General features: G+C 68.2%; 47 protein-coding genes and 1 pseudogene (2 of these 48 cut by a window edge). 28 read left to right on the plus strand and 20 right to left on the minus strand.

Annotated features, from left to right (window positions below; genetic code table 11):
• Positions 1-1,512, plus strand: partial view of a HAMP domain-containing protein gene (locus tag LCL61_RS22820; protein WP_340681579.1) — the 3' portion only. Its footprint begins 2,718 nt before the window's first position; only the last 1,512 of its 4,230 coding nucleotides appear in the window; its start codon lies off the left edge, out of view; the stop codon is at positions 1,510-1,512.
• 8 nt (positions 1,513-1,520) lie between these two features.
• On the opposite strand, the gene LCL61_RS22825 is transcribed toward LCL61_RS22820, so the two are convergent.
• Together LCL61_RS22825 and LCL61_RS22830 are read right to left on the minus strand one after the other, a co-directional pair.
• Complete coding sequence (locus tag LCL61_RS22825) at positions 1,521-1,925, minus strand: response regulator transcription factor (RefSeq protein ID WP_340681580.1); 405 nt, start codon at positions 1,923-1,925, stop codon at positions 1,521-1,523.
• A gap of 71 nt (positions 1,926-1,996) precedes the next feature.
• Positions 1,997-2,302: an ANTAR domain-containing protein gene (locus LCL61_RS22830; protein ID WP_340681581.1), complete on the minus strand. Its 306-nt coding sequence runs from the start codon at positions 2,300-2,302 to the stop codon at positions 1,997-1,999.
• A gap of 188 nt (positions 2,303-2,490) precedes the next feature.
• On the opposite strand from LCL61_RS22830, the gene LCL61_RS22835 reads away from it, so the two are divergent.
• Positions 2,491-3,123 (plus strand): response regulator transcription factor, encoded by a 633-nt coding sequence (locus LCL61_RS22835; protein WP_340681582.1) that lies wholly within the window; start codon positions 2,491-2,493, stop codon positions 3,121-3,123.
• Positions 3,124-3,138: 15 nt separating this feature from the next.
• On the opposite strand, the gene LCL61_RS22840 is transcribed toward LCL61_RS22835, so the two are convergent.
• Complete coding sequence (locus LCL61_RS22840; protein WP_340681583.1) at positions 3,139-4,116, minus strand: Acg family FMN-binding oxidoreductase; 978 nt, start codon at positions 4,114-4,116, stop codon at positions 3,139-3,141.
• 129 nt (positions 4,117-4,245) lie between these two features.
• Between LCL61_RS22840 and LCL61_RS22845 the strand changes: the two genes are divergently transcribed.
• Positions 4,246-5,988: a GAF domain-containing sensor histidine kinase gene (locus LCL61_RS22845; RefSeq protein ID WP_340681584.1), complete on the plus strand. Its 1,743-nt coding sequence runs from the start codon at positions 4,246-4,248 to the stop codon at positions 5,986-5,988.
• Between the two features lie 6 nt (positions 5,989-5,994).
• Here the strand turns inward: LCL61_RS22845 and LCL61_RS22850 are convergent, their stop codons facing one another.
• Positions 5,995-6,291, minus strand: coding sequence for a dsRBD fold-containing protein (locus LCL61_RS22850; RefSeq protein ID WP_340681585.1), 297 nt, complete (start codon positions 6,289-6,291; stop codon positions 5,995-5,997).
• A gap of 157 nt (positions 6,292-6,448) precedes the next feature.
• Here LCL61_RS22850 and LCL61_RS22855 point away from each other — a divergent pair, with 157 nt between their 5' ends.
• Together LCL61_RS22855 and LCL61_RS22860 are read left to right on the plus strand one after the other, a co-directional pair.
• Positions 6,449-7,405, plus strand: coding sequence for an Acg family FMN-binding oxidoreductase (locus LCL61_RS22855; protein WP_340681586.1), 957 nt, complete (start codon positions 6,449-6,451; stop codon positions 7,403-7,405).
• A gap of 77 nt (positions 7,406-7,482) precedes the next feature.
• Positions 7,483-8,442 carry a DUF6528 family protein gene (locus tag LCL61_RS22860; RefSeq protein ID WP_340681587.1) on the plus strand — a complete coding sequence of 320 codons (960 nt, stop codon included), beginning with the start codon at positions 7,483-7,485 and terminating at the stop codon, positions 8,440-8,442.
• Positions 8,443-8,610: 168 nt separating this feature from the next.
• Here the strand turns inward: LCL61_RS22860 and LCL61_RS22865 are convergent, their stop codons facing one another.
• Positions 8,611-9,600, minus strand: a complete 990-nt coding sequence (locus LCL61_RS22865) for an alpha/beta hydrolase (RefSeq protein ID WP_340681588.1) — start codon at positions 9,598-9,600, stop codon at positions 8,611-8,613.
• A 64-nt stretch (positions 9,601-9,664) separates the two neighbouring features.
• On the minus strand, positions 9,665-10,642 hold the full coding sequence (locus LCL61_RS22870) for a GlxA family transcriptional regulator (RefSeq protein ID WP_340681589.1): 978 nt from the start codon (positions 10,640-10,642) through the stop codon (positions 9,665-9,667).
• A 195-nt stretch (positions 10,643-10,837) separates the two neighbouring features.
• Between LCL61_RS22870 and LCL61_RS22875 the strand changes: the two genes are divergently transcribed.
• On the plus strand, positions 10,838-11,437 hold the full coding sequence (locus tag LCL61_RS22875) for a hypothetical protein (protein WP_340681590.1): 600 nt from the start codon (positions 10,838-10,840) through the stop codon (positions 11,435-11,437).
• A 1-nt stretch (position 11,438) separates the two neighbouring features.
• Here LCL61_RS22875 and LCL61_RS22880 read toward each other — a convergent pair whose 3' ends face one another.
• Positions 11,439-12,254, minus strand: a complete 816-nt coding sequence (locus LCL61_RS22880) for a helix-turn-helix transcriptional regulator (protein ID WP_340681591.1) — start codon at positions 12,252-12,254, stop codon at positions 11,439-11,441.
• Positions 12,255-12,362: 108 nt separating this feature from the next.
• Here LCL61_RS22880 and LCL61_RS22885 point away from each other — a divergent pair, with 108 nt between their 5' ends.
• Entirely contained in the window at positions 12,363-13,988 is a 1,626-nt protein-coding gene (locus LCL61_RS22885; RefSeq protein ID WP_340681592.1) for an AMP-binding protein, read from the plus strand.
• A gap of 44 nt (positions 13,989-14,032) precedes the next feature.
• On the opposite strand, the gene LCL61_RS22890 is transcribed toward LCL61_RS22885, so the two are convergent.
• Positions 14,033-16,102 carry an AMP-binding protein gene (locus LCL61_RS22890; protein WP_340681593.1) on the minus strand — a complete coding sequence of 690 codons (2,070 nt, stop codon included), beginning with the start codon at positions 16,100-16,102 and terminating at the stop codon, positions 14,033-14,035.
• Between the two features lie 256 nt (positions 16,103-16,358).
• On the opposite strand from LCL61_RS22890, the gene LCL61_RS22895 reads away from it, so the two are divergent.
• The gene (locus tag LCL61_RS22895) at positions 16,359-17,084 is read left to right on the plus strand and encodes a flavin reductase family protein (RefSeq protein ID WP_340688651.1); all 726 of its coding nucleotides are present in this window, start codon (positions 16,359-16,361) and stop codon (positions 17,082-17,084) included.
• On the opposite strand, the gene LCL61_RS22900 is transcribed toward LCL61_RS22895, so the two are convergent.
• Entirely contained in the window at positions 17,015-19,567 is a 2,553-nt protein-coding gene (locus LCL61_RS22900; protein WP_340681594.1) for a P-loop NTPase fold protein, read from the minus strand. The genes LCL61_RS22895 and LCL61_RS22900 overlap by 70 nt on opposite strands.
• Positions 19,568-19,674: 107 nt before the next feature.
• On the opposite strand from LCL61_RS22900, the gene LCL61_RS22905 reads away from it, so the two are divergent.
• Positions 19,675-20,925: an MFS transporter gene (locus LCL61_RS22905; protein WP_340681595.1), complete on the plus strand. Its 1,251-nt coding sequence runs from the start codon at positions 19,675-19,677 to the stop codon at positions 20,923-20,925.
• Here the strand turns inward: LCL61_RS22905 and folE are convergent.
• A complete protein-coding gene (gene folE, locus LCL61_RS22910) occupies positions 20,915-21,511 on the minus strand; it encodes a GTP cyclohydrolase I FolE (protein WP_340681596.1) in 597 nt (198 codons plus the stop codon). The two genes, LCL61_RS22905 and folE, sit on opposite strands and share 11 nt — an antisense overlap.
• Positions 21,512-21,645: 134 nt before the next feature.
• On the opposite strand from folE, the gene LCL61_RS22915 reads away from it, so the two are divergent.
• On the plus strand, positions 21,646-22,362 hold the full coding sequence (locus LCL61_RS22915) for a transcriptional regulator (protein WP_340688652.1): 717 nt from the start codon (positions 21,646-21,648) through the stop codon (positions 22,360-22,362).
• A gap of 5 nt (positions 22,363-22,367) precedes the next feature.
• Here LCL61_RS22915 and LCL61_RS22920 read toward each other — a convergent pair whose 3' ends face one another.
• The gene (locus LCL61_RS22920; protein ID WP_340681597.1) at positions 22,368-22,820 is read right to left on the minus strand and encodes a carboxymuconolactone decarboxylase family protein; all 453 of its coding nucleotides are present in this window, start codon (positions 22,818-22,820) and stop codon (positions 22,368-22,370) included.
• Between the two features lie 94 nt (positions 22,821-22,914).
• Positions 22,915-24,297 carry a cytochrome P450 gene (locus tag LCL61_RS22925; protein ID WP_340681598.1) on the minus strand — a complete coding sequence of 461 codons (1,383 nt, stop codon included), beginning with the start codon at positions 24,295-24,297 and terminating at the stop codon, positions 22,915-22,917.
• Positions 24,298-24,387: 90 nt separating this feature from the next.
• Between LCL61_RS22925 and LCL61_RS22930 the strand changes: the two genes are divergently transcribed.
• Positions 24,388-24,984 carry a TetR/AcrR family transcriptional regulator gene (locus LCL61_RS22930; protein WP_340681599.1) on the plus strand — a complete coding sequence of 199 codons (597 nt, stop codon included), beginning with the start codon at positions 24,388-24,390 and terminating at the stop codon, positions 24,982-24,984.
• Here LCL61_RS22930 and LCL61_RS22935 read toward each other — a convergent pair.
• Positions 24,902-25,696, minus strand: a complete 795-nt coding sequence (locus LCL61_RS22935) for a glycosyltransferase family 2 protein (protein ID WP_340681600.1) — start codon at positions 25,694-25,696, stop codon at positions 24,902-24,904. The genes LCL61_RS22930 and LCL61_RS22935 overlap by 83 nt on opposite strands.
• A 2-nt stretch (positions 25,697-25,698) precedes the next feature.
• Positions 25,699-26,328, minus strand: coding sequence for a class I SAM-dependent DNA methyltransferase (locus LCL61_RS22940; protein ID WP_340681601.1), 630 nt, complete (start codon positions 26,326-26,328; stop codon positions 25,699-25,701).
• 124 nt (positions 26,329-26,452) lie between these two features.
• Between LCL61_RS22940 and LCL61_RS22945 the strand changes: the two genes are divergently transcribed.
• A complete protein-coding gene (locus LCL61_RS22945; protein WP_125683301.1) occupies positions 26,453-26,797 on the plus strand; it encodes an MmcQ/YjbR family DNA-binding protein in 345 nt (114 codons plus the stop codon).
• Positions 26,798-27,761: 964 nt separating this feature from the next.
• Here LCL61_RS22945 and abc-f read toward each other — a convergent pair.
• Positions 27,762-29,381 (minus strand): ribosomal protection-like ABC-F family protein, encoded by a 1,620-nt coding sequence (gene abc-f / locus LCL61_RS22950; protein WP_340681602.1) that lies wholly within the window; start codon positions 29,379-29,381, stop codon positions 27,762-27,764.
• A gap of 394 nt (positions 29,382-29,775) precedes the next feature.
• Here abc-f and LCL61_RS22955 point away from each other — a divergent pair, with 394 nt between their 5' ends.
• Positions 29,776-31,092 carry a hypothetical protein gene (locus LCL61_RS22955; protein ID WP_340681603.1) on the plus strand — a complete coding sequence of 439 codons (1,317 nt, stop codon included), beginning with the start codon at positions 29,776-29,778 and terminating at the stop codon, positions 31,090-31,092.
• Between the two features lie 12 nt (positions 31,093-31,104).
• Here LCL61_RS22955 and LCL61_RS42635 read toward each other — a convergent pair.
• The 5 genes and pseudogenes from LCL61_RS42635 to LCL61_RS22975 all read right to left on the minus strand — a co-directional run.
• Positions 31,105-31,167, minus strand: a pseudogene (locus LCL61_RS42635) (polysaccharide biosynthesis protein); the annotation flags it as partial.
• A 53-nt stretch (positions 31,168-31,220) separates the two neighbouring features.
• Positions 31,221-32,624, minus strand: coding sequence for a GH1 family beta-glucosidase (locus LCL61_RS22960; RefSeq protein ID WP_340688653.1), 1,404 nt, complete (start codon positions 32,622-32,624; stop codon positions 31,221-31,223).
• 2 nt (positions 32,625-32,626) lie between these two features.
• On the minus strand, positions 32,627-33,499 hold the full coding sequence (locus LCL61_RS22965) for a carbohydrate ABC transporter permease (protein WP_340681604.1): 873 nt from the start codon (positions 33,497-33,499) through the stop codon (positions 32,627-32,629).
• Positions 33,496-34,476 (minus strand): sugar ABC transporter permease, encoded by a 981-nt coding sequence (locus LCL61_RS22970; RefSeq protein WP_340681605.1) that lies wholly within the window; start codon positions 34,474-34,476, stop codon positions 33,496-33,498. Before LCL61_RS22970 ends, LCL61_RS22965 begins: the two co-directional genes overlap by 4 nt.
• A gap of 3 nt (positions 34,477-34,479) precedes the next feature.
• Positions 34,480-35,781 (minus strand): extracellular solute-binding protein, encoded by a 1,302-nt coding sequence (locus LCL61_RS22975; protein ID WP_340681606.1) that lies wholly within the window; start codon positions 35,779-35,781, stop codon positions 34,480-34,482.
• A 179-nt stretch (positions 35,782-35,960) separates the two neighbouring features.
• Here LCL61_RS22975 and LCL61_RS22980 point away from each other — a divergent pair, with 179 nt between their 5' ends.
• The 15 genes from LCL61_RS22980 to LCL61_RS23050 all read left to right on the plus strand — a co-directional run.
• Positions 35,961-37,007, plus strand: coding sequence for a LacI family DNA-binding transcriptional regulator (locus LCL61_RS22980; RefSeq protein ID WP_340681607.1), 1,047 nt, complete (start codon positions 35,961-35,963; stop codon positions 37,005-37,007).
• A 108-nt stretch (positions 37,008-37,115) separates the two neighbouring features.
• Positions 37,116-38,129 carry a LacI family DNA-binding transcriptional regulator gene (locus LCL61_RS22985; protein ID WP_340681608.1) on the plus strand — a complete coding sequence of 338 codons (1,014 nt, stop codon included), beginning with the start codon at positions 37,116-37,118 and terminating at the stop codon, positions 38,127-38,129.
• A gap of 78 nt (positions 38,130-38,207) precedes the next feature.
• On the plus strand, positions 38,208-39,179 hold the full coding sequence (locus LCL61_RS22990) for an ABC transporter substrate-binding protein (protein ID WP_340681609.1): 972 nt from the start codon (positions 38,208-38,210) through the stop codon (positions 39,177-39,179).
• A gap of 22 nt (positions 39,180-39,201) precedes the next feature.
• The gene (locus tag LCL61_RS22995) at positions 39,202-40,704 is read left to right on the plus strand and encodes a sugar ABC transporter ATP-binding protein (protein WP_340688654.1); all 1,503 of its coding nucleotides are present in this window, start codon (positions 39,202-39,204) and stop codon (positions 40,702-40,704) included.
• Entirely contained in the window at positions 40,701-41,738 is a 1,038-nt protein-coding gene (locus LCL61_RS23000) for an ABC transporter permease (protein ID WP_340681610.1), read from the plus strand. Before LCL61_RS22995 ends, LCL61_RS23000 begins: the two co-directional genes overlap by 4 nt.
• Entirely contained in the window at positions 41,735-42,718 is a 984-nt protein-coding gene (gene yjfF / locus LCL61_RS23005) for a galactofuranose ABC transporter, permease protein YjfF (RefSeq protein WP_340681611.1), read from the plus strand. Before LCL61_RS23000 ends, yjfF begins: the two co-directional genes overlap by 4 nt.
• A gap of 227 nt (positions 42,719-42,945) precedes the next feature.
• Complete coding sequence (gene araB, locus LCL61_RS23010; RefSeq protein ID WP_340681612.1) at positions 42,946-44,619, plus strand: ribulokinase; 1,674 nt, start codon at positions 42,946-42,948, stop codon at positions 44,617-44,619.
• Positions 44,616-45,302: an L-ribulose-5-phosphate 4-epimerase gene (locus tag LCL61_RS23015; protein WP_340681613.1), complete on the plus strand. Its 687-nt coding sequence runs from the start codon at positions 44,616-44,618 to the stop codon at positions 45,300-45,302. The genes araB and LCL61_RS23015 overlap by 4 nt, the downstream gene beginning before the upstream one ends.
• Positions 45,299-46,804: an L-arabinose isomerase gene (araA, locus tag LCL61_RS23020; protein WP_340681614.1), complete on the plus strand. Its 1,506-nt coding sequence runs from the start codon at positions 45,299-45,301 to the stop codon at positions 46,802-46,804. The genes LCL61_RS23015 and araA overlap by 4 nt, the downstream gene beginning before the upstream one ends.
• A 26-nt stretch (positions 46,805-46,830) precedes the next feature.
• Complete coding sequence (gene chvE, locus LCL61_RS23025; protein WP_340681615.1) at positions 46,831-47,958, plus strand: multiple monosaccharide ABC transporter substrate-binding protein; 1,128 nt, start codon at positions 46,831-46,833, stop codon at positions 47,956-47,958.
• 4 nt (positions 47,959-47,962) lie between these two features.
• Positions 47,963-49,486 (plus strand): multiple monosaccharide ABC transporter ATP-binding protein, encoded by a 1,524-nt coding sequence (gene mmsA / locus LCL61_RS23030; RefSeq protein ID WP_340681616.1) that lies wholly within the window; start codon positions 47,963-47,965, stop codon positions 49,484-49,486.
• A 3-nt stretch (positions 49,487-49,489) separates the two neighbouring features.
• Entirely contained in the window at positions 49,490-50,737 is a 1,248-nt protein-coding gene (mmsB, locus tag LCL61_RS23035) for a multiple monosaccharide ABC transporter permease (protein ID WP_340681617.1), read from the plus strand.
• A 136-nt stretch (positions 50,738-50,873) separates the two neighbouring features.
• Positions 50,874-53,408 (plus strand): alpha-L-arabinofuranosidase C-terminal domain-containing protein, encoded by a 2,535-nt coding sequence (locus LCL61_RS23040; RefSeq protein WP_340681618.1) that lies wholly within the window; start codon positions 50,874-50,876, stop codon positions 53,406-53,408.
• 2 nt (positions 53,409-53,410) lie between these two features.
• Positions 53,411-54,868 carry a family 43 glycosylhydrolase gene (locus LCL61_RS23045; protein ID WP_340681619.1) on the plus strand — a complete coding sequence of 486 codons (1,458 nt, stop codon included), beginning with the start codon at positions 53,411-53,413 and terminating at the stop codon, positions 54,866-54,868.
• A gap of 22 nt (positions 54,869-54,890) precedes the next feature.
• Positions 54,891-57,671 carry the 5' portion of a glycoside hydrolase family 2 TIM barrel-domain containing protein gene (locus LCL61_RS23050; protein WP_340681620.1) on the plus strand. 954 nt of this gene lie beyond the right edge of the window, so 2,781 of the gene's 3,735 nt are visible here — the first part of the coding sequence; it begins with the start codon at positions 54,891-54,893; its stop codon lies off the right edge, out of view.

Below are 57,671 nucleotides of genomic sequence, written 5' to 3' on the forward strand. Positions count from 1 at the left end.
GTCGAGTTCGCCAAGGTGATCCAGTCCGCGGGCACCGACCTGCTACAGCTGATCAACGACATCCTCGACCTGTCGAAGGTCGAAGCGGGCAAGATGGACATCCACCACGAGCCGTTCCCGCTGCGCCAGCTGCTCGACTACGTCGGCACGACCTTCCGTCCGCTGACCGCGGAGAAGGGGCTCGACTTCCAGGTCACCGTCGAACCCAACGTGCCCGAACTGCTCTTCACCGACGAGCAACGGCTGCGGCAGGTGCTGCGGAACCTGCTGTCGAACGCGGTCAAGTTCACCGAAGACGGCAGCGTCGAACTGCGGGTCAAACTGGTCGACACCGTCGTTTCGCCGTCGGGGGCGCTCCCGCACGAATCACTGGTGGCCTTCAGCGTCATCGACACCGGGATCGGGATCGCCGAGGAGAACCTCGAATCGATCTTCGGGGCCTTCCAGCAGGCCGACGGCACCACAAGCCGCAAGTACGGCGGCACTGGGCTCGGCCTGTCGATCAGCCGTGAGGTCGCGTACCTGCTCGGCGGTGAGATCCGGGCGGACAGTGCGCTGGGGACGGGCAGCACGTTCACGCTCTACCTGCCGGTGGCCAGGTTCGCCGCGTCCGCGAGCCACGATGAGTCCACTGTGGACAACGTCGGCGCGGAGCGGCGGGTCCTGGTCGTGGAGGGCGAGCGGAACAGCCTGCTGACCTTGCTCGCCCGCGGCGTCGCGGCCGACGTCGCGGACAGCCACGGCTCGGTCCAGGTCCGGGCGGTGGCCGATCCGGCGGAAGCGTTCGAGGAAGTGAAGCGGGAGAGCTACCGCTGCGTCGTCCTCGACACCAGCATGCCCGGAACGAGCGCGTTGAGCTTCCTCAAACGGCTCGCCGAGGGGCCGGACCCCGTCGAGGTCCCGGTGCTGGCGTACGCGACCCGCAAGCTCAGCGCGGCGCAGGAGCGCTTGCTGCACGGGCACGCGAAGGTGCATCCGGTCGAGCTGTTGCCGTCGCTGGACATGCTGCGGGAACGCATCATGCTGCACATCTCGGCCAGCGAACTCGAAGGCATCCTGCCACTGATGCAGCAGCCGGAGGTGACGGTGCCGTCGCCGGACGACCAGCCGCCCGGCCTGCCTGCCGGCTCGCCGCGGTTGCAGGGGCGCAAGGTCCTGCTCGTCGACGACGACCCCCGCAACGTGTACGCGATCTCGGGGATGCTCGAACTGCACGGACTGTCGGTCGTGCACGCGCCCAACGGCCGCAAGGGCATCGAGGAACTGCTGTCCGACGACGGCATCGACCTGATCCTGATGGACGTGATGATGCCGGAGATGGACGGCCACGCGACGACCGTGGCGATCCGCGAGATGCCGAAGTTCGCCGGTCTGCCGATCATCACGGTGACCGCGAAAGCGATGGAAGGGGACCGGGAGAAGAGCCTCGCCGCCGGGGCGAGCGATTACGTCACCAAACCCGTGAACGCCGAGGAACTGCTGGCGTGCATGGAACGCTGGCTCGCGGACTGAACGGCGGGCTACTCGGTCCCGTTGGCGCTGCTCGCGCAGACGCGGCGGATGGCCGCGACGATCTCCGTGTTGGGGCTGCCCTTTACGAGGTATTCGGTGACGCCCGCGGACGCCATCTGGGCGATGGACCGGGTGTCGCTGTGCGCGGAGAACGCCATCAGCCGCGTATGGGGCACCCGGCGCCGGATCTCCCGCGCCATCCACGCGCCACCTCCGCCGGGGATCCGTACGTCCAGCAGGGCGACCTCCGGGACCAGCAACTCCGCGAGCGCGACCGCTTCACCGGCGTCGAGCGCGACGCCGACCACCTCGATGTCAGGTTCGGATTCCAAGAGGGCGCGCAGGGCGTCGCCGATGACCGGGTTGTCGTCCGCGACGAGCACCCGGAGTCTGGGGGGCGGCGTTCGGTTCATCACCCGATCCGAGCCCGCGCGGTCTGCGGCTCCGGTGGTGGTCGCGGGCCCCCCGCCGAACTGGGCGTGACTCAGCAAGAGATCCGGCGGTCACCTTCGCTGGGCTGCTCGATGAGCGTCCTGGCGACGTCGTGGATCTTCATGTTGTTGTTACGGCAGAACGAGCGCAGCAGTTCGAACGCCGCGTCGATGTCGATCTGGTAACGCTCGGCGAGGATTCCCTTCGCCTGCTCGATGGGAAGCCGGTGGTCGAGCGCGTACTGGAGTTGCTCGGCGCGGGCCCGGTAGAAGCGGATGTGGTCGCGCATGGCCACGAGGTCGTCGGCCGGGTCGGGAGACCCGGCCGCGGGGGCCGGCGAAGACGTGGTCTCGGACATGAGGTGATCGTCGCAGCGGCCGGACTGCTCCGGAAGAACAGAACGTCCTGACTCGAATGATGCAAATGAATCTGGTCCGGTCGGCGGCAGCCACTCGAACGAGCGCCGAACTGGGCCCTTTGGCCTGTCGCAGTGACCGGCCGTGCGCCGTACGCTCTCATCCGAGGAGGGAAACCGTGGAGGTCGGAATGCTCCGGGTGTTTCTGGTCGACGATCACGAGGTGGTCCGTCGAGGGGTCGCGGACATGCTCGAGGAGGACGCCGACCTGTGCGTCGTCGGGCAGGCCGCCACGTTTTCCCAAGCGCTGGCGAGGATTCCGGCTCTGCGGCCGGATGTCGCCGTGCTCGACGTGCGGCTGCCGGACGGTAACGGCGTCGAACTCGCCAGGGAACTGCGCTCCAAGATGCCCGAGCTGAAATGCCTGATGCTCACGTCCTACACCGACGAACAGGCGATGCTGGACGCGATCATGGCGGGCGCGCGCGGGTACGTCATCAAGGACATCCGGGGGATGGACCTGGTGGCGGCGGTCAAGGAGGTCGGCCTCGGCCGGTCGTTGCTGGACACGCGGGCCGCCGCGACACTGATGGCGAAGTTCCGCGACGACGCCGCCAAGAAGGGGCCGCTCGCCGGGCTTTCCGACCAGGAACGCACCCTGCTGGAACTGATCGGCGAGGGACTGACCAACCGGCAGATCGCCGAGCGGATGTTCCTCGCGGAGAAGACCGTGAAGAACTACGTGTCCCGGCTGCTGACGAAACTCGGGATGCAGCGGCGGACTCAGGCGGCCGTGCTGGCCACGGAACTGCGGCGGCAGTGAAGGCTCCGTCCTGGCTCAAGCGGAAATGAGCGTGTCGAGCAGCATGTCCTCCAGCGGGCGCCGGGGCGTCCACGGCAGCGGCGATCCGTAGCCGACCCGCAGCAGCACCTGCGGCCACACGCCGCAGCCGAGGAGACGCCGGAGTTCGGCGTGGGCCCCGCGGACCACGATCGGCGGTGAGATGAACGACGCGTCCAGGCCCGCGCAGGTCGCGGCCAGCAGGACCCGTTGCAGTGCCTGGCCGGCTTGCAGCCGGTCGAGCCGTTCGTCGGTCAGGGACCCGATCACCACCACGAGCGGAAGAGGCAGCGTGGTGCTGTGGTCTTCGCCGAATTCGCCGAGGAGCCAGCTTTCGTCGGCCGGGGAGCCCTCCATCGCGTAGGACGGCACCCCGTCGCGAGTGCTCGCGCCCAGGCCGGTCCAGCGGTCGAGTTCCGCGAGGAACGCGGGGTCGGCGAGTTGCTCGCGGCGGGCACGGGCGGTGAGGTCTCGCAGCAGCCGGCACTGTTCGACATCGAGGCTCGACATCCACGCGTGCTCGAGTTCGGTCGCGTGACGGAGCGCGGTGAGCGTGGTTTTCGGGACGACGTTGGACACGAACGGCCGCCGGTTGGTCCGCCGTCGAGGGATCGCGCCGGCCAACCGGACGACCTTCGGATCCGGGGTGCGCTCGGCGAGCGGCCGGACGACGGCCAGCAGATCGGGATCGGTGCGGCTCGGCATCAGGATCGTCGCCGGATGGAAGCCCAGTGCGTGAATCGCCGTCCGGAGGGTGAACAGGGCGGCACCGCACGAGAGAACGATTTCCCGGCCGTCCGGATCCGTGGCAGGCAGGATCCGGCGCGGATCGGCGTGGACTTCGATCCCGGTGCCGGTGCACCGGAAGAGCCACGGCTGGGTGTTGTGCGTCGACGGAGCCAGCGTCGCCGACCGGAGCACGGAATTCACCTGTTCGGAGTTCAAACGCCCGACCCTGGTGACTTGTATGGTCATGGTTTCCCCCGCCGCCGCGCCACGGGCAATAAGGTTGTCTCGTGAGACGGTCCCGCCCGCGGTGCGGGGCCGAAAGAGGAGAAAGTCACCACGGCCGCGACTCGTCCCGATCTTCGGAGGCGCAGCAGGATGTCGGCTCATGACCGGCTGGGCGGAAACGACGACCGGATCACCGGTGCCCTTTCCCAGCCGCGGGTTCGTGAGGTGCTGCGTGATCTCCAGGACCGCATCGAACGGCTCATCGGCACCCGCGAGAAGATGGACGGCCTGCTCGAAGCGGTGCTCGCGGTCGCGTCGGGGCTCGAGCTGGACGCGACGCTGCGCCGGATCGTGCAGGCGGCGATCGATCTCGGCGAAGCCACTTACGGCGCGCTGGGAGTGATCGCGGACGACGATTCGCTCGCCGAATTCGTCTATCTCGGCATCGACGGCGAGACGAAGGAGCAGATCGGGCATCTCCCGAAAGGGCACGGGCTGCTGGGTTTCGTCATCGACGAGGCGAAACCGGTGCGGCTGGCCGACATCTCGGCGCATCCCGCGTCGGTCGGATTCCCGCCATGCCATCCGCCGATGCGCTCGTTCCTCGGTGTGCCGGTCCGGGTGCGCGACAAGGTGTTCGGAAATCTCTACCTCACCGAGAAACGCGGGGAGGGTTTCACCGACGACGACGAGGTGGTCGTCCAGGCACTCGCGGCCGCGGCCGGGATCGCGATCGAGAACGCCCACCTCTACGAGCAGACGCGGATCCGCCAGCGGTGGCAGTCCGCGACCAGCGAGGTGACCACGGAACTGCTGGGCGGCACCGATCCGGTCGACGCGCTCAATCTGATCGCGGGCAGGGCCTTGGAACTGACCGGATCCGACCTCACCTTGCTGGCACTGCCCGGTTCCGGCAGGCTCGACGTCAGCCCGGACGGGGAGGACGAGGTCGACGAACTCACCATCGCCGTCTGCGCGGGCGTACGGGCGGCGGAGCTGACGGGGACGCGGATCAGCGTCGCCACCTCCTTGCCCGGGGCGGTCTACCGCGACCGTACCCCGCGCAGCGTGCCCGAACTCGTGCTCGGCGCCGAGGGGGAGTTGCGCCTCGGGCCGACGCTCGTGGTGCCGCTCCGGGCGCGGGAGCGGACGTCCGGCGTGCTGATGGCGGTACGGAACCCGGGCGCGGTCCCGTTCGAGTTCGCCCAGTTGCCGGTGGTGGCCTCGTTCGCCGACCAGGCCGCGCTCGCGCTGCAACTGGCGGCGCGGCAGCGCACGGCGAGGGAACTCGACGTGCTCGCCGACCGCGACCGGATCGCCAGGGAACTGCACGACCACGTGATCCAGCGGTTGTTCGCGGTCGGGCTCGCCATGCAGAGCACGCACCGCCGCGCGGACTCGCCGGACCTGCGGCGGCGGATCGGCGAGAGCATCGACCAGATGCACGAGATCGTGCACGAGATCCGCACGGCGATCTTCGATCTCCACGGCGGCGAGGCGGGCCAGCGGGGAGTGCGGCTGCGGCACCGGCTCTACGACTCGATCACCGAACTCACCGACGACACCCCCATCCACCCGACGGTCAGCCTGTCCGGGCCGCTCGACTCGATTCCGCTCGCCTTCGCCGAACACGCCGAAGCGGTGGTGCGGGAAACGGTCGGCAACGTGGTCCGGCACGCGCGGGCGAGCGGGGTTTCGGTGAGCGTCGCGGTGAAGGACGACGTCCTGCGGATCGTCGTCACCGACGACGGTACCGGGATCGCCGGTGAGCAGAGCGGGCCCGGCGGGCTGCGGAATCTGCGCGATCGCGCGGAAAGAGCGGGCGGGACGTTCCGGGCGGAGACGAAAGAAGAGGGCGGAACCAGGGTCGAGTGGTCCGCCCCCTTGCGCTGACCGCGGTCAGTTCGTCGACTGCGTGGCGAGGACCCCGTCGACTTCGACCGAGCGGGCGACGTCGGAGGCGACGGTCTCCAGCAGTTCCGCGGTGAGGTCCGAAAGCGCCCGTGTCACCGCGAGATAGGAGCCGATCTGGGAGGCCGAACCGTTTCTCAGCCCGGCCTCCGCGATTCCGACACCGACGAACTCGCCGCCGTCCTCGAGCCGGAGCAACGCTTCCGCGCGCACCCGGTACGGCTCGTGCTGCAGGGAAACGTCGATCGTCCACTTGTCCGTCATCGTCGGCTCCGTTCCGGTCATCGAGACTCCCATCACCGCCGTTCGTGGCACAGGGTCCTAAGTCCTCGCTCCCGGGAATCGGGAGGCGAAAGTCCTCGGAATTCGTGACCGGCGGCCGCTGCGGTCGCCGGGTACCCCGGCCGAAGATGGACCAACCCTCGTCTTCGGAGAGACCACGATGAAGATCCCGTTGCCGACTCATGTCGACCAGGCGGTGGCGGCCGCCGTCCGCGCGCCGTCCCCGCTCAACACCCAGCCGTGGCGGTTCGTCGTCGACGGGGACCGGATCGAGGTGTGGCTCGACCGCGCCAGGGTGCTCCGGATCGCCGACCCGGACGCCCGCGAGGCGCGGCTGTCGTGCGGTGCGGCGATGTTCAACCTGATGATTTCGTTGCGGTCCAACGGCAAGACCCTTTCGGTGCGGGTGGTGCCGAAGCCGGACGAGCCTGATCTGCTCGCCGAACTCGAGATCGATGGCGACCGGTTCTCCTCGTCGGAGGAGCGGAGGCTGGCCGAAGTCGTCTTCCGGCGCCACACGAACCGTCGTCCGTTCCTGGACCGGCCGGTGCCCGTGTGGGCGCGGACGACGTTGCGGGCGGCCGCGCTCGTGGAGGGTGGGCTGCTGGAGCTGTTCGGTCGTGGTGACCGGGCGAACGCGGTCGCGCGCGTGCTGCACCGGGCCGAGGCCGCGCAGGCACACAACGGTGCATTCCAGGCGGAGGTCGCGTTGTGGACCAGGCGGACGGCGAACGCGCCGGACGGTGTCCTGGCGCTGACCAGACCGCCGTCGGCTCACCGCATTCCCTCGCAGGAGTCCTTCTTCACCGCGGAGCCCGAAGGCGGTGAGCCGGTGCTCGGCGCGGTGCTGACCGCGGGCACCGGGCCCGCCGCGGATCTTCGGGCGGGCATGGTGCTGCAGCGGGTACTGCTGACGGCGACGGCCGCCGGCCTCGCGGCGTCGTTCGTCGGCAGGCCGTTCGAAACCCCGGAGACCCGGGCCGGGATGGACCGGATCTTCGCCGACATCGGCCGGCCGCACACGGTGTTGCGCTTCGGGTACGGCCGTCCGGTGCCGATGACGGCCCGCCGTCAGGTCGGCGAAGTGCTGCTCCGGCGGTCCGAGGCGAGTCTCTGATCCGGGGTCATCTCGTCGACATCCACGTTTCGGGCCGCCGCCACCCGCCCGTCACCCGGGGCGGGTTCGGTCTCCCTATGAAGATCATGCGGAAATCCTTGGCGGCGCTGGCCGTCGTGGGCCTTTCGGTCGCGGCATCCGCGCCGGCGGTGGCGGACGCGGGCGCCCGCGATCGCGGTTCGATCGTCATCACCGAGCAGGCGTCCAAGCGGATCCTGGTCCTGCCCGCGGACCGGGCGTCCTGGCATGGCCGGAAGGTGGGCTGGGCGTGGGCGCCGAACGCCGCGAACGGGCTGGCGGACCTGGCGGGTTCGTGGAGCAACCCGAGCGACGCGAAGCTCGCCGAGCGAGGTGGCGAGAAGTACCTGCTGACGTCGGCGTCGGGCGGTTTCACCGCCGTCGTGCCGTATCCGGCGGGCGACCGGGCGTACTGGGCGGCGAACGTCGGCGGGCCCGCCAACCCGCACAGCATCGAACTCCTGCCGGACGGGAACGTCGCGGTGGCGGCGAGCACCGGCGGCTGGGTACGGATCTACACCGCTTCGCAGGGGCAGCGTTCGACGACCTACACGGAGTACCGGCTGGTGGGCGCACATGGGGTGGTGTGGGACGCCGGGAGGAACGTGTTGTGGGCTCTGGGCACCGACGCGCTCGTCGCGTTGAACGTCGGCGGCACGCCCGCCGCGCCTGTGCTCACCGAGCAGCGCTCCGTTCCGGTGCCGAGCAAGGGCGGGCACGACCTCCAGCCGGTCCCGGGTCGGCCGGATCTGCTGTGGGTGACCACGGAAGCGGGGGTGTACCAGTTCTCGAAGACGAGTGGCGGGTTCTCCCAGCGCTACGCGGGCGTGCGGGAGATCGACCGGCCGCACGTGAAGAGTGTGTCGACGAACCCGCGGACCGGGCAGATCCTGACCGCCTCGGTGCAGGACGGTCACCTGTGCACGTGGTGCACGGACACTGTCCGGCTGGCCTTTCCACGCGCCGAGCTGGCGCTGCACGGCGCGTGGATCTACAAGGCCCGCTGGTGGATCGGTTGAGCTGAACTTCCATGTCGGTACCGGCCGTTCGGGGGGCTGCCCGGCCGGTACCGACACACCAGAGAAGAGGGGACCCTGTCGGGAGAATGACGCGTGGCCGCGTCTTTCACCTGACCGAGTGAATCGGTCCATTCAGCGGGCGGCGTCGACTCATTCGGGGTACAAGCCTCACCCGAGGAAGGTCCGTAGCTCGTCGATGACCGTCCGCGGCTGTTCCTCCGCGACGAAGTGCCCGGAACCGGAGACCTTCCGCACCCGGACGTCGACCGCCTTCGACGGCAGGACCGCGGCGAGGTAGTCGTAATTGAACTCCGAGCCCAGCCCCAGCATCGGTGCGGTGATCTTCGCGTAGGCCTTCTGATCCTCGATGTCCGTGCCGAACGCCTGGTACCAGCCGTTGCCCGCGCGGATCGCGTCCGGGCGGTCGTACGCGGCGGCGTAGATCGCCCGGTCCCTGGCCCCGATCGAGGCCGGATCGGCCGCGAGATGGTCGAACATCCAGTCGACGAGAAAGCGTGACCGGCCGGTCAGCAGCTGTTCGGGCAGGGTCGCGACCTGGTTGAAGGCGAACCACCAGACGTTCACCGGTTGCCCGGGCGGAGCCAGCATGGGGAGCTGGTACAGGCTTTCGTCCGGGTGTGAGACGTCCATGAGCGTGACGGTCTTCGTCGCCTCGGGGTGGTTGGCGGCGAAGGCGAACGCGACCATGGCGCCGATGTCGTGCCCGGCGATATGCGCCTGCCGGAGGCCCAGCGTGCGCAGGAGTTCGAAGATGTCGCGGGCCATCGTCTTCTTGTCGTACCCGCCTGCGGGTTTGCCCGAGCCGCCCATGCCCCGCAGGTCGACGGCGATGACGCGGTACCGTTTCGCCAGCTCCGGCATGACCTTGCGGTACTGCCACCACGTCTCGGGCCAGCCCGGCAGCAGGATCAGCGGTTCGCCGCGGCCGCCGGCGACGTAGTGCAGCCGGACCCCGTTGACGTGGGCGTATTCGCTGCGGAAACCGCCGGCGAGGGAGCGGGCGAGTGCCGCGTCGTCGGGAGCGCCGGACTGGCCGGCCTCGGCGATGCCACCCGAGGCCACCAGCGCGGCCGCGGCCCCCGCGCCGAGGGCGAGCATGGACCGGCGGTTGAGGAAGGAACGGCTGTCTTCGGTCATGTCCCGATCGTGGCCGGACCGGGGTGCCGACCGTGAGCGGTGTTTTCGCCAAACGAGGTTCGTTTCAGGACAGGATGGGCTCGGGCACGCCCAGCCTGGTCCCGAACGTCTCCCGATAGGACACCGGCGTGACCCCGACCTGCCGCCGGAAATGCGGGCGGAGCGCGGCGGACGAGGAGAACCCGCAATACCTGGCGATCTCGTCGACCGGGAGATCGGTGGATTCGAGCAGCTGCTGCGCGCGGATGACGCGCTGGTGGGTAAGCCACGTGCCGGGCGCGGCACCGGTGATCTCGCGGAACCGGCGATCGTAGTTGCGCCTGCTCATATGTGCCCGCCTGGCGAGTTCGTCGACCGGGAGCGCCGTGTCCAGCCGGGTCAGCGCCCAGGCCATCGTCTCCGATACCGGGTCGCCGTCGTCGAGTTCCGGCATCGGCGACTCGATGTACTGAGCCTGTCCGCCGGGCCGGTGCGGCGGGACGACCATGCCCTTCGCCAGCCGGTTCGCCACCTCCGCGCCGCACCACGAGCGGATCAGGTGCAGACCGAGATCCATGCCCGCCGCGCCGCCGCCCGCGGTCAGGATGTCGCCGTCGTCGATGTAGAGCACCGATTCGTCGAGGAGGACCGCCGGGAACCTGGCCGCGAGCAGCGGGGCCATCGCCCAGTGCGTGGTCGCGGGGCGTCCGTCGAGCAGCCCGGCCGCGGCCAGGACGAAAGTGCCGCTGCACAGTCCGGCCACCCGGGCTCCCCGGTCGTGTGCCGCGCGGAGCGCCTCCAGGGCGGCTTTTGGTGGATCCTCCATCGGTGACCGCCAGTTCGGGACCAGCACCAGATCGGCGTCCCGGACCGCGCCGAGGTCTTCGGGGACCGGCACGGTCAGCCCGCCGCCTCGCAGCGCGGTCCCCGGTTCGCCACCGACCACCTTGAGTTCGAGGTCGGGCAGCTCCCCGAAGGCGGAAGCCATTTCGAACACGCCGAACGCGAAGGACATCGCGCCGAGCGACGCCCCGTTGAAGACCACCACGGCCAGCCGTCTCATGGGGCGGATTGTAGAGATTCGCGAGTGGTGATGGACGTGTTCATGAAGGATTCGGGACGGTGAATGCCCCGAATCCTTCATGGACATCCCTGCGCCGCCGTCCTCACCACTCACGAGTCCCGAGCCGCATCACGACTGTCCGAAGGGGACGGTAGATTTCTCTCGCACAGGTTGTCCGGGGGAAGGGAAGCATCGATGTCGTACCCACAGGGACCGCAAGGGCCGCAGTGGCAGCAGGGCTATCCCCAGCAACAACATCCCCAGCAGCAGTACCCGCACCAGGGCTACCCGCCGCCGGGCTACGGCGGGCCGCAGTACCCGGGACAACAGCCGCCGAAGAAGGGCAACGGCCTGCTGATCGGGCTGATCGCCGGCGGTGGGGCACTCCTGGTGGTCGTCTTCGTGATCCTCGCCTTCGTGGCACCCGGATTCCTGCTGAGCGACAGCAAGTCCTCGAAGTCGGCCAGTGCGTCGCAGACGCCGCTGAGTCTCGACTGGGGTCCGGTGCTGGCGGGCAAGTTCATGCTCGCGGTGTTCGGCGACGAGCCCGCCAAAGCCGCCGAGTCGGCCTGCGCGGACGCAAAGGACAAGGTCCGCCAGGCGGCGAAGGAGTATGGCGACCGCAACGCGTCGCTCACCGCGCAAGAACCGCGTGCCGCGGGCCCGGACCTGATCGTGGTGACGATGTCCGGCACCCTGAACTACAGCGAGAGCTTCACCGGGACTATGGAGGTGCGGCGAGAGGCAGGCGACAAGTACTGCATCTCGTCGGTCTCGCCCGTACCCGCGGGCTGAATCAGGGGAGCAGGCCGATCCGTCGCGCGTGCGTGACGGCCTGCAGCCGGGAGGTCGCGTCGAGCTTGCGCATCGCCTCCCGCAGGTAGCTCTTGACCGTCTCCGCCGTCAGCCCCAGCCGGTGCGCGATCTCGGCGTTCGTCAGGCCGAGCGCGACGAGCGCGACGGTGTCCAGTTCCCTCGGCGCCAAGCGCGCCACGGGGGAAGCGGCGCCGGTCAGGCTGTCGCACATCGCGTCGAGGCGGTCACGGAGAACGCCGTCGGCGATCTGGCCGGAGAGCGCCCGGAGCTCACCGTAGACCTCGCGCAGCCGTTCGCGCGGAGCGGCCTCCTCGCGATGCTCCGCCAGCGGCCGTGCCTCCGCCAGCCGCTTCTCGATCTCGTCCTCGACGGCCAACGTCTGTTCGAGATCGCGCGCGGCGTGCAGGGCGGCGGTGATCGTCCGGTCGGAGAGGGGGGCCTCGTCGCGCAGACCGCCGTAGAGGACGGCGCGGACCCGGCGGCGCACGACGACGGGGATCGCGACCACCGAGTGAATGCCCTCGTCGCGGACCGGCTCGTCGTAGTCGTGACTGATCGTGGTGGCGCTGTGGTAGCCGTTGGCGACCACCGGCCGGATCAGCGCGAGCGCCTTGCCGCCGAGGCCGCGGCCCGCGCGGACGGACAGGCCGTTCAGCGCGGTGCCGCGGTTGCCGAGGAACGCGGTCAGCCGCATTCGCGGTGAGGCGACGGCGACCCCGGCGAAGCCGACCGGCAGGCCGGTGTCCCGGCGCAGGTCCGAGACAGCGCCGAGAAGCTGGGCGTCGTCGACCGGCATCGGCTCACCCTCCTCGGTGATCCCCCTCGATCGGGGGTGGTGGACGGATCGGGCCCGCCCGCACGATTTCCGGAACTGTACGCCTTCGCCAACGTCCCGGGAGAAACGATGACCGAAGCTCACGTCCGGCGGTTGCTCGAGGTCTACGACGACGAGCGGGCCTGTGCGGCGACGCTGTTGTGCGACCGGCATCCGGCGGAGGCGGTCGCGTTCACCGTGGTCGAAGCGGGTCTGACCAGCCACGATCTCACCTACGGCGAGCTGCGCGAGCAGTCGGAACGCTTCGCCGGGGCACTGCTCGGCCTCGGGGTCGGGCCGGGGGACCGGGTCGCGACGCTGATGGGCAAGTCGGCGGAGCTGGTCGTGGCGCTGCTGGCGATCTGGCGGCTGGGCGCGGTGCACGTCCCGCTGTTCACGGCGTTCGCGCCGCCCGCCATCGCGCTGCGCGTCACCGGCAACGACACGAAGGTCGTCATCGCCGACGCCGGTCAGCGTTCGAAGCTGACGCCGTCCGCCGATCTGCCGGACGACCCTTCGCGGCGGATCGTGGTCGTCGGTGACGGCGAGGCGGGCGATCTGTCGTTCCGGGAGATGCTGGCCGACGCCGCGCCCTTGCCGGGAGCCGCGGTGACCGGTGGGGCCGGGGTCCTGGTCGAGCTGTTCACCTCCGGGACCACGGGAACGCCCAAGGCCGTCCCGATTCCTCTCCGTGCGCTCGCGGGTTTCCAGGCGTACCAAGACTTCGCGCTCGACGTCCGCGCCGACGACGTCTTCTGGAACGCCGCGGACCCCGGCTGGGCCTACGGTCTGTACTGCGCGATCATGACGCCGATGGCGACCGGCAGGCGGAGTCTGTTGCTGCACGCGGGTTTCTCCGCCGAACTGACGTGGGCGGTATTGGAGCGGTTCGGTGTCACCAACTTCGCCGCCGCCCCGACGGTGTATCGCGCGCTACGGAACTCGGCCGCCCCGGTGCCGGACGGTCTCCGCCTGCGGCACTGCTCATCGGCGGGGGAACCGTTGACGCCGGACGTCCTGGACTGGGCGTCGTCGAAGCTCGGTGTCGGCGTTCACGACCATTATGGACAGACGGAACTCGGCATGGTCGTGGGCAACGCGTGGCATCCGGACCTCCGCTCGGAGGTCAAACCCGGCTCGATGGGACGTGTCCTGCCGGGCTTCGCGGTCGAGGTCCTCCGTGAGGACGCCGACGTGGTGGCCGAGCCGGGAGAACGCGGCCGTGTCGCCGTGGACCTCCCGGCGAGCCCGCTGGTGTGGTTCCGGGGCTACCGCGACGCACCCGAGCGCACCGCCGCCCGCTTCAGCCCCGACGGCCGTTGGTACTACACCGGCGACGTGGCCGCCAAGGACACCGATGGGTACTTGACCTTCGCCTCGCGGGACGATGACATCATTCTGATGGCGGGCTACCGTATCGGCCCGTTCGACGTGGAAAGCGTTCTGCAGCAGCATTCCGCCGTGGCCGAATGCGCCGTCGTCGGTGTCCCGGACGCGCTGCGCGGCGAGGTGGTCGTCGCGTACGTGGTCGCACGGGACGGCGCCTCCGCCGACACCGCGTTGGTGGCCGAGTTACAGCAGCTGGTGAAGACGCGATTCGCCGCGCACGCCTACCCGCGTGAGGTGCACTTCGTGCCGGAGCTGCCCAAGACACCCAGCGGGAAGATCCAGCGGTTTCTCCTGCGGGTGCGGCATCCGAGCGCGGAACACGCGTGATTGGGGACCGAACACGCACGTGTGTTCCGTCCCGGCACACGGGCTCATTGGTCGATCGGCCACGTTTCGTCTCGCAGCAGCCGCTTGAGCACCTTTCCGGTCGCGTTCCGGGGCAGCTCCTCGACGAAGTACACGTCCCGCGGCACCGCGAAGCGGGCCAGCCGGTGGTGGATGTAGGCGCGGACGTCGTCCGCGCTCATGCGGGCACCGCGTTTCGGCACGATGTACGCCGCGAACCGTTGCCCGAATTCGCGATCCGGCACGCCGATCACCGCGGCTTCGTGGACGCCGGGCAGGGCGGCGATGGCCTCCTCGACCGGGCGAGGGGATACGTTCTCCCCACCGGACACGATCATCTCGTCCGCCCGGCCGGTGACGAAGAGCCGTCCGGCGGCGTCCTGGTAGCCGACGTCGCCGGTCGCCATCAGGTTCTCCGCGCGGGGCACGCTGGCGCCGTCGGTGTAGCCCTCGAAGAGCATGTCGTTGCCGACGAAGATCTGTCCCTCCCAGCCCGGCGGGACACGATTGTGGTCGTCGTCGAGGATGGCGACGCGGGTGCCGGGAGGGCAGCGGCCGGCGGTGGTCGGCGCGGCGCGCAAGTCCTCGGGCGTGGCGATGCTGGCCCACGAAACCTCCGTGGAGCCGTAGAAGTTGTAGAGCACGTCGCCGAAGGTGTCCATGAACTCGGTGACGATCGGGCCCGGCAGCGCGGATCCGCTGCTGGCGACGATCCGCAGCGACGACAGGTCGTAGCGGGCGCGAATCCGTTCCGGCAGGTCGAGGATGCGCTGCAACATGATGGGCACGGCGAACAGCACACCGCAGCGGTGTTCGGCGATGGTCCGCAGGATCTCCTCGGCGTCGAACCGCCGGATCAGCGACAAGGACGCGCGCACGGCCATCCCGATCTGCAGGCCGGCGAGCCCCCAGCTGTGGAACAGCGGCGCGGCCACCACGAACCGGTCTCCGGAGTGGAGCGGAATGCGGTCGAGCATGGCGGCCGACGTCGACAATCCCTTCGGCGTGGGGCGGCGCGCGCCTTTGGGGGTCCCCGTGGTGCCCGACGTGAGGACGACGAGCCTGCCGATCCGGTCCACCGGTTTGAGTTTGGTGGCGGGCACCCCGGCGATCAGCTGATCGATCGTCGGGTAGCCGTTCTCGGTCTCCGGCCAGGTGGACAGCCGCAGGAAATCGCCGGGGATGCCGGCGATGATCCGCGAGAACTCGTCGTCGGCGAGCACCGCGACCGGTTTGTGCTGCTCGATCACGTCCGCGACCGCGCCGGCGGAAAGCCCGGTGTTGAGCAGGATCGCGTCCACCCCGAGTTTGCTGCACGCGATCAGTGACTCGACCATCGCGGCGTGGTTGCGGCACAGCAAGGCGATCCGGTCGCGGGCGCGCACTCCGCGGGCCGCGAGGGCGTTCGCCAGCTGGTTGCTGCGATCGGCCGTCTGCTTGAACGTCCGGACGTTGCGTTCGTCGTGCAACGCGACGTCGTCGGGCACACGGGCGGCGTTGGCCGAGTAGCCGCCGGCGACGGTGGCGCCCCATTGCGACAAGGAGGTGAGCTGCCGGGCGATCTTGTCCGGGCGCGCGGCCGCGAGTACCCCGGCCTTGATCAGCGTGCTCGCCGTGTGCAGCGTGGTGGCCTTGGTATGCGCCGGTTCCTCCTGGGGCGACGCCGCCCGGCCCGAAAGGTGCAGATCGATCCGGCGGGCCGCCGCGCGGACGGATCGTTTGAAGGACGCGGCGGACACCAGATTGGCGTGCGGTGCCGGAAGCATCAGCTGGGCGGTGAGTTCCGTGCCGCCACCGGAAGCGGGCCGCAGCTCGACGGAGACCCAGTTCCCGTCGTCCTCGACGCCGCACCACACGACATGCTCGCCCGGCCGCCAGACGCGGGCCTCGATGTCACCGACGACGAGTGTCCCCGGTCGCGGCTCCAGCCGGATGAGGCATTTCGGACCGCGCCCGCGTTCGGCGGGGCGCTGGATCTCGCACCAGCTGATCTCCGCGACGAACCTCGAGTAGGACTCGGGATCGCCGATCACTTCCCAAACCTGGCCGGGGGAGTGCCCGAGAATCGAGCTCGCCTGGACCACATCGTCTCGCATGCGATTCGCCTCACCACGCGCGTTCGGGTGTTGACCGGGCCGCTGCCGGCGCCTCCTTCGTCGTTCAAGTTCGGCGAACCTACCAGCAATCGGCCGAACGCAATACTCCGAACGATCGCGGGTTCGCGTCCGCTCAAGGGGAATCACCACGGAAAGGGTAGATGTTCGCGTGGCGCGATGCCCTCCGCCGACGGTGTTGATCGCGACGTCCGATTCACGCCAGCCTCCGGCGCGCGAGGCGGCGAAGCTGGCGTACGTGACAGTTACTACGACGGCGGCCGAGACCGCGCACACCCGTATCGAGCCAGGAATCCTCTACTTCGGCACCCCGGTGGTGCTCCTTTCGACGGTCGACCAGGCGGGCACCCCGAACCTGGCACCGATGTCGTCGGCGTTCTGGCTCGGCTGGCGGGGCATGCTCGGACTGGGCGCGAAAGCCAAGACGGCGCAAAATCTCATGCGTAACCGTGAATGTGTTCTGAATCTCCCTTCCGACGCGCTGGCTGCCGCCGTCGACAGGCTGGCGCTGACCACCGGTTCGGATCCCGTCCCGGCCCGCAAGTACGAACGCGGCTACCGGCACGAACCGGACAAGTTCGCCCGCGCCGGGCTCACCCCGGTCCCCTCGGAGACGGTCCGGCCGCCGCGCGTCGCGGAATGCCCGGTGACGATGGAGGCCGTCGTCGAGGCCGTCCACCCGCTCGCGGAGGACGACCCGAAACAACGCGGCGGCGTCCTCGTGTTCGAGGTCCGCGTGCAGCGCGTCCACGTCCACGACGACGTGCGGATGCCGGGCACCGAAGACCGGATCGACCCCGACCGGTGGCGGCCGCTGATCATGAGCTTCCAGAAGCTCTACGGCCTCGGCCCGCAGGTCCATCCGTCGACACTGGCTCGGATCCCGGAGCGGCTCTACCGGGGGCCCGACATCGAGCGATCGCGGGCGAACGAGAACCGGTTCACCAGCGGCAGCCAGCGCTGATAGGACACGGCCAGCAGTGGCCACGCTTCGCCGGACAGGCCGCGTTCGAGTTTCGGCCGCAGTTCGTGGTCGTTCATCTTCGACACGATCTCGATGGCCTTGTCGTCGGGGTCGCTCCCATCGAGGTCGGCGAACCACCGGACTGCGTCCGGATGCCCGACGTGGACCGCGAGCAGCACCAGCACCGCACGGAACGGTGCCTCGCGGTCGCCGTCGGAGAGGAACTCCGCCAGGTCTTCTCCGGCGAACCGTGCTCGCAGCAGGCGATACAGGTTCAGGAGCCTTTTCGCGGCACGTGGGGACCGGACGAGCGGGGCCAGTGTCGGCAGGAAGTCCAGTTCCGGCGCCGAGATCACCAGCCGAGGAGGTCGTAGGTCTATTGTGGACTGTTCGGACGACGGTCGCGGTGCTTCCGCGCGAGGGCGAGAATCGGCCGGGACCGGAGAACGGTCACCGGTGGCCTGATCCGGTTCGGTGGGCGTCGGCGACGGCGACGCGTCCTGGACCTCGGTGTCGGCGAGCCCGCGCACGAGCCCCGCGAACCCTGGATCGTCCATGGGGGACAACGTGAACGGCACTTGGAAGATCTTCTCGAGGTAGTTCTCGGCGAAGGTCTCCGGATCGTCGCCGAGCATTTCCTCGTAGTGCTGCTCCACGGCCTTCTTGAGCCAGCGGGAGTCGACACCCACCACGACGACGAACACCGGCAGCGCCAGCAGAAGATGAATGGCTTCGAGGACCTGCACGACGACCTTCGGCGGGCAGCGGTCGAGATCGTCGATGTAGAGCACGGTCCGTTCGATCTTCCCCGAACCGTGGGGTACCTCGGCGAGCATGGTCGCGAACGTCTCGAGATCCTTGCGCAGCAGCGAAACCACGCCCAGATGTTCGACGTAGTCCGAGACCCGGGACTCGGCGAACGACACGAGGTCAAGCCCCGGTGCGAGTTCGGCGACCGCCTTTTCGAGCCGGTCGGATTCGGCGTCCAGCTCGGCCAGGCGCCGCTCGGTCTCTTCGTCCTCTTCGGACGGTCCGCCGAGCTTGTCGAGCGCCTGGTGGATCCGGTCCGCGCTGGCGCGCATCCGCAGGACGACGGTCAGCGCGGAGCTCACCACGGTGAGTCCGCCGAGCACGCCGGACACCTGCGACCGGCCGACGAGCAGCGTGACCACCAGAACCGTCACCAGCCCACCGATCAGGACCAGCAGCGGAACCGGATCCTGCCGCAGCCGCCGCCAGAATTCGGCGACGTCCGACCGCAGCCCGCCCGTTTCCTGCGCCAGCCGTTCGAGATCCTCGGCGGTCGGCTGGTCGACGCCGATCCGGGACGCGATCCACGCCTTGTCCGCGTCGGTGAGGCTGTCGAAGACCGCGCGGACGTACTCGCGCGGTTTCCGTCGCCTTCGCTTCGCTTGTTTCTGCTGGGCCGTCAGGGTTCTGCGTTCGAGCCGGACCGTGCTGAGCCTGCCGAGAAGCGTCTTCTCGGTCATGCGGCGTTCGGCGAGCAGGTCGGCCTGGCGCTGAAGGTCGTTCTCGGCGCCGTTCGCGGCGAGGTTGTCGAAGATATGCGTGGCGAGGCTGGCGAGGAGGTTCGCTTCGCTGTAGTGCCAGGCGTTGAAGCTGATCTGGCGAACGCTCGAACAATAGGAGGACACGGACTTCCCGTGCGTGCCGGCCTCGGTTTCGGCCGCCCGCGCGGAATCGGCGAGTTCGCGGACGCGCAGTTGCATCTGGCGCATGAAGAAGCTCTTGCCCGAACCCCAGTTGCCGAACAGGCCGATCGACAGGGGAGGGGTGATCATCCGGGAGACGACCAGGTCGGCGAGCATACGGACGTCGGTGCCGATGCCGAGGCGATCGACGCCGTCGTCGGTATCTGGCCGGTAGTCGGCGACGTGAGCGGCGAAGGGGTCCGGGCCTTTGTTCCCGGAACCAGGAGGGCTCCGCACGACAGCGATTTCGTCAATCGTGCGGATGGGCCCTGACGCGGGGAACATCGCCTTGGCTTCAGCGCGTTCGGCGGCGGAGAGAGCCGGGCCGATGTGGAGGACGGTCGGCCCGAGGCGATCGATCGCCGCACGCAGTTCCGGGTGGTCGTATTGGCTTTCGCCGACGAGCCCCAGAAGTCGGCGCCGAGGATCCTTGTCCAGCCATTTGGCCACCGCGGCGGGGTCGCGGCCGAGAGTTTGGGGCAGTTTCCGGTCGAGCCAGAGCACTGCCGGGCCGTCGCGCCGGTCCATCACGAGCTCGTCGAGCTCCGGCTCGATGACCAGGTCCGTTCCGGCGTACGTCATCCACAAGGCTTCCAAGGCCGATCGCCTGGCGCCCGAGTAGACCTCGTGGACGACGAGGGTGAACGGCGTGGTCTTGAGCGCTGACCTGAGCGGGCCGTCGATGTCCCTGGGCAGGTAAGCCCCCGGTTTCTCGCCCGATGCCTTGTTCATCAGCAGAATCGACGGATCGACGTCGCGCACCAGCACCATTCGCGGTCCCCTCCCAAGGCCGAACGGGAGGGCAGTCTAAAGGGCGGCCGCTCAGCTGTGGGTGAAACCCCGCATCCGCTCGGTCACCGATCGCTACATTCGATCTCATGACGGGGGAGCGGCTGGACGGCAGGTACGCGAAGCTCTGGGCGGCGAGTACGACGTCCGCGCTGGGCAGCGGTCTCGCGACGGTGGCGGCGCCGTTGCTGATCGCTTCCCGCACCGACGAACCGCTCGTGGTCTCGGGCGGCTTCGCGGTGGCGTGGCTGCCTTGGCTGCTCTTCTCGCTGCCGGGTGGAGTGCTCGTCGACCGGGTGGACCGGCGCAAGCTGATGATCACCCTCGACTGGATCCGGGTGCCCGCCGTCGCCCTGCTGGCCGTCGCGATCTCGATGGGCGACGTCAGCATCGCCCTGCTGTACGCCGTCCTCTTCGTGATCAACGCGAGCGAGGTCGTGTTCCGGACGGCCGGCGGGGCGATGCTGCCCTCGATAGTCCCGAAAGCGCTGCTGGAGCGGGCGAACGGGCGGCTGTACGCCGGGACGACACTGACCCACGGCATGCTCTCGGGGCCGCTGAGCGGATTCCTGTTCGGCGTGGCGGCGAGCATCCCGTTCTACGTCAACGCCGGGACGTACGCGGTCAGCGCCTTGTTGCTCGGGTTGATCGCGGGTGCGTACCGGCCGCGGCCCGCCGACGGCACCGGCGAGCCGGTCGCGCGCCGGTCGATGCGCTCGGAGGTGGCCGAGGGGTTCCGCTGGCTCGCCGGTCAGCGTCTGCTGCGGACCATGATCGGGTTGATCGGGATGTTGAACCTGACGCTCGTCGCGGCCACCTCGGTCCTGGTGCTGCTCGCGAAGGAACGGCTTCAGCTGAATGCGGTCGGATACGGCCTGCTCTTCACCTGCATGGCGGTGGGCGGACTACTCGGCTCGGTCATGGGCGACCGGCTGATCGCCTGGTGCACCCCGACCTGGACGTTGCGGATCGGGCTGCTGATCGAGGCCGGGACACATCTGGTTCTCGCGACGAGCACGAGCGCGCCGGTGGTCGGGGTGATCCTGTTCCTCTTCGGGGTACACGGCGCCCTGTGGGGAATCGTCGGCAGTTCCCTGCGCCAACGGCTCACCCCGCCCGACATGCTGGGCCGGGTCGGCAGCACCAGTCTGTTCATCATCGCGGGCGGCAACTGCGTCGGTGCGCTGCTCGGCGGGGCGGTGGCGTCGAAGTTCGGGCTGACGACGCCGTACTGGGCCGGTTTCGTGGTGGCGGTGATCGTTTCCGCGCTCACCTGGCGGGTGTTCGACCGCGAGGTCGTCTCCGCGGCCTACGCGCAAGAGTCCACTGTCAGCCGTTGATCCCGGTGAGCGCGAAGAACTCCTGGCGCGAACGAGCGTCTTCACGCAGTGTGCCGAGCAGGGTCGAGGTGACGGTGCTCGACCCGACGGCTTGGACGCCGCGCAACGTCATGCACGAATGCTCCGCTTCGATCACCACGCCGACGCCACGCGGTTCGAGCTGCTCTTCGAGCCAGTCGGCGACCTGCTTCGTGAGCCGTTCCTGAACCTGCGGACGGCAGGCGAAGTGCTCGACGATCCTGGCCAGCTTGGACAGGCCGAGGATCCGCTCTCCCGGCAGATACCCCACGTGCGCGACCCCGACGAACGGCAGCAGGTGGTGTTCGCAGACGGATCGGACCGGGATCCCCCTGGCGAGGACGAGTTCGTCGTAGCCCTCGTCGTTGGGGAAGGTCGTGAGATCGAACGGCCGAGGGGTGAACAACTCGGCGTACGCGCGCGCCATCCGGCCCGGCGTGCCACGGAGGCTCTCGGAGTCCAGCGAAATGCCCAGTGCGGTGAGGAGATCGGCGGCCGCGGCCTCGGCCGCCGCCAGGTCCGGCCCCGGCCCCGTTTCGTGTACGACGCGCAAGGCGGGAGTGGACATTGGGCCTCCTAGGCTGAACGCGATCCCCAGTGGATTAAACCAAGACTTTTGGGTGTTTTACCACCCGGTGGCTCATCTTACATGGTAGATCGGCAGTCCAGAATGTTCCGCCGGTTGAGATAGGCGATATCGTGGTGAACGTGACAGTGCCCGACCCGGACGGCCTCGACGCCCCCGCCATCGCCGCGGTGGCGGCGCTCGACGACGACCTCCGTCGAGGCATGTACGTCTACGCCCGGCGTGCGAGGCGCCCTGTCACGCGGGACGAGGCAGCGGCGGCGGTCGGGATCTCCCGCAAACTCGCCGCCTTCCATCTCGACAAGCTCGTGGCGGCCGGGCTGCTCAGATTCGGCTTCGCGCCCGGTCCGGTGGTGAAGGTGGGACGCAGGCCGAAGGTCTACGAGCCCGTCGACGAGGCCATCCAAGTGCAGCTTCCCGCCCGGCGGCACGAGCTCTTGGCGGGCATCCTCGCCGAGGCCGTGCTGGCCGAAGGGAGCGGCGAGTCCGCGCGGGAAGCCGTGCTGCGGGTCGCGGGGGAGCGCGGTTTCGCGGCGGGCGAAGAGGAACGAGCGCGAACGCGCCCCGGCAGGCTCGGCACGGAACGCGCGCTCACCGTGGCCGAAGGGATGCTTCGCCGCTACGGCTTCGAGCCGAGCCGGGACAGCAGGACCTGCGTCCGGTTGCGGAACTGCCCGTTCCATCCGCTGGCCGCGGAGGCGCCGGAGCTGGTCTGCGGGATCAATCAGGCCTTCCTTGCCGGTTTCCTGAACGGCGTGCGCGCCGGGAACGTGGAGGCGGCCCTCGTTCCCGGCGCGGCCGAGTGCTGTGTGGAGCTACGGCAGGCCGAGTAGGTCGCTCAGGCGGCGCCGGCGATCTGCCGGGTGGCGACGTTGAGCCGGTTCCAGGTGTTGATGGCGGCGATGGAGAGGACCAGGCTCGACAGCTGCGTTTCGTCGTAGTGACGAGCCGCCTCGTCCCAGATCTCGTCGTCGACCGGGTCGGCCCGGTCCGCGATGCGGGTGAGGGCCTCCGCCAGCGCGAGCGCCGCCCGTTCGGCGTCGGTGAAGTAGGCCGTGTCGCGCCACGCCGCCACGGTGAAGATCCGCTCGTCGGACTCGCCCGCCTCGCGCAGCTCCTTGGTGTGCATCTCCAGGCAACCGCCGCACCCGTTGATCTGGCTCGCGCGGACGTGCATGAGGTAGTGCGTGGTCTTCGGGACACCGGTGTCGCCGGTCGACTCCGCCAGTGCGATCAGGGCCTTCAACGTCGCGGGGTTCGCGAGGGCGGGGTTCGGGATGCGGGTTTCCATGGTGGTTCTCCTTCAGGGTTTCCGTCTTGCGTTCACCGCACTGACGGATCCCGGGGCGGAGATGTGACCGAGTTCTACCGAGGCGCCACCTTGTTCAGGCGGGCGCGGACACCGTCGCGCGATCGCGGAGCGAGACTTCCAGCCTGAAGCCCTCGGGCTTGAGGGTCAGCAGCTCCTGCACCTTCAGCCGATAAGACGGGTCGCCGCGCAGCTCGTACCGGCTCAGCAGCATGCCGAGTACCAGCGTCGCCTCGTGCAGGGCGAACTGCCGCCCGATGCAGGCCCGCTCGCCGGTGCCGAAGGGTTTGTAGACGTGCGCCGGGCGGGCACGGTTGCGTTCCGGGGAGAAGCGGTCCGGGTCGAACGATTCGGGATCGTCTCCCCAGACGGGATCACGGTGCAGCGCCGGGATGAGGACCAGCGCCCACTGTCCCTCGCGCATCGGGTACTCGCCGCCGACGACGGTGTCCACCTGGGCCTGGCGCGCGAACGCGGGCGCCGTCGGCCAGAGCCGGAGCGCTTCGTCGAGCACTCGCCGGACATAGCGGAGCTTCGCGACTTCTTCGTAGGACGGGTCCGGGTTCTCGCCCCAGACCTTGTCCACTTCGGACTGGGCGCGGGCCAGGACGTCCGGGTTCCTGGCGAGGTAGTACAGCGCGAACGACAGCGCGCCCGACGTGGTTTCGTGCCCGGCCACGAGGAAGGTGATGATCTGGTGCCGGATGTTGTCCTCGTCCAGCGCCTCACCGGTGCTCGGCTGAGTGGTGTTCAGCATGAGCCCGAGCAGGTCTTCGGTGCTCGTGTCGTTCCGGCGCGCTTCGATGACGTCGGCGACGACTGAGTGGAGGAACGCCAGGTCGGCTTCGTTGCGCCGGTTCGCCTTGCGGCTGAGAAGCGGGCCGATGACCGGCGGCTGAATCGCCCTTCGCTGCGCATGCCGCAGCGTGCGGACCATCGCGGCGACGAACGGATGCGGCTCGGCGCGTTCGAACGAAGAGAAGCTGTAACCGAATCCCGTCCGGCCGATGGTCTCCAGCGTCAGCTTGGTCATGTCGTCCGCGACGTCGACCTCGCCGCCCCTGTCCCACGTGTCCAGCAGCTCGCGGGTGATCGCCAGCATCGTCGGGTGATAGCGCTGCATGGCGTTGCGGCTGAACGCGGGCGCGAGGATCTCGTGCGCGCGCCGCCAGTTCGGCTCTTCGTTGAGGGCGGTGAACAGGCCGTCGCCGCCGAGCGGGCGCAGGTTCGAGATCGCGGGCGTGACGTGCTTCGCGAAGCGCTTCTCGTCGGAGAGGTCGGCGACCATCTCGGCACCGTTGACGAACACGATGCTCCGGCCGAACACCTTCCGCTCGAAGACCGGGCCCAGTTCGGCCGCGTGCCGCATCGAGTCCTGGACCGGCGTCTTCGGCGACACGCCGAGCACGTCGCCGATCAGCGGGATCCGTCGCGGGGGATGAGGGAGAGCGGTGGCCATCGAGCCCCTCCAGGTGTGCACTGTTGAACCAACATCCAATAGCGAGCGTGGCCCGTTACTGAACTCGTGTCAAGTAAGTACGATGCCCGGATGGCGCCGAGTACTTCCGGGAAGCCCCGCAGCAGGCTGAGCACCGCCGAGCGGCGGGAGCAGCTGCTGCGGATCGGCGCCCGCCTGTTCGCGGAGCGGCCGTACGACGATGTGTGGATCGAGCAGGTCGCGGATATCGCCGAGGTCTCCCGGGGGCTGCTGTACCACTACTTCCCGACGAAACGGGACTTCGTCACCGAGGTCATCAGGTCAGAGGGCGAGCGCCTGCTCGAGATGACCAAGTCCGATCCCACGCTCCCGGTCGCGGAGCAGCTGACGGCCGGCCTCGACGCGTACCTGCGCTACGTCGAAGCCAACGAGGACGGCTACCGGGCACTGCACTCGGGCACGTCGATCGCCGTCGACGGCGTGCGTGAAGTCGTGGACAACAACTTCGCCGAGCAGGGGCGCCGGATCCTGGAGGTGCTGTGCCCGGAGGGCGAGCCGCCGGAGGCCCTGCGGGTGCTCGTGCGGGGCTGGCTGGCCTTCGTCGTCGCGGTGTGCCTCGACTGGCTCAAGTGCCGGAAGCTGACCCGGGACCAGATCCGGGATCTGTGCGCGAAGGCGTTGCTCGACATCGTCGACGTGCCAACATGACCTCGGCCCGTTCCTCGATCAGCTTCATCCGCGCGAGCCGCTCGCCGTCGTCGTTGTGCGCCGCGGACCGGGTGACCTGACCGGCCCACTTCCGGTAGAACATGCCGCACGTGGAGACGAAGTAGCCGTCGGAGCAGGCGTTGGCGGCGAGGATCAGCCCGGTGTCCTCCGACGCGGGCAGCGCCATCCAGCCGCCCAGATCCAGCAGAAGGTCGCGGCGGATGCACAGCGTCCCGGCCACCACCGACGACACGTAGCCGTTGCGCCGCCAGTGGTGCAGGATCGCGCCGCGTTCGATCCGTCCCTCGTCGGGATCGCTGTCGACGCCGGCCGTGGTCCCATCCGGAAAGAGGTCGAGGACCCGGCAGGTCGTCCAGCCGACCTCGGGATCCTCCAGCGCCGCGATGTCTCGTGCGAGCGCGCCGGGTGCCAAGAGGTCGTCCGCGTCGAGTGCCTTGATCAGCTCCCCGGAGGCGCGTGACAGAGCCATCATCCGCGCGACTCCGGGACCGCCTGGGCGCCCCGACCCGGGCAGGACGCGCTCGTCCGCGGGGAGGGCGCCGTCGAGCAGGCCGGTCTCGCCGTCCTCCTGTACCAGCCATTCCCAGGTCCAGTCCGGCGGTAGTTCCTGCGCGGCGAGGGATTCGTACGCCTCGGCCAAGTACGGCAGGCTCGGCGGGTGGACCGGGGTGATCACGCTGACGACCGGCATGCTCACTCCGGGCGGCGGGCGAGGATCAGGAGGTGCTCCTCCGGCGGTGTCCCCGGCTCGTCCGCGGTGAAGAGCTCCGAATGGGTGCCGGTGACCTCCAGCCCGGCCGCCTCGACCCGCCGGACGAGGTCGTCCGGGGCGAAACTGGTCTCGAGGAAAGTGCGGCCGAAGAACTCCGCCGGTACGTCCTCGGCGTCACGCGGAACGGTGACCAGAGCGAAGAGCCCGCCCGGCACCAGCCAGCGCCCGATGTCGGCGAGCACGGCTTCGGTGTCCTTGCGCGGCATCTGGAGGAAGGGGAAGAAGGCGCAGACGGCCTCCCAGGACTCGGACGGCGAGGTCCATTCCCGCACGTCGGCGTGGACGAAGGTGGCTGCGGAAACCTGCTCACGCGCGAGATCGATCATCACCGGCGACACGTCGAGCCCGGTCACCCGATGACCGGCGGAAGACAGGTCCTCGGCCACCGGCCTTCCCGTTCCGCTTCCGATGTCGAGCACCCTCGACGACGGCGGCAAGCTGTCCAGCAGATGCCGCACCGCCCTGTCAACCGCCGGCGCCCGTCCGAAGACGTCCTCGTAAGCGGAACCGATGGCGTCGAACAGCTCTGCCGCCGTGACCGGTCGGTCCATTGCGCAGCTCCCCGGATCGAGTGGCTCTCCCTCCGGCGAATCTACCGATCGACGTCCTCAAAAGACGGGCCCACCCGGGCCCTTAGACTGGAGCCGACGGAGTTACTGGGGTTTGGGGTTCAAGATGAGCGTGTCGAGTGACGAGTTCCACCGGATGCTGAAGTCGCTCGCCGACGTCGAGCGATCCGACGCGAAGGAGTGGGAGTCGTTCAGCGTGCGCGGGAAGCGGTTCGGCTACTACTGGCCGCGGACCCAGACCGTCGGCCTGAAGCAGACGCTCTCCGAACAGGAAGCCCTCGTGGCCGAACGGCCCGACGTCTTCGAGGTGCAGTTCACGGCCGGGGGATTCGGCTGGGTGGTGGTGTACCTCGACGGCATCGAATCCGACGAGCTGAACGAATTGGTCTACGAGGCATGGCGGCTGTCCGCTCCCGAAGAACTGGTCGATCAGGTTCCGCCGCCCTGCTGAGCGTTACCGCATTCGTGTGTAGACGCGCGTCACTTTTTTCGCGGGGAACATTTTCCGAGCCGTGGCGTTGTAGAGGGTGTCGGTACGGATGGTGCCCCCGGGCCTCACCCTTCGCCTTCACGGAATACCGGTTCGGCCGGAGCCGTGTCGAGCCACTCGCCGAGAGGCGGCCCCCGTACCGGCCACAAACTCCCGCTTCCGCTCGCAGGTAACCCCCAGGCCTTCGCAGAGCGGGAGCGGGTCTTTTTTTATCCGACCGGGTTGACGCAGGTCACTCGCTTGAGGGGAACATTTCGGTGCGCCTTCGCGTTATATGAGTTGTCCGCTCCCGCTCGCAGGTAACCCCCAGGCCTTCGCAGAGCGGGGGCGGGTCTTTTTCACGCATTCGAGTGTAGACGCGGGTCACATCGATTCGGGATCGGTGCTGGGGAACATTTTGCACGGTGGTGCGTTGTAGAGAGTGTCGGTACGGATGGTGCCCCCGGGCCTCACCCTTCGCCTTCACGGAATACCGGTTCGGCCGGAGCCGTGTCGAGCCACTCGCCGAGAGGCGGCCCCCGTACCGGCCACAAACTCCCGCTTCCTGCTCGCAGGAACCCCCAGCCTTCGCTGAGCGGAAGCGGGACCTTTTCTTTTTTCGCCCGTCGCCGGTTCGGCGGCGGTTTTTTGCTTTGCGGTCGGGTGTGACCGGGAGGAAGCGGTCGGTGGTCCGTGAAGGCCTCCTTGGCGGATTCGTATTTGTTCACCCACCTGTGCGGTTTCGTCGATGAGGGATTGGGGACATTGAACGTCCCGAATCCCTCATCAACGGCGTCCTGCGTTGTCTCGAATCCTGGTGGCGCCGTGACTCTGGGAGAGGGGCCGGCCCTAGGTAAGTCCCTCAAGGAGGCCTTCGCGGATATCAGGGGCCCGGCGGGTTGTCGAATCAGGCCCGAGGCCACTCACATACCCGGCCGCAGAGACCTCACGACTCCACGAGAGTCCCGCCGGTCAACCGCACCCGCCGATCCACCTTGATCTCCCGAAGGAACCGCTCGTCATGGCTGACGACCACGAAAGCTCCTTGATACGCCCCCAACGCGCTCTCCAATTGCCCGACGCTGACCAGGTCGAGGTTGTTGGTCGGCTCGTCCAGCAGCAGGAGTTGCGGCGCGGGTTCGGCGAACAGGACGCAGGCCAGGGTGGCTCGCAGGCGTTCGCCTCCGGAGAGCACGCCGACGGGAAGCTGGCTTCGCGTGCCTCGGAACAGGAAGCGGGCGAGCAGGGTCATCCGTTGTGACTCGGGGAGGCTCGGGGCGAACGTGGCGAAGTTTTCGGCGATGGTCCGGTCTAGGTCCAGCAGGTCGAGCCGCTGGGAGAGGTACGCGATCCGTCCTGCGGCTCGCTTCACCAGGCCACTGTCGGGCGTGAGGTCTCCCTTGAGCACCCGGAGGAGGGTTGACTTGCCGGTCCCGTTTCCGCCGGTCAGGGCGATCCGTTCGGGGCCGCGGATCGTCAGGTCGACTCCGTCGCCCGCGAAGACGTTCCGGTCGCCGTAGCGGACTTGGATGTGCTCGCCCTGGAACATCGTGCGCCCGGCGGGGACATTGGTGCCCGGCAGGATCAGCGCGATCTTCTGGTCGTCGCGGAGGGAACGTTCGGCCTCGTCGAGGCGGTTCTTCGCTTCGCTGACCCGCGCGGCGTGTGTCTCGTTCGCCTTGCCCGCGGACTCCTGGGCGTTGCGCTTCATGGTGCCGGCGAAGAGCTTCGGCAGTCCGGCGTTGCCCAGGTTCCTGGCGGCGTTGCCCGCCCGGCGCGCCGCCCGCTCGCGGGCCTGCTGCATCTCGCGCTTCTCGCGTTTGACCTCTTGTTCGGCGCTGCGGACGTTGCGTTCGGCCACCTCTTGCTCGGCCTTGACCGCCGCTTCGTACTGGGTGAAGTTCCCTCCGTGGTACCGCAGATCGCCGCGGTCGAGTTCGGCGATCCGGTCCATCCGGTCGAGCAGTTCCCGGTCGTGACTCACCAGCAGCAGGCAGCCGGCCCAGTCTTCGAGCACGCCGTAGAGCTTGCGGCGGGCGTCGAGGTCGAGGTTGTTGGTCGGTTCGTCCAGCAGCAGGATGTCGGGCCGCTTGAGCAATTGCGCCGCCAGGCCGAGGGAGATGATCTGCCCGCCGCTCAACGTGCGCAGGCTCCGGTCCAGCGAGACACCGCCGAGGCCGAGCCGGTCGAGCTGGGCGCGGGTTCGTTCCTCGATGTCCCAGTCGTTCCCGATGGTGGTGAAGTGCTCTTCGCTCGCGTCGCCGGACTCGATCGCGCTCAGCGCCGCGAGCTGCGGCGCGATGCCCAGCACTTCGGCCACGTTCAGGTCGGCGGTGAGCGGCAGCGACTGCGGCAGATAGCCCAGGACTCCCTGGGCGGAGGCCGATCCGGACACCGGCCGCAGCTCTCCGGCGATCAGTTTGAGGAGCGTGCTCTTGCCCGCCCCGTTCGGCGCGACCAGCCCGGTGCGGCCACCGGGCACGGTGAACGACAGGTCGTCGAAGACCGGGGTGTCATCCGGCCAGGAAAAGGAGAGTGCGGACACGACGACAAAGGCGTCTGACATGGAAATGACCTCGTGAAAGACAGCGGGCGCGCCGAGGCGGCACCGCGGTGGACGTGGTTTGAGGGGACGACAAAGAGGCCACGTCGGCGTCGACGCCGGTGGCCTCCCTACTCCGGCTCACCCGGAGATGTCGTCTTCACCTGCCACGTCTGATCTCCACTGCTCGTTGGTCAGGTCCGCTCCTACGATAACAAGACCTGCCGGAGTGTGGCCACCGCAATCCCTCGGCGCGGCGTCGGCAAGGCGCGAAATCCGGTGTTCATTCGTTTATTCACCACGATTCCCGATGATCGGTAATCGTGTGGTCGGAATCATATTAATTGAGGGGTCACGGCGGGGACTCCTAAAGTTCTCAATGGCCATCACCCGATTCCTTGACCTGGGAGGTTTCCCGATGATGTCGAATGCCAGAACCCGAAGACGAATCGCGACCACGGTAACCGCACTGGGGGCGTTCGCCCTGGTCGCTCCGCCGGCACAAGCCGCCGAAACCGCTGTTCCCTGCGACTCCGACGCGTTGGTCCGCGCTATCGCCGAGGCCAACGTCACCCCCACGCCGGATACGCTGTCCCTGGCGGCGAAGTGCGTCTACACGCTCACGTCGGCCGCCGATGCCACTTGGAATTCCGGACTGCCCTCCATCGAGGGAAAGCTCACCGTCAACGGTAATCACGCCACCATCGAACGCGCCAAGGACGCGCCCCGATTCCGGATCATCAACAATTGGGGCGACCTGACCCTCGACGAGGTCACGATCGCGGGTGGTCACGCTCCCGACGGGGTCGGGACCAACTCCTATGGAGACGCGAACCCGGGCGGGTCCGGGGGCGGTATCAAGAACTGGGGTCCACTGACCATCACCGACAGCGTCATCAGCGGCAACGCCGCCGGCTCTGGTGCTCCCGGTACCGCGGCCACCGCCACCACCAGTGCCGGTAGCGGCGGCTCGGGAGGCTCCGGCGGGGGGATCTCCTCCTACGCTTCCGTCACGGCGACGTTGACGATCACCCGCAGCTCGATCACCGGCAACGCCTCCGGCTCCGGTGGCCCTGGCGGAAACGGGGTGGCCGCCAAGCCGGGTGGCCGAGGCGGTTCCGCCGGCTTCGGCGCCGGTGTCGACGTGCTCAGCGGCACTGTCCTGCGGCTCACCGACAGCGTCGTCACCGGCAACAATGCCGGGAGCGGGGGCAAGGGCGGCGCGGGAGGCGCGGAGGGCGGCGGAGCCGGACACGGCGGCAGCGGCGGCACGGGCGGCGGCCTGATCATGTCGACCAGCCCCGGTGTGCTGCTGAATCCGGTCATCACCCGCACCACCATCACCGGCAACCAGGCGGGACGCGGCGGCGATGCCGGTGTCGCGGGGCCGGGTGGGTACTCCGGGTACTCCGGTTACGGAGGTCGAGGCGGTGGACTCAGCGTGTTCGATGACACGCTCACGCTCGACGGCGGGATGGTCCGCGACAATGCCGCAGGCGAACCTGGGTCCGGCTTGTACCCCCTCCCCGCTTCCGGTGGCGGCATCCACACGCTCAGCGGACGGGTGACGCTCGTGAACGGGGCCGTGGTGAGCGGTAACCGGCCGGACAACTGCACTTCCACCGCGGACGTGCCCGGTTGCGTCAACGAGTTCCGGACCTTCAGTGGCGGGGGTCCGGACCGGCGGGCCGCCGACCGTGCCACCGCGGAACGCGCCGAGCGCTCCCGCGCGTAGACGTCAGGAAAGGTCGGCGCACAGCTTCGTGGCGCCGTACAGGTTGATCGGGCTGGAAGCCTTGTCCGTCGACAGCNCTCTTCCGATCTCGAAAAGTGTCCTGAACGACCCTTTCCTGACGCTTGCCCTCAGCCCAGCCCGTTGAGACTGATCGCCCGGGCGTACCAGAGCGCGCTCTGCTTCGGCGTCCGCCGCTGCGTCGCGTAATCGACGTGGACGAGACCGAACCGTTTGCCGTACCCCTCGGCCCACTCGAAGTTGTCGAGCAGTGACCAATAGAAGTAGCCGCGCAGGTCGACGCCCGCCTCGATCGCCTCGTACGCGGCGCGCAGATGCGAGTCGAGGAAGGCGATCCGGTCGGTGTCCGCGATATCCCCGCCGATCAACGCGTCCGGATAGGACGCGCCGTTCTCGGTGATGTACAACGGGATCGGCCGATACTCGCGATGGACCCGGAGGAGGCACTCGGTGAGCCGCGATGGCTGGACCTCCCAGCCGGAGTCGGTGCGGGGCGCCGCTTCGTCGGGCACGAAATGGACGTCGGGGGAGCCGAGCCAGTCGGCGCCCGCCGGTTCACTGCCGGGCAGAGGGGTGCCCGCGACCTGGTAGCCGCGGTAGTAGTTGATGCCCAGCCAGTCGATCGGAGCGGCGATGGTCGCGAGGTCACCGTCCCGCACCAGCTCTCCGATACCGAGCGGCGCCAGGTCGGTCAGCAAGTCCTCGGGGTAGGAGCCACGAAGCACCGGATCCAGGAACAGCCGGTTCTGCAGGCCGTCGATCCGGCGCGCGGCTTCGGAGTCCACAGTGGACGAAGGATCGACCGCCGACACCGGGTACAGGTTCAGCGTTATCCCCGACGACGCGGCAGGCGCGTGTCGCCGCAGGGCGTCCATCGCCAGTCCGTGTCCCAGCAGCAGGTGGTGCGCGGCCGCGACGGCGGCGCGGGGTTCCTGCCTGCCGGGCGCGTGGATTCCGCGCGCGTAGCCCAGCATCGCTGCGCACCATGGCTCGTTCAGGGTGGACCAGCGCGGTACCCGGTCGCCCAGGCGCGCCACGACCGTTTCGGCGTATTCGGCGAACCGGAAGGCGGTCTCGCGTGAGGCCCAGCCGCCCTCGTCTTCCAGCGACTGAGGGAGATCCCAGTGATACAGCGTCGCCCAGGGTTCGACTCCGGCGTCGAGAAGCTTGTCGACGAGCCGGTCGTAGAACGCGAGACCCCGCGGGTTCGGCGTGCCGCCGCCGGGCCGGATCCGCGGCCACGACAGCGAAAACCGGTACGCGCCGAGTCCGAGCCGTCGCATCAGATCGACGTCTTCGGCATAGCGCCGGTAGTGATCGGCGCCCGGCTCGCCGGTGTCGCCACCGACGACGGCGCCGGGACGGCGGGCGAAGACGTCCCAGATCGAGTCGGTCCGGCCGTCGGCGGCCGTCGCCCCTTCGACCTGGAAGGCCGCGGTGGCGGCGCCCCACACGAATCCGGGCGGGAACAGGAGCGAGGTCTTCGCCCGGACACTGTCGGGATGAGCGGACATGGTCACCCTTTCACGGCACCTTGCATGATCCCGGCCACTATCTGGCGGCCGAGGAGGAGGAAGACGATGAGGATCGGGATGGTGGCCAGGGTGGTCCCGGCCAGCACCAGCGAATAGTCGACGTAGTAGCCGCTCTGCAGCTTCTCCAGCGCCAGCTGGACGGTGGGGTTGCCGGCGTCCAGCACCACGAGCGGCCAGAGGAAGTCGTTCCACGACGTCATGAACGTGAACATCGCCAGGATCGCCGCCGCCGGCCGGACCGCGGGCAGGCAGACGTTCCAGAAAATCCGGATCATGCTGCAGCCGTCGACCCGCGCGGCCTCGATCAGTTCGTACGGTACGGCGTCCACTGTGTACTGACGCATCCAGAAGACGCCGAACGCGGTCACCAGGTTCGGCACGATCACCGACTGCAATCCGCCTGCCCAGCCGAACTCCGACATCGCCATGAACAGCGGGATGATGCCGAGCTGGGTCGGTACGGCGAGGGTGATGACGATGAACACGAACAGCCCGTTCCGGCCGCGGAACCGCAGTTTGGCGAAGGCGAACCCGGCCAGTGCCGAGAACAGCACCGTGGTGAGGGTGACCGTGCCGGACACGATCAGGCTGTTCGCGAGCGCCTTCCAGAACGGCACGGTGTCGAACACCCTCGCCGCGTTGGCGAAGAAGTTCCCGCCGGGCAGGAAGGGCGGGACCCGTTCGGTGAGCATCCCGCTGTCCCGGCTGGCGACCAGGAACGACCAGTAGAACGGGAAGAGCGAGCCCAGCACGAAGATGGTGAGCACGACGTAGGTCGCCCTGCGCGGCTTGCCCAGCGCCGAAACGCCTCGCTTGAGTCCCCCGTTTTTGAATACGCTGTGGAGTGTGGTCATTTCTTCTTCACCGCCGTCAGCCTGCCGGTGAGGAAGAAGTTCACCAGCGCGATGAGCACGATGATCACGAACAGCACCCACGCGATCGCCGAGGCATAACCGAGTTCGTAGTTTTCGAACGCCGTTTGGTACAGGTACAGCGTCACGGTCTGGAACTGGTTGGACGAACCGCCGTTGTTCGAGCCCGGCATGGCGTCGAACAGCTTGGGCTCAGTGAAGATCTGCAGGCCGCCGATCGTCGAGGTGATCGTGACGAAGATCAGCGTCGGCTTCAGCAGTGGGAGCGTGATACTGAAGAACCGGCGTGCGGCGCCCGCTCCGTCGATCAGCGCGGCCTCGTGCAGTTCCTTCGGGATGGCCTGCATCGCCGCGAGCACGATCAGCGCGTTGTACCCGGTCCAGCGCCAGTTCACCATGATCGCGATCGCGGCGTGGCTGCTGAACCGGCCTGCCTGCCAGTCGACCGGATCCAGCCCGATCGTCTGCAGCAGACCGTTGACCAGCCCGTACTTTGGACCGAACAGGTTCGCGAAGATGATCCCGAGTGCCACCAGGCTGGCGGCGTAGGGGAGCAGGACGCCGACGCGCCAGCCGGTCGCGCCGCGGAGCCTGGCGCTGAGCAGCGCCGCCAGGAGCACCGCGATGATCAGCTGCGGAACGCTGGAGAGCAAAAAGATGCTGACGGTATTCTCGAGCGCGTTCCAGAACTGGGTGTCGGCGAACAGTTCCTTGAAGTTGTCCAGCCCGATGAAGGCCGGATCGTCGTCACCCGCCTCCCAGCTGAACAGGGACACGTACGCCGTGTAAAGCAGCGGGAACAGCCCGACGATCCCGAACACGACGAAGAACGGGGCGATGTAGAGGTACGGCGAGACCTTGACGTCCCACCGGCTCAGCCGATGGCGGAGGGTGGGCCGGGGCGACGTGCGCACCCCGGCCTTCTCCTCGTCCGGCGCGATCTTGTCGACGACGGTCATCGGTCAGCGCGTGATCTTCTTCGCGGCGTCGAGCAGTTGCGTCCAGCCCTCGTCCGCCGACTTGCCCTGTTCGACGGCCTGCAGCGCCGGGCTCGACGCGTTCTCCTGGATCTGGCCGTCACCGGGGCCCTTGTACTGCGGCTTCGCGACCTTCTTGGCCTGCTCGGCGAACAACTGCCCGATCTTGGCGCCACCGAAGTACGCGTCGGTCTCGCTCAGCAGTGCCGGGTCCTCCAGTGCCTTGACCTGGCTGGGGAAGGTGCCTTTCGCCTTGAACGCCTTGATCTGCTGTTCGGGCGCGGTCAGCCAGGCGGCGAGTTCGGCCGCCTCCTTCGGGTGCTTCGACTGTGTGGGCACGGTCAGGTACGAGCCACCCCAGTTCCCGCCGCCACCGGGGAAGGCCGCGGTGACCGCCCATTTGCCGGCGTTCTCGGGACCGGAGTGCTCCTCGATCACGCCGAGCATCCACGCGGGGCACACCTTCGTGGCGAAGGCGCCCTGCTTGAATCCGGAGTTCCACTCGTTGCTGAACGCGGTCAGCTTGGCCGACTGTCCTTTCGCGACGGCGTCGGTCACCTTGGTCCAGGCGTCCTTGATGCCCTGGTTCGATTCCAGCGTCGGCTTGTCGTCGTTGCCGATGTAGCCGGTGGGGAGCTGGTTGACCATGGCGTTGAAGTTCTGCGCGGCCGAGTCGAACCACGCCTTACCGCCGGTCTTGGTGACGTACTGGTCGCCGGCGGCGAAGTAGCTGTCCCAGGTCGCGAACAACGGCTTGACCGCTTCGGGATCGGACGGCATGCCCGCTGCTTCGAGCATGTCCTTGCGGTAGCACATGGCCAGCGGGCCGATGTCCGTTCCGTAGCCGATGACCTTGCCGTCCTTGGTCTTCGCCGCGTCGTACTTCCAGCCGAGCCAGCGGTCGGGGGACGCCTCCGCCGGGCCGATCTTGGGCAGGTCGTTGAACTTCGAGCCCTTGTCGAGGACGTTCGACAGATGCCCTTCCTCGACGGCGGTGACGTCGGCGAGGCCGGAACCCGCGGCCAGTTTCGTGATCAGATCCTGGTGGTACGGCCCGCCCTGGCCGGTCTTGCGGTGGGTGATCTTGATGTTCGGGTGCAGTCGTTCGTATTCGGGGATGAGCTCCTCGTAGCCGAACTCGGTGAACGTCGCCAGTGACAGCTCGACCTTCGCGTTCGGGTCCGACGCGGCGGGCGCGCCGCCGTCGTCACCGCCGCACGCCGCCAGTCCGAACGTCGTCATCGTGATACCCAGTGCCAGCACCAGGCCGTTCCGGATGCTTCTCACGTCAATGTCCCTTGCAGGTGGGTGGGAAGAAAATGGGAGCGCTCCCAGGATGCGCAGAGTCTGTCGCCAAGGTATGGCCGTGTCAAGGGCTTGTAATGAGAGTGTTTCCATCAGGGGAGCGCTCTCAGTGTCGTCACGCGCCGAGCACTAAGCTGTCGGTGTCCGGATGGAGCTGACGAGTGAAGGTGGCGCGGGTGGGGCCTCGACCAGGGGAAGACGGCAGGCCGACACTGGAAGACGTCGCCGTGTCCGCCGGTGTCAGCCGGTCGACGGCGTCCCGTGCGCTGAACGACGACGGCTACGTGAGCGCGCGCTCCCGCGAGAAGGTCCAGGCCGCGGCCAGGGAACTCGGCTATTCCCCGAACCAGGCGGCCAGATCGCTGGTGACCAAGCGGACCGGCGCGGTCGCGGTCGTGCTTTCGGAGCCGGAGGCGCGGCTGCTCGACGACCCGTACCGCACCGCGGTCATGCGCGCGGGCTATCGCGAACTCGCCGACGTCGGCTGCCAGATGGTCTTGATCTTCAGTGACACCCGCGAGGATCTCGACCGCACCGTCAGGTTTCTCGACGGCGGGCACGTCGACGGCGTACTGGTCTTCGCGCCGCACCGGACCGATCCGCTGCCCAAGGCGTTGCGGCAGTTGAGGATCCCGGTGGTGTACGGCGGGCAGGCGGCCGGGTTGAAACGCGGTGTCCACGTCGTCGACTTCGACAACGAGGGTGGCGCGAAGCTCGCGGTCGCGCATCTGGTCGAAGCCGGCCACCGCCGGATCGCCACGATCGCGGGCCCGCAGGACCAGAGCGCGGCGATCGACCGGCTCTCCGGCTGGCGCAAGACCCTCCTCGACGCCGGGCTCGACCCGGCGGACCTGATGGAGGAAGGCGACTTCACCCTGACCGGCGGCGCGAAGGCGATGGCGAACTTGCTCGCGCGGCGCCCCGACCTCGACGCCGTCTTCGTGGCCAGCGACATGATGGCCCTCGGTGCGCTCCGCACCCTGCACTCCGCCGGACGGCGGATCCCGTCGGATGTCGCCGTCGTCAGCTTCGACGACAACGCGACCCTCGCACCGGAGATGGACCCACCGCTGACCTCGGTCCACCAGGACCCGCGGGAGCAGGTGCGCGTGATGGTCGAGACCCTGCTCGCGGTGATGGACGACCGGGATCTCAAGCCCCGCCAGCGGATCTTGCCGGTCTCGCTCACGCATCGCGCCTCCAGCTGATCCCGGGTTCCGTGACCCGACTGTGACTCGGGGAGCGCTTGACCCGGCTCGTGTTATCGCTAACACTTGCGGCACTCGTCACACGGTACCGGGATTGGGAGACAGGCGATGGCGCGCGAAACCACCGAGAGCAAGCAGGCCAGTCTCACCGACGTGGCCGCGCTCGCGGGTGTTTCGCATATGACGGTCTCGCGGGTCATCAACGGCACCGGGCCGGTCCGCGCCGAGACACGGGTCCGCGTCAACGCGGCGATCGAGCAATTGGACTATCGGCCGAACTCGGTCGCCCGCGCGCTGGTCACCGGCCGCTCGGGCACGCTCGGCGTGGTCGCACTGGAGGCCAACCTCTACGGTCCGGCCAGTACCTTGAGCGGCATCGAGCACGCCGCCCGCGAAGCCGGGTACGCGACGACCATAACCAGCATCAGCCGCCCGGGCCGGTCGTCCATCACCGACGCGGTGGAGCGCCTGCGGCGCCAGGCCGTCGAGGGCATCGTCGTGATCGCGCCGCACGTCACGGCCGCCCGCGCCTTGGAGGCGGCGCCCTCCGATGTTCCGCTGGTCGCGGTCGGCGGCGGCGAGAAAGCACCGGTCCCGGTGATCTCGGTCGACCAGTACGACGGGGCGCGCCGTGCCACCGAGCACCTTCTCGGCCTCGGGCACGCTACCGTCTGGCACGTGGCCGGACCCGAAGACTGGCTGGAGGCGCTCGACCGCGAACGCGGCTGGCGCGAGACCCTGCAGCGGCACGGCGCACGGATCCCGCCCGTCATCCGCGGCGACTGGAGCGCGCGTTCCGGGTACGCGGCGGGGCGATCCCTCGTCGGCGAACAGGGACTCGACGCCGTGTTCGTGGCGAACGACCAGATGGCCCTTGGTTTTCTCCGTGCCTGCACCGAAGCCGGGGTGAACGTGCCGGGGGAGATGCGGATCGTCGGCTTCGACGACGTTCCCGAGGCGGCCTACTACACACCGCCGCTGACGACGGTGCGCCAGGACTTCGTCGAAGTCGGCAGGCGCACGTTCGACCTGCTCCGCCGCCGGATGAACGGTGGTGAGAACCGAGACCGCGACCTGGTGGTCCCCGAACTGATCGTGCGGGAGAGCACCGGTCTTTCGTAGCACCCTGAGCCGTCTTCAAGGCTCGGGGCGCGAGTGTTAACGCTAACTCAACTGATCAGTGCGGATCTAGGAGTCGATGTGGCAAGAAAACCGTGGACGGCGATCGTGGCCGGAGTGGCCGGGCTGCTCCTGCTCTCCGCGTGCGGCGGTGGCGGCGGAGCGGGTGGCGGCGGCGCCCTCACCCTCGGTTTCGCCCAGGTGGGCGCGGAAAGCGGCTGGCGCACGGCGAACACGAAGTCGATCCAGGAGTCCGCGAAGGCGGCCGGGATCGAGCTGAAGTTCTCCGACGCGCAGCAGAAGCAGGAGAACCAGATCGCCGCGATCCGGTCCTACATCCAGCAGAAGGTGAAGGTGATCGCTTTCTCGCCGGTCGTGGAATCCGGCTGGGACACCGTGCTCAAGGAGGCGAAGACGGCAAATATCCCGGTGATCCTGACCGACCGGGCCGTCGACTCGCCGGACAAGTCGCTGTACAAGACCTTCCTCGGTTCGGACTTCGTCGCCGAGGGCAGGAAGGCGGGCGAGTGGCTGGCCGAGGAGTTCGGCTCGGCGGCAGGCGACGTCAGCATCGTGGAACTGCAGGGCACCACCGGTTCCGCGCCGGCGAACGACCGCAAGAAGGGTTTCGCCGACGTCATCGCGCCGAACCCGAAGTTCAAGGTGGTCGCGTCGCAGACCGGTGAGTTCACCCGGGCCAAGGGCAAGGAGGTCATGGAGGCCTTCTTGAAGTCCCAGCCCAAGATCGACGTGTTGTACGCGCACAACGACGACATGGCGCTCGGCGCCATCGAGGCGATCGAGGCGGCCGGGAAGGTACCCGGCAAGGACATCAAGATCGTCTCGGTCGACGGCGTCCGCGACGCCCTGCAGGCACTGGCCGACGGCAAGATCAACCACGTCGTCGAATGCAACCCGCTCCTCGGCCCGCAGCTGATGGACCTGGTGAAGAAGGTCGCCGCCGGTGAGCAGGTGCCCCCGCGCATCGAGACCACCGAGACCGAATTCGACCAGGCGTCCGCGAAGGCCGCCCTGCCGCAACGCCAGTACTGATCCGATGACAGAACCCCTCGCGATGCTGCGGATGAGCCACATCCGGAAGGAATTCCCCGGCGTGGTCGCCCTCGACGACGTCTCCTTCCGGATGTTCCCCGGCGAAGTGCATGCCCTGATGGGTGAGAACGGCGCCGGCAAGTCCACCCTGATCAAAGTGCTCACCGGCGTGTACGGGGTGGACGCGGGCACGATCGAACTCGACGGCTCCCGGGTCGCGTTCAGCGGCCCGGGAGAAGCGCAGCGCTCCGGCGTGAGCACCGTCTACCAGGAAGTGAACCTCTGCCCGAACCTGTCGGTGGCGGAGAACATCTGCCTCGGCAAGGAGCCGCGACGGCGCGGCCGCATCGACTGGCGTGAGACGCGCCGCCGGGCGGCAGCGCTGCTGGCCAGGCTGGACGTCGAGGTGGACGTTTCGGCCGAGCTGAGCAGCTGCTCGATCGCGGTGCAGCAACTGGTCGCGATCGCCAGGGCGCTCGACGTCGACGCGCGGGTCCTCGTGCTCGACGAACCGACGTCCAGTTTGGACGCCGGCGAGGTCGAGCAGCTGCTGAACGTGGTGCGTTCGCTGCGGGATCAGGGGATGGCGATCCTGTTCGTCTCCCATTTCATCGAGCAGGTCTTCGCCGTCGCGGACCGGATGACGGTGCTGCGCAACGGGAAGCTGATCGGCGAATACCGCACCGAGGAGATCACCCCGGTCGACCTGGTCACCAGGATGATCGGCAAGGAACTCGAGGCACTCGAAGACATCGAGGACTCGGGCCACAGCCGGTCCGACCTCGCCGGTGCGCCGGTGTTCCTCGAAGCGGGCGATGTCGGCCGCAAGGGCGGTGTCGCGCCGTTCTCGCTCGACATCCGGGCGGGCGAGGTCGTCGGCCTCGCCGGGCTGCTCGGTTCGGGCCGCACCGAACTGGCGCGGCTGCTGTTCGGCGCCGATCACGCGGACAGCGGTTCCGTGCGGATCGACGGCGAGCCGGTGTCGCTGAAGACGCCGCGGACCGGGCTCGACCACCGGATCGCGTTCTGTTCGGAGAACCGCAAGACCGAAGGACTCGTCGAGGAGCTCACCGTGCGCGAGAACATCGTGCTCGCGTTGCAGGCCTCACGGGGCTGGGCGCGGCCGATCCCGCGGCGGCGGCAGGACGAGATCGCCGAGCGCTACATCGAGATGCTCGACATCCGGCCCGCGAACGCGGAAGCGAAGGTCGGCGACCTCAGCGGCGGCAACCAGCAGAAGGTGCTGCTCGCGAGATGGCTCATCACCGAACCCCGGCTGCTGATCCTCGACGAGCCGACGCGCGGCATCGACATCGGCGCCAAGACGGAGATCCAGCGGCTGGTCGCCCGGCTTTCGAGCGAGGGGATGGCCGTCGTGTTCATCTCCGCCGAACTCGAGGAGGTGCTGCGGTTGAGCCATCGGGTCGTCGTGCTGCGCGACCGCGCGGTGGTCGCCGTACTGGACAACGAATCGCTGACCGCGGACCGCGTCATGGCGACGATGGCCGAAGGAGTCGCACGATGACCAAGCATCGGTTGTTCTGGCCCGTCGTGGCGCTGCTGGCGCTGTTGCTCGGCGACCTCATCGTGCACCCGGCGTTCTTCGCGATCGAATTCCGCGACGGGCATCTCTACGGGAACCTGATCGACATCCTCAAGAACGGTGCCCCGCTGATCCTCATCGCGATCGGCATGACCCTGGTGGTGGCGACGCGGGGGATCGACCTCTCCGTCGGCGCGGTCGTGGCGATCAGCGGCGCGCTGGCGTGTCTCCACATCAGCGGACTCGGTGACCAGAACAGCCTCGGCGGGACGCTCGCCGCGGTCGGGATGGCACTGGGGCTGGCCCTCGCGCTCGGGGTGTGGAACGGCTGGCTCGTGGCGGTATTGGGCATCCAGCCGATCATCGCGACCCTGATCCTGATGGTCGCGGGCCGCGGTATCGCCCAGCTGATCACCGGCGGCCAGATCATCACCGTCAATTCGCATCCCTACGAGTGGATCGGCAGCGGGTTCACCTTCGGCCTACCCAGCGCCATCCTCATCGCGCTGGCGGTGTTCGCCATCGCCGCGGTGCTGGTCCGCCGGTCGGCGCTGGGGCTGCTGGTCGAATCGGTGGGCGGCAACCCGGAGGCGGGCAGGCTCGCCGGGCTCCGGTCGGCCAGGCTGATCTGGCTCACCTACGTCTTCTGCGCGCTCTGCGCCGGCGTCGCCGGGCTGATGATCAGCGCGAACGTGCACAGCGCCGACGGCAACAACGCCGGGCAGTTCATCGAACTCGACGCGATCCTCGCCGTCGTCATCGGCGGGACGCTGCTGACCGGTGGCCGGTTCTCGCTCACCGGCTCGGTGATCGGCGCACTGCTCATCCAGACGTTGACGACCACCGTGTACGCGCTGGGGATCGCGCCGCAGGCGATCATGCTGTTCAAGGCCGTGGTCGTGCTGGCGGTCTGCCTGTTGCAGTCGCCGGTGTTCCGCAAGAAGCTCGCCCGGCGGCGAAAAGCGGCCCCGCCGCCTGCCGCCGTCGTGCCGGAGAAGGTGGAGGCCGGGGTATGACGACACTCGACCGCATCAAGGGCTATCGGCCGCGGCAGCGGCATCTGCCGATCCTGGCGACGATGGCGATGCTCATCGGCGCGTACGTCTACGGCGCGTCGAGCTACACGGCGTTCGGCTCCGGACAGGTCGTGCTCGACCTGTTCATCAACAACGCGTTCCTGCTGGTCGTCGCCGTCGGGATGACGTTCGTGATCCTCACCGGCGGGATCGATCTGTCGGTGGGTTCGGTCGTGGCGTTGTCCACTGTGGTCTCCGCCGACCTGCTGCAGAACCAAGGCTGGTCGGTCATCGCGGTGATCCCCGCGGTCTTGGCGATCGGCGCTGCGCTGGGCTTCGGGATGGGCGTGCTGATCCAGGTCTTCGAGATCCAGCCGTTCATTGCCACCCTCATCGGGATGTTCTTCGCCAGGGGGCTCTGCTACACGATCAGCACCCAGGCGTACTCGATCGACGACCCGACGGTCGCGAGCCTCGCGCAGACGCAGATCCCGCTCGGCGGGGAGTTGCACATCTCGATCGGCGTGGTCGTCGCGCTGGTCGTGGTCGCCGCCGCTGCGTACCTCCTTTACGGCACACGATTCGGCCGGACGGTGTACGCGATCGGCGGGAACCCGAAGTCGGCGCTGCTGATGGGCCTCGACGTCGGCCGCACGCGGATCTCGGTATACACGCTCAGCGGGTTCTGCTCGGCGCTCGGCGGCCTGCTTCTGGTGCTGTACAAGTCTTCCGGCGATCCGCTCAACGGCGTCGGGCTGGAACTGACCGCGATCGCGGCCGTCGTCATCGGTGGCACGTTGCTCACCGGCGGCTCCGGCTACGTTCTCGGGACGGTCCTGGGGATCATGGTGCTGGGCATCATCCAGACCCTGATCACCTTCGACGGCACGCTGAACTCCTGGTGGACCTCGATCATCACCGGCGCGCTGCTGTTCGCCTTCATCGTGCTGCAACGCCTCGTCGGCAGGCGAGCGACGTAGGACGGAACTCGCGTGCGTGAAGCCGTAACTCGCGTGCTTGGAGGCGGAACACGCCGGGGACCAGAAATTGAAGCCGTGCGGGACCGCGGTCGCGGGGAAGTTGTTGCCNCGCGTGCTTGGAGGCGGAACACGCGTGATCCGCCTCCAAGCACGCGAGTTACGGCTCCAAGCACGCATGAACGTGGTTTTCGACCAGAAATGTGAACGCTAACAGTGCGGGAGAAGAAGTGAGTACAGGGGAGTCGCTGGTCGTCGGCGTCGACTTCGGGACGCTGTCCGGCCGGGCCGTCGTGGTCCGCGTCCGCGACGGGGCGGAACTGGGCAGCGCGGTTTCGGAATACCGCCACGGCGTGATCGACCGGATCCTGCCGCAGACCGGGCACGGTCTGCCGCCGGACTGGGCGCTGCAGGTGCCGTCGGACTACGTCGACGTGCTCCGCACCGCCGTGCCGGAAGCCATCCGGGCCGCCGGTGCGGACCCCGCCGACGTGATCGGCATCGGCACCGACTTCACCGCGTGCACGATGGTGCCGACCACGGCCGAGGGCACGCCGCTGTGCGAACTGCCCGAGTTCGGTGGGAACCCGCACGCCTACGTGAAGCTGTGGCGGCACCATTCCGCGCAGCCGCAGGCGGACCGGATCAACGCGCTGGCACGAAAGCGCGGCGAGTCGTGGCTCCCGCGCTACGGCGGGCTGATCTCTTCGGAGTGGGAGTTCGCCAAGGCGCTGGAGGTCTTCGAAGAGGCGCCCGAGGTCTACGACCGGATGCGGCACTGGGTCGAACTCGCCGACTGGATCGTCTGGCAGCTCACCGGGACCTACGTGCGCAACGCGTGCACCGCCGGGTACAAGGGCATTCTCCAGGACGGCCGCTACCCGAGCGCGGAGTTCCTGGAGGAGCTCGCACCCGGCTTCGGGTCCTTCGTGGACGACAAGCTCGTGCATCCGCTGGGCGCCCTCGGCGCCAAGGCCGGGGGCCTGAGCGCTCAGGCGGCGGAATGGACCGGGCTGCCGGAAGGGATCGCGGTCGCCGTCGGCAACGTCGACGCGCATGTCACCGCACCCGCCGTCCAGGCGGTGGAGCCGGGGCAGATGGTCGCGATCATGGGCACCTCGACCTGTCACGTGATGAACGGCGCCGAACTGCGCGAGGTGCCGGGGATGTGCGGCGTCGTCGACGGCGGGATCGTTTCCGGGCAGTGGGGTTACGAGGCCGGGCAGAGCGGGGTCGGCGACATCTTCGCGTGGTTCGTCGAACACGGCGTCCCGGCGTCCTATGTGGACGATGCCAGGGAGGCAGGGATCTCCGTCCACGAACTGCTCACCCGGCTCGCCGCGACGCGGGAGATCGGCGAGCACGGACTGGTCGCGCTCGACTGGCACAGCGGGAACCGGTCGGTGCTGGTCGACCACGAACTGTCCGGCGTCGTTGTCGGGCAGACGCTCGCGACCCGCGCCGAGGACACCTACCGCGCGTTGCTCGAAGCGACCGCGTTCGGCACCAGGACGATCATCGAGACCTTCGACCGCGCCGGGGTGCCGGTCACCGAACTGATCGTCGCCGGCGGCCTGGTCAAGAACCCGCTCCTGATGCAGATCTACGCCGACGTGACGAACCTGCCGCTTTCGGTGGCCGGTTCGGCGCAGAGTCCCGCTCTGGGCTCCGCGATCCACGCCGCCGTCGCGGCCGGAGCGCATCCGGACGTCCCGGCCGCGGCGCTCGCGATGGGCTCGGTCCGCCGAGCGGTCCACCGCCCGATCGCGGAAAACGTGAAGGCCTACGACGACCTCTACGCCGAGTACGCCGCGCTGCACGACTACTTCGGCCGCGGGACCAACGACGTCATGCACCGGCTCGCCGCCCGCCGCCGTGCCGCCAGGAAAGGACAGCACCGATGAGTCTCGCCGTGGAGATCACGGACACCTTCGAAGAACTGCGGGACACCGTCGCGCGGCTGCACAGCGAGCTGACCCGCTACGAACTGGTCATCTGGACCGCGGGCAACGTGTCGGCACGCGTCCCCGGACATGACCTGATGGTGATCAAACCGTCCGGCGTGTCCTACGGCGAACTGACCGCCGACACGATGGTCGTCACCGACCTGTACGGCGAAGTCGTCCACGGTGATCTGGTGCCCTCGTCGGACACGGCCGCGCACGCCTACGTCTACCGGCACATGCCGGAGGTCGGCGGTGTCGTCCACACGCATTCGACCTATGCCACCGCCTGGGCGGCGCGCGGGGAGCCGATCCCGTGCGTGCTCACGATGATCGCGGACGAGTTCGGCGGCGAGATCCCGGTCGGGCCGTTCGCGCTGATCGGCGACGACTCGATCGGCCGGGGCATCGTCGAGACCCTGCGGTCCAGCCGCTCGCCCGCCGTGCTGATGCGCAACCACGGGCCGTTCACCGTCGGCCGCACCGCACGCGACGCGGTCAAGGCCGCGGTGATGGTCGAGGACGTCGCGAAGACCGTCCACATCGCTTCCGCGCTGGGAACCCCGGAAGCACTGTCCGAACAGGACGTGGACCGGCTCTACGCGCGCTACCAGAACGTCTACGGCCAGCAGGGAGAGAAGTGAGCACACAGCGGAAGACCGAGGTCTGGTTCCTCACCGGGAGCCAGGCGCTGTACGGCGAAGAAACCCTCGAACAGGTCGCGGGTCAGTCGTTGCAAATCCAGCGGATGCTGGCCGACACCGGCCGGATCTCGGCCGGGATCGTCGCGAAGCCGGTGCTGACCGAGCCGTCGGCGATCCGGCGCGTGATGCTCGAGGCGAACGCGGACGACGCCTGTGTCGGCGTGATCGCGTGGATGCACACGTTCTCGCCGGCGAAGATGTGGATCACCGGCCTGGACGCGCTGCGGAAACCCTTGCTGCATCTGCACACCCAGCTCAACGAGGCACTGCCGTGGCAGTCCATCGACATGGACTTCATGAACCTGAACCAGGCCGCGCACGGCGACCGCGAGTTCGGCTACATCCAGACCCGGCTCGGGGTGCCGCGCAAGACCATCGCCGGGCACGCGGCGGATCCGTCGGTCGCCGACCGGATCGACGCGTGGGTCCGCGCGGCGGTCGGCCGCCAGACGATCGGCTCGCTCAAGCTCGCGCGGTTCGGTGACAACATGCGCGACGTCGCGGTCACCGACGGGGACAAGGTCGAGGCGGAGCTGAAGTTCGGCGTCTCGGTGAACACCTACGGCGTCAACGAACTCGTCGCCCTGGTCGACGCGGTGCCCGACGCCGAGGTCGACACGCTCGTCGAGGAGTACGCCGACTCGTACGCGTTCGCGCCGGAGCTGACCAAGGCGGGGGAGCGGCACGAATCGCTGCGGTACGCGGCCCGGATCGAGCAAGGGCTTCGCACGTTCCTGACGAGCGGCGGTTTCGGCGCGTTCACCACGAACTTCGAGGATCTCGGCGGCCTGCGGCAGCTCCCGGGGCTCGCAGTACAGCGCCTGATGGCCGACGGATACGGCTTCGGCGGAGAAGGGGACTGGAAGACGTCCGCGCTGCTCACCGCGGTGAAGGCGATGGGCCGCGACTCCGAACGAGGAACGTCGTTCATGGAGGACTACACCTACCACTTCGGGCCCGGTGAACCGAAGATCCTCGGCGCGCACATGCTCGAGGTCTGCCCGAGCATCGCCGCCGCCAAGCCTTCGTGCGAGATCCATCCGCTCGGTATCGGCGGCCGCGAGGATCCCGTCCGGCTGGTGTTCGACGCCGCCGCCGGTGACGCCGTGGTGATCGGGCTCGCCGACCTCGGTGACCGGTTCCGTTTGGTGGCCAACGAAGTCGAGGTCGTCGCGCCGGACGAACCGTTGCCGAATCTGCCGGTCGCGCGTGCGGTGTGGAAGCCGGCGCCGTCGCTGGCGACGTCCGCCGAAGCGTGGATCACCGCGGGCGGACCGCACCACACGGTGCTCACGCAGGCCGTCGGCACCGAATCGATCCGGGATTTCGCCACCATGCTCGACGTCGAGCTGCTGGTGATCGACCAGACCACGACGCCCGCCTCGATCGCCGACCGGATGCGCTGGAACCAGGCCTACTACCGGCTCGCACAAGGATTCTGATCGGTCCCCACCGGAGAGAAGGAACAATGAAGTTCACGAAACTGGCCACACTGGCCGTGGCGGTCGGCCTCGGTGCCGCGCTGACGGCCTGCGGTTCGAGTCAGAAGACCGTCGATCAGCAGGCGGCCGCGGGAGGTGCAGCCGGCGGCCTCGTCGGCGTCACCATGCCGACCAAGTCGTCGGAGCGCTGGATCCACGACGGCGACAACATCAAGGCGGCGCTGGAGAAGCTGGGCTACCAGGTCGACCTCCAGTACGCCGAGGACGACATCCCCACCCAGGTGAACCAGATCGAGAACCAGATCACCAAGGGCGCGAAACTGCTCGTGATCGCCTCGATCGACGGCACCGCGATCACCACCCAGCTGCAGGAGGCCGCGGACAAGAAGATCCCGGTCATCGCCTACGACCGGCTGATCCGCAACACCCCGAACGTCGACTACTACGCGACCTTCGACAACTTCAAGGTCGGCGTGCAGCAGGCGACGTCGCTGCTCACCGGCCTCAAGGTGCTCAAAGAGGACGGGTCTCCCGGCGAGGGCAAGGGCCCGTTCAACATCGAGCTTTTCGCGGGTTCGCCGGACGACAACAACGCGACGTTCTTCTTCAACGGCGCCATGTCCGTGCTGAAACCGTACCTCGACAACGGGACGCTGGTCGTCAAGAGCGGCCAGACCGCGTTCAACGTCGCGGCGATCCTGCGCTGGCAGGCGGCGACCGCGCAGCGGCGGATGGAAGACCTGCTGACCAAGACCTACAGCTCCGGCGACAAGGTGCAGGGCGTGCTCTCGCCGTACGACGGGCTCTCCATCGGCATCCTGTCGGCGCTCAAGAGCAACGGCTACGGAACGCCTGGCCAGCCGTACCCGGTGGTCACCGGCCAGGACGCCGAGGTCGCCTCGGTGAAGTCGATCATCGCGAACGAGCAGTACTCGACGATCTTCAAGGACACCCGCAAGCTCGCCGAGACCACGGTCAAGATGGCCGACGCGGTCCTCAAGGGCGGTAAGGCCGAGACCAACAACACGACGGACTACAACAACGGCCAGAAGATCGTCCCGGCGTTCCTGCTGGAGTCGGTGATCCTCAACAAGGGCAACTACCAGAAGGAACTCATCGACTCGGGCTACTACAAAGCGGAACAGCTGAGGTAGCGACGTGACCGACGAAATCCTTCGGATGCGGGGGATCACCAAGACCTTCCCCGGCGTCAAGGCGCTACAGGATGTCAACCTGTCGGTGCGCCGGGGAGAGATCCACGCGATCTGCGGCGAGAACGGCGCGGGCAAGTCCACGCTGATGAAGGTGCTCTCGGGCGTCTACGCGCACGGCTCGTACGACGGCGAGATCGTCTTCGACGGCGAGCCGTGCGCGTTCTCCGCGATCCGCGACAGCGAACGCCGCGGCATCGTGATCATCCACCAGGAACTCGCGCTGTGCCAGCAGCTGTCCATCGCGGAGAACATCTTCCTCGGCAACGAGAAGGCCCGCGGCGGGCTGATCGACTGGAACCGGACCAACGCCGAGGCGGGCGAGTTGTTGCGGCGCGTCGGCCTGCGGGAGAACCCGGTGACGCCGGTGCTGGACATCGGTGTCGGCAAACAGCAGCTGGTGGAGATCGCCAAGGCACTGTCCAAAGAGGTCAAACTGCTGATCCTGGACGAGCCGACGGCGGCGCTGAACGACGACGATTCGGCGCATCTGCTCGAACTGTTGCGCGGGCTTCGCGACGACGGCGTCACCTGCGTCTTGATCTCGCACAAGCTCAACGAGATCGCCGCGATCGCCGACTCGATCACCATCCTGCGCGACGGCAGGACGATCGAGACGCTGGACGCGAGCACGGTGACCGAAGACCGGATCATCGCCGGGATGGTCGGCCGGAAACTGGAGAACCGGTTCCCGCCGAGGGAACCGCGGATCGGCGACGAGGTCCTCCGGATCGAGGACTGGACCGTGCACAGCCCGACGCAACACGGCCGGGTGGTCGTGGACGGCGCGAGCCTGACGTTGCGGCGCGGCGAGATCGTCGGGCTGGCGGGGCTGATGGGCGCCGGGCGGACCGAACTCGCGATGAGCGTGTTCGGCCGCTCGTACGGCAAGGACATCTCCGGCCGCCTGATCAAGGACGGCAAGGAGATCGAGGTGCGCACGGTCGGCGACGCCGTCGCCAACGGGATCGCGTACGCCACCGAAGACCGCAAACGCTACGGGCTCAACCTCATCGAGGACATCCAGCGCAATATCTCCGGCGCGGCGCTGGGCAAACTCGCCCGGCGCGGATGGGTGGACGAGAACGAAGAACACCGTGTCGCCGAAGAATTCCGCAAGAGCATGAACATCAAGGCACCGGACGTGCGCAGCGTGACCGGCACGCTTTCCGGCGGCAACCAGCAGAAGGTCGTGCTGTCCAAATGGATCCTCACCGATCCGGACGTGCTGATCCTCGACGAGCCCACCCGCGGCATCGACGTCGGCGCGAAGTACGAGATCTACACGATCGTCAACCGGCTCGCCGACGAGGGGAAGGCCGTCCTGGTCATCTCGTCCGAGCTGCCGGAGCTGCTCGGACTGTGCGACCGGATCTACACGCTGTCGGCGGGCCGGATCACCGGTGAGGTCGGCCGGGCCGAGGCCACCCAAGAGGTCCTCATGCGGGCGATGACCAGGGAACAGGAGTAAGACATGAGCACCGCCTCCGCCGACACCGTCACCGGTGTTCCGGACCAGCAGGGAGCCGCGCCGGCCAGGGCGCCGCGCCGGATCTCGTTCAACCCGCGTGAGAGCGGCATCTACGTCGCGTTCGCGCTGATCGTCGTGTTGTTCTCGATCCTCACCGGCGGCGCGCTGCTGGAACCGCAGAACATCTCGAACCTGATCGTGCAGAACTCGTACGTGCTGATCCTCGCGATCGGCATGATCCTGATCATCATCGCCGGGCACATCGACCTGTCGGTCGGCTCCGTGGTGGCGCTGACCGGCGCGATCTCGGCGGTGCTGATGGTGAACATGGGCATGGCGTGGCCGGTCGCGCTGCTGATCACGCTGGCCGTCGGCGCGGTGATCGGGGCGTGGCAAGGGTATTGGGTCGCCTACTTCGGCATTCCCGCGTTCATCGTGACGCTCGCCGGGATGCTGATCTTCCGCGCCCTCACCCTCACCGTGCTCGGGAACCAGGGGATCGGCCCGTTCCCGGACGAGGTGCGGACGCTGGCGAACGGGTTCACCGGCGGCTATCTCGGCAACATCGGGCTCGGCCCGCTCGGCGGCGCCGACGTGGTCAGCCTGCTGGTGGGCGCCCTGGCCATCGCGGGCGCGGTCGTCTCGCGGTGGCGCAAGCGGACGGCACGGCTGAACTACCTGCAGGAGGTGGACCCGCTGCCGATGTTCCTGCTGAAGATCGTCGCGGCGGCCGCCGTCGTGCTGTTCGTGGTGGTGCAGCTGGCGCGGTACAAGAACCTGCCGTGGGTGCTGATCCTGCTGTCGGTGCTGGTGATCGGCTACTCGCTGGTGACGACGCGCGCGGTGTTCGGCCGCCACATCTACGCCATCGGCGGGAACCTCCAGGCCGCGACGCTGTCCGGCGTCAAGGTCAAGTCCGTGACGTTCTGGATCTTCGTCAACATGGGCGTGCTGTCGGCCCTCGCGGGGATCATCGTGGCCGGACGGCTCAACCAGGCCGGGCCGACCGCGGGCAACATGTTCGAACTCGACGCGATCGCCGCGGCGTTCATCGGCGGCGCCGCGGTGCAGGGTGGGGTCGGCAAGGTGGTCGGCGCGATCACCGGCGGCCTGATCATGGGCGTGATCAACAACGGCATGTCCCTGATCGGCGCTCCGACCGAGAGCGTGAACCTGGTCAAGGGGTTCGTGCTGCTCGCCGCCGTCGCCTACGACATCTGGACCAAGCGGCGGGCTCGCACCGCCGCCTGACGGTCGTGGGCTGAAGGGGACTTTCCCCGCATGTCAAGCGGTGAAGGGCGCTTTCGTCGCATCGCATGCGGGGAAAGTCCCCTTCATCCCCCGCCGCCGCTCCCGGTTTTCTCGCAACGTCGCGAAAGGAAGTGCTGTGCGCAGCAGGTCAATCCGGATCAGTGTGCTGTCCCTGACCATCGCCGCCGGTGTCCTCGTGCCCGTTCAGACCGCTTCGGGCCAGGCACCGACGACCGACTACACCCTCGCCGTGGACGCGGCGGGACGTGGTGCCACGATCGACCGTTCGATGTACGGCGTCTTCTTCGAGGACATCAACCGCGCCGCGGACGGCGGGTTGTACGCGGAACTCGTGCAGAACCGCTCCTTCGAGTACGACAAGGCCGACAACGCGTCGTACACGCCGATGACGTCATGGGCACCCACCTCGCTCAACGGGGGCACCGGCACGGCGACGGTGGCCGACGACGACCGCCGGCTCAACGAACGGAACCGCCGCTATCTCAAGCTCGACCTCGCCCGAGGCGAGTACGGCGTCGCGAACTCCGGTTACAACTCGGGGATCCGGGTCGAGAAGGGCAAGCAGTACGACTTCTCGGTGTTCGCCCGGACCGATCGGGCGGCGGGCACTCCGCTCACGGTGGCCGTCACCGATCCGGCGGGCAAGGCGCTCGCCGATCCGCTGCGGGTGCAGGTCCGCGGCGACGGCTGGGTGCGCTACACCGGTACCGTCCTGGCGCGGGAGTCGAGCGCGCTGGGCAGGCTCGCGCTGACCGCGTCCGGCGGCGGGACCCTGCGACTGGACATGGTGTCGCTGTTCCCGCGCGACACCTACAAGAACCGGCCCAACGGCATGCGGGCCGACCTCGCGGAGAAGATCGCCGCGCTCGAACCCGGTTTCGTGCGGTTCCCCGGCGGTTGCCTCGTCAACACCGGCAGCCACCAGGGCTACGAGGCACCGAACTGGGAGCGGAAGCGTTCTTACCAGTGGAAGGACACGATCGGCCCGGTCGAACAGCGGGCCACGAACGCGAACTTCTGGGGCTACAACCAATCCTACGGCATCGGTTACTACGAATACTTCCAGTTCTCCGAGGACATCGGCGCGATGCCGCTGCCCGTGGTGCCGGCGCTGGTCACCGGCTGCGGGCAGAACAAGGCGACCGACGACCCGGCGCTGCTGCGGCGGCACATCCAGGACACCCTCGACCTGATCGAGTTCGCGAACGGCCCGGTCACCTCGCCCTGGGGCAAGAAGCGGGCCGAGATGGGGCATCCGGCGCCGTTCAACCTGACGCATGTCGGCGTCGGCAACGAAGAGAACCTGCCGGACGAGTTCTTCGCCCGCTTCACCGAATTCCGCACGGCGATCGCGTCGAAGTACCCGGGGATCACGGTGATCAGCAACTCGGGACCGGACGACACCGGCACGACGTTCGATCGGCTGTGGGACCTGAACCGGAACGCGAAGGTCTTGATGGTCGACGAGCATTACTACAACAGCCCGCAGTGGTTCCTGCAGAACAACCAGCGGTACGACACCTACGACCGCAACGGCCCGAAGGTGTTCCTCGGCGAGTACGCGTCGCTGGACAACAAGTTCGGGAACGCGCTGGCCGAGGCCGCGTACATGACGGGGCTGGAGCGGAACGCCGACGTCGTCAAGCTCGCGTCGTACGCGCCGCTGCTGGCGAACACCGACTATGTGCAGTGGAAACCGGACATGATCTGGTTCGACAACCAGCGCTCGTGGGGTTCGGCCAGTTACGAGACGCAGAAGCTGTTCATGACCAACGTCGGTGACCACGTCGTGCCGAGCAAGGCGTCGGCCACGCCTGCGACGGTCGCGTCGATCTCCGGCGCGATCGGACTGTCCACCTGGGCGACGAGCGCGGCCTACGACGACGTCAAGGTCACGTCGGCCGACGGCGCACAGCTGTTCTCGGACGACTTCTCCGGCGACGATTCGCGCTGGTCGAAGGTGGCGGGCCGGGGTTCGTGGGCGGTGACGAACGGCGCCTACGTCCAGGCGGACCAGGCCGCCGAGAACACCCTGGTGACCGCGGGTGATCCGTCGTGGAGCAACTACGACTTCTCGGTGAAGGCGACCAAGACCGGTGGCAGGGAAGGCTTCCTGGTCGCGTTCGGCGTCAAGGACACCGGCAACAACTACTGGTGGAACCTCGGCGGCTGGAACAACACCGTCTCCGCCGTCGAGAAGACCGAAGGCGGCGGCAAGCAGACCCTGCTCCAGAACGACACCAAGATCGAGACCGGCAGGCAGTACGACCTGCGGGTCGAGGTCCGGGGCCGTCAAGTGACGCTGTTCCTCGACGGACAGAAGTGGGGCTCGTTCACCGACGACAAGGTCGCCGAGCCGTTCCGCCAGGTCGTCACCCGCGACGTCAAAACCGGAGAACTCGTGGTCAAGGTCGTCAACGCCCAGACCTCAGCCGCCCGCACCCGGGTCGATCTCGGTACCCGCGTCCAGCCGGGTTCCACCGCTCGCGTGACGACGTTGCAGGGGTCGCCGGACGACGTCAACACCGCTTTCAGCACGCCGATCGCGCCACGTGAATCGCGTTTCTCCGGGGTGTCGAACAGCTTCACCTACACGTTCCCACCGAACTCCGTGACCTTCCTGCGGTTCCCGGCCCGAGTGAGGGGATGACCATGACCATCGACCGTCGTGACCTGTTCAAAGCCGGAGGCGGGCTCTTGGCCGTCACCGCCGTCGGCAGCCTGGTGCCGGGTACGGCCCAAGCCGCCGAGGCCGCTCCCGCGTCGTTGACCACCCGGAACCCCCTGGTCGAACAGCGGGCCGACCCGTTCATCACCCGGCCGGTGAACGGGATGTACTACCTGACCGGTTCGGTGCCGGAGTACGACCGCATCGTCGTGCGTGGCGCCGCCACGATCGACGGCCTGGCCACCGCGAGGGAGACGACGATCTGGCGACGTCCGTCGTCCGGGAAGCTGGGCGGCCACATCTGGGCGCCGGAACTGCACCGGATCGACGGGCGCTGGTACGTCTACTTCGCCGCGGGTGACTCCGACGACGTGTTCCGCATCCGGACCTACGTGCTGGAGTCCACTTCGGACGATCCGCGCGCTGGCACGTGGGTACTGCGCGGGCAGATGGTCACCAAGTGGGACACCTTCACCCTCGATGCGACGACGTTCGAGCATCGCGGCAAACGCTACTTCGCGTGGGCGCAGAGCGAGCCAGGGATCGCGACCAACAGTAATCTGTATCTCGCCGAGATGGCCTCGCCACTGGCGCTCAAGGGTGAACCCGTCCGGCTCGCGGTGCCCACGTTGCCGTGGGAGATCCAGGGATTCAAGGTCAACGAGGGGCCGGCGGTGATCGTCCGCAACGGGCGGGTGTTCATGACCTACTCGGCGAGCGCCACCGACGCCCGCTACTGCATGGGGTTGCTCACCGCGGACGAACGTTCGGACCTGCTCGACCCGCGTTCGTGGACGAAGTCACCGCAGCCGGTGTTCACCACGAACGAGGCCACCCGGCAGTACGGACCGGGGCACAACTCGTTCACCGTCGCCGAGGACGGGGCCGACGTGCTCGTGTACCACGCCCGCGACTACCGCGACATCACCGGCGACCCGCTGTACGACCCGAACCGGCACACGAGAGTCCAGCGGCTGTACTGGAACGACGACGGGACACCGAGTTTCGGTGTCCCGGTGGGCAAAGGCGGTCCCTGCGTGCGACTGTCCCCGTTGGACGACCCGGCGTTGTACGTGCGGCACTACGAGTACCGGCTGACCGCCGGCGGCAACGTCCGCGAGCTCGCCGACTCGCAGTTCCGGATCGTCGCGGGATTCCGCGGAGCGGGAACCGTCGCACTGCAATCGGTGAACTTCCCGGACCGCTACGTCCGGGTGGTCGATGCCTCGACCGTGCGGATCGATCCGTACGAGGAGAGCGACGCGTACGGCCGGGCGGCGAGTTTCACCCAGTTTCCGGGCCTTTCCGACCGGCTGGCGGTGTCGTTCCGCCTTGCGGGTGAGCCTTCCACCTATTTGGCCCACGACAAGGGAAGGATCTTGGTCTTCCGTCCCGGTACCGCGGTGCGGGATCGTCAACGGGTCAGCTTCCGGCTCAGCTGAACTCTCTGGGAGGTTGAACGCAGTGCTGCGAACACGCCCCATCGTCGTGGTCCTGGCGATGCTCGCCGGGACCCTCGTCGCGGCCGCCGCTCCGGCGGCCGCCGACGTCCAGTCCTATCTTGACGATCCACGAAAAGTCGCCGAAGGCCAGGAGCCACCGCACGCATTCCTGCGTCCCTACGCCGACGTCTCCGCCGCGGCCCGCCGAGATGAACGCAGTCCGTACACGCAGTCGCTCGACGGCAAGTGGCGGATCGCGATGGCGGACAACCCGTCGCAGGTCCCGGCGGGATTCCACGAGGACGGCTACGACGCGTCGCGCTGGCGCGAAGTGTCCGTGCCGCACACCTGGCAGACGGACGGTCTGGACCATCCGATCTTCCGCAACATCGCCACCGAGATCCAGCCCGACGACCCGCCGCGCGTCCCGCGTGACGTCAACCCGACCGGCGCCTACGTCCGTGACTTCACCCTGCCCGCGGACTGGACGGAACGCGAGACCTTCCTGCGCTTCGAGGGGGTCACGTCGGCGTACTTCGTCTGGGTCAACGGGAAGTACATCGGCTACGACCAAGGCGGCTACACGCCGGCGGAGTTCGACCTCTCTTCCGCGCTGCGACCGGGCTCGAACCGGATCGCCGTCCAGGTGCACCGCTGGAGCGCGGGCGCCTATCTGGAGGACGTCGACCAGTGGCGGTACTCGGGCATCTTCCGCTCGGTGACCCTGCATTCGGCGCCGCGTACGTTCATCCAGGACGTCGGGCTGACGACGGACCTCGACGCGACCTACACCGACGCCACACTCAAGGCCGCGGTCGAGGTCGCCACCAAACCCGGCGGGACCGCCGGCAAGCACCGTGTCGGGCTGAGCCTGCGCGACGCCGCGGGCAAGGAGGCCGGGGCCGCGAGCGGTGAGGTCGAGGCCGGTGGCAAGACCACGCTGAACCTGCCCGTCCGCAACCCGGCGAAGTGGACCGACGAGACACCGAACCTGTACACGGCGGTACTCACGTTGAGCGCGCCCGACGGCCGCGTCACGCACATCACCAGCGAGACGGTGGGCTTCCGCGAGATCGAGATCCGCGACAAACAGTTGCTGGTCAACGGGAAACGGGTGCTCTTCAAAGGTGTCAACCGGGCGGAGACCGACCCCGACCACGGCAGGCACGTGCCCCGGCGTGCGCAGGAACGCGACGTCGCGTTGATGAAGCAGCTCAACGTCAACGCGGTCCGCACCTCGCACTACCCGTCGGATCCCTATTTCTACGAGCTGGCCGACCGGCACGGGCTCTGGATCGACGACGAGATCGACATCGAGACCCACAACCACGAGAACTGCGCCCGGTACTGCCAGGCGAACGACCCGGCTTGGCGGGACGCGTTCTTCGACCGCATGATCGGCATGGTCGAACGGGACAAGAACCACCCGAGCGTCTTCCTGTGGGACACCGGCAACGAGGCGGGCCTCGGCGCGCATCACTTCGCGCTGGCGGAATGGCTGGACGCGAACGAACCGACCCGGCCGATCTACCACCAGTCGAACAGTCCGGACGGGGACGCGCCGTTCGCGGATGTGTGGGGGCCGCGGTATCCGTCTCCGGAGAAGTTCGCCGAGCAGGCGAAGAACACCACCAAACCGCTGATCTTCGGCGAGTACGCCCACGCCATGGGCAACAGTCTCGGCAACTTCCGGGAGTTCTGGGACACGATCCGGGCGAATCCGCAGACCCAGGGCGGGTTCATCTGGGACTGGGCGGAGCAGAACATCCGGCAGCGGATCCGGATCACGCCCGATGCGTCGGGCAACGACATCTCGGCGCATCTCAGCGGCGAACCGGAGCTGGTCGACGGTCATCGCGGCAAGGCGCTGGCGCTGTCCGGGCTGGACGATTTCGTCGAGGTCTACCGCGACCGGAAACTCGACATCACCGGGAAGGCGCTGACCTTGGACGCCTGGGTTAAACCGGGGAAGTGGACCGGCGATTTCCGCATCCTCGGCAAGGGAGACCACCAGTACGCGCTCAAGATGAAGACGCAGGACACGCTGGAGTTCTTCATCCACAGTGGAACGTGGCAGGCGGTGCAGGCGAAGGTGCCCGCCGACTTCTACGGCAACTGGCACCGGGTGAGCGGTACCTATGACGGAACCGCCCTGCGGCTCTATCTCGACGGCAAGGAGGTAGCGAGCAAGCCGTTCACCGGCGCGATCGACTCGTCTTCGGCGGAGGTCAACATCGGCCGCGACTTCGAGACGTCGTGGAACGACCCGTCGAGCATCGGCTGGATGGGCCGCGGCGCCGTCGACGACGTCCGCATCTACGACAAGCCGCTGTCCGCCGCGGAGCTGTCCGGCTCCACATCGGCGGGCGGGGCTGTCCTGGCGCTGGACTTCGACAGTGTCACGGACCGGGGGAGCCACCTGTCGTACGGCTCCAGTCTGTCCGGTGTGGATGGTCTGATCGACTCGGATCGTTCGGCGCAGCCGGAGACCGCGCAGATGGCGTGGGCGCATCAGCCGCTCCGGTTCGCCTACTCCGGTGGCACGGTGTCGGTGACCAACGAGCGGCAGTTCAAGGGCACCGATGAGCTGAATTTGCGGTGGCGGATCCAGGAAGGCTCGCGGGTCGTCGCGCGCGGCGAACAGCCGCTGCGGGTCGGTGCCGGGTCGACCGGGAACGTCGCCGTCCCGGTACCGCCGAATCCCGCGGATCGCGAACGGTTCCTCACCGTCGAGGCGGTGACGACCCAGGGCGAGCCGATGCTCGCGCGGGGACACGTCCTGGCACACGACCAGTTCTCCCTG

This window comes from Amycolatopsis coloradensis, from assembly GCF_037997115.1.
Classification (GTDB): domain Bacteria; phylum Actinomycetota; class Actinomycetes; order Mycobacteriales; family Pseudonocardiaceae; genus Amycolatopsis; species Amycolatopsis coloradensis_A.

What these genes read in the sequence shown, in the direction of transcription:
- LCL61_RS22825 (WP_340681580.1), bottom strand. Translation starts at nt 1,925, where the DNA reads ATGAACCGAACGCCGCCCCCCAGACTCCGGGTGCTCGTCGCGGACGAC.
- LCL61_RS22830 (WP_340681581.1), bottom strand. Translation starts at nt 2,302, where the DNA reads ATGTCCGAGACCACGTCTTCGCCGGCCCCCGCGGCCGGGTCTCCCGAC.
- LCL61_RS22835 (WP_340681582.1), top strand. Translation starts at nt 2,491, where the DNA reads ATGCTCCGGGTGTTTCTGGTCGACGATCACGAGGTGGTCCGTCGAGGG.
- LCL61_RS22840 (WP_340681583.1), bottom strand. Translation starts at nt 4,116, where the DNA reads ATGACCATACAAGTCACCAGGGTCGGGCGTTTGAACTCCGAACAGGTG.
- LCL61_RS22845 (WP_340681584.1), top strand. Translation starts at nt 4,246, where the DNA reads ATGTCGGCTCATGACCGGCTGGGCGGAAACGACGACCGGATCACCGGT.
- LCL61_RS22850 (WP_340681585.1), bottom strand. Translation starts at nt 6,291, where the DNA reads ATGACCGGAACGGAGCCGACGATGACGGACAAGTGGACGATCGACGTT.
- LCL61_RS22855 (WP_340681586.1), top strand. Translation starts at nt 6,449, where the DNA reads ATGAAGATCCCGTTGCCGACTCATGTCGACCAGGCGGTGGCGGCCGCC.
- LCL61_RS22860 (WP_340681587.1), top strand. Translation starts at nt 7,483, where the DNA reads ATGAAGATCATGCGGAAATCCTTGGCGGCGCTGGCCGTCGTGGGCCTT.
- LCL61_RS22865 (WP_340681588.1), bottom strand. Translation starts at nt 9,600, where the DNA reads ATGACCGAAGACAGCCGTTCCTTCCTCAACCGCCGGTCCATGCTCGCC.
- LCL61_RS22870 (WP_340681589.1), bottom strand. Translation starts at nt 10,642, where the DNA reads ATGAGACGGCTGGCCGTGGTGGTCTTCAACGGGGCGTCGCTCGGCGCG.
- LCL61_RS22875 (WP_340681590.1), top strand. Translation starts at nt 10,838, where the DNA reads ATGTCGTACCCACAGGGACCGCAAGGGCCGCAGTGGCAGCAGGGCTAT.
- LCL61_RS22880 (WP_340681591.1), bottom strand. Translation starts at nt 12,254, where the DNA reads ATGCCGGTCGACGACGCCCAGCTTCTCGGCGCTGTCTCGGACCTGCGC.
- LCL61_RS22885 (WP_340681592.1), top strand. Translation starts at nt 12,363, where the DNA reads ATGACCGAAGCTCACGTCCGGCGGTTGCTCGAGGTCTACGACGACGAG.
- LCL61_RS22890 (WP_340681593.1), bottom strand. Translation starts at nt 16,102, where the DNA reads ATGCGAGACGATGTGGTCCAGGCGAGCTCGATTCTCGGGCACTCCCCC.
- LCL61_RS22900 (WP_340681594.1), bottom strand. Translation starts at nt 19,567, where the DNA reads ATGGTGCTGGTGCGCGACGTCGATCCGTCGATTCTGCTGATGAACAAG.
- LCL61_RS22905 (WP_340681595.1), top strand. Translation starts at nt 19,675, where the DNA reads ATGACGGGGGAGCGGCTGGACGGCAGGTACGCGAAGCTCTGGGCGGCG.
- folE (WP_340681596.1), bottom strand. Translation starts at nt 21,511, where the DNA reads ATGTCCACTCCCGCCTTGCGCGTCGTACACGAAACGGGGCCGGGGCCG.
- LCL61_RS22920 (WP_340681597.1), bottom strand. Translation starts at nt 22,820, where the DNA reads ATGGAAACCCGCATCCCGAACCCCGCCCTCGCGAACCCCGCGACGTTG.
- LCL61_RS22925 (WP_340681598.1), bottom strand. Translation starts at nt 24,297, where the DNA reads ATGGCCACCGCTCTCCCTCATCCCCCGCGACGGATCCCGCTGATCGGC.
- LCL61_RS22930 (WP_340681599.1), top strand. Translation starts at nt 24,388, where the DNA reads ATGGCGCCGAGTACTTCCGGGAAGCCCCGCAGCAGGCTGAGCACCGCC.
- LCL61_RS22935 (WP_340681600.1), bottom strand. Translation starts at nt 25,696, where the DNA reads ATGCCGGTCGTCAGCGTGATCACCCCGGTCCACCCGCCGAGCCTGCCG.
- LCL61_RS22940 (WP_340681601.1), bottom strand. Translation starts at nt 26,328, where the DNA reads ATGGACCGACCGGTCACGGCGGCAGAGCTGTTCGACGCCATCGGTTCC.
- LCL61_RS22945 (WP_125683301.1), top strand. Translation starts at nt 26,453, where the DNA reads ATGAGCGTGTCGAGTGACGAGTTCCACCGGATGCTGAAGTCGCTCGCC.
- abc-f (WP_340681602.1), bottom strand. Translation starts at nt 29,381, where the DNA reads ATGTCAGACGCCTTTGTCGTCGTGTCCGCACTCTCCTTTTCCTGGCCG.
- LCL61_RS22955 (WP_340681603.1), top strand. Translation starts at nt 29,776, where the DNA reads ATGATGTCGAATGCCAGAACCCGAAGACGAATCGCGACCACGGTAACC.
- LCL61_RS22960 (WP_340688653.1), bottom strand. Translation starts at nt 32,624, where the DNA reads ATGTCCGCTCATCCCGACAGTGTCCGGGCGAAGACCTCGCTCCTGTTC.
- LCL61_RS22965 (WP_340681604.1), bottom strand. Translation starts at nt 33,499, where the DNA reads ATGACCACACTCCACAGCGTATTCAAAAACGGGGGACTCAAGCGAGGC.
- LCL61_RS22970 (WP_340681605.1), bottom strand. Translation starts at nt 34,476, where the DNA reads ATGACCGTCGTCGACAAGATCGCGCCGGACGAGGAGAAGGCCGGGGTG.
- LCL61_RS22985 (WP_340681608.1), top strand. Translation starts at nt 37,116, where the DNA reads ATGGCGCGCGAAACCACCGAGAGCAAGCAGGCCAGTCTCACCGACGTG.
- LCL61_RS22995 (WP_340688654.1), top strand. Translation starts at nt 39,202, where the DNA reads ATGCTGCGGATGAGCCACATCCGGAAGGAATTCCCCGGCGTGGTCGCC.
- LCL61_RS23000 (WP_340681610.1), top strand. Translation starts at nt 40,701, where the DNA reads ATGACCAAGCATCGGTTGTTCTGGCCCGTCGTGGCGCTGCTGGCGCTG.
- yjfF (WP_340681611.1), top strand. Translation starts at nt 41,735, where the DNA reads ATGACGACACTCGACCGCATCAAGGGCTATCGGCCGCGGCAGCGGCAT.
- LCL61_RS23015 (WP_340681613.1), top strand. Translation starts at nt 44,616, where the DNA reads ATGAGTCTCGCCGTGGAGATCACGGACACCTTCGAAGAACTGCGGGAC.
- chvE (WP_340681615.1), top strand. Translation starts at nt 46,831, where the DNA reads ATGAAGTTCACGAAACTGGCCACACTGGCCGTGGCGGTCGGCCTCGGT.
- mmsB (WP_340681617.1), top strand. Translation starts at nt 49,490, where the DNA reads ATGAGCACCGCCTCCGCCGACACCGTCACCGGTGTTCCGGACCAGCAG.
- LCL61_RS23045 (WP_340681619.1), top strand. Translation starts at nt 53,411, where the DNA reads ATGACCATCGACCGTCGTGACCTGTTCAAAGCCGGAGGCGGGCTCTTG.